Annotated in this window: 34 protein-coding genes; 18 read left to right on the forward strand and 16 right to left on the reverse strand. The window is 67.2% G+C overall.

What is annotated here, in order from left to right:
- Positions 1–153 precede the first annotated feature (153 nt).
- From ACFE65_RS13150 to ACFE65_RS13160, 3 genes are all read right to left on the reverse strand, one after another.
- A complete protein-coding gene (locus ACFE65_RS13150; protein ID WP_375382821.1) occupies positions 154–1695 on the reverse strand; it encodes a protease pro-enzyme activation domain-containing protein in 1542 nt (513 codons plus the stop codon).
- A gap of 124 nt (positions 1696–1819) precedes the next feature.
- Entirely contained in the window at positions 1820–2632 is an 813-nt protein-coding gene (locus ACFE65_RS13155; RefSeq protein ID WP_375382822.1) for a glycosyltransferase family A protein, read from the reverse strand.
- Positions 2629–3561: a glycosyltransferase family 2 protein gene (locus tag ACFE65_RS13160; protein ID WP_375382823.1), complete on the reverse strand. Its 933-nt coding sequence runs from the start codon at positions 3559–3561 to the stop codon at positions 2629–2631. Before ACFE65_RS13160 ends, ACFE65_RS13155 begins: the two co-directional genes overlap by 4 nt.
- Positions 3562–4023: 462 nt before the next feature.
- On the opposite strand from ACFE65_RS13160, the gene ACFE65_RS13165 reads away from it, so the two are divergent.
- A complete protein-coding gene (locus ACFE65_RS13165; RefSeq protein ID WP_375382824.1) occupies positions 4024–5430 on the forward strand; it encodes an amino acid permease in 1407 nt (468 codons plus the stop codon).
- Positions 5431–5501: 71 nt separating this feature from the next.
- Here the strand turns inward: ACFE65_RS13165 and ACFE65_RS13170 are convergent, their stop codons facing one another.
- The 3 genes from ACFE65_RS13170 to ACFE65_RS13180 all read right to left on the reverse strand — a co-directional run bounded on the left by ACFE65_RS13170 (position 5502) and on the right by ACFE65_RS13180 (position 9595).
- Positions 5502–5750 carry a hypothetical protein gene (locus tag ACFE65_RS13170; RefSeq protein WP_375382825.1) on the reverse strand — a complete coding sequence of 83 codons (249 nt, stop codon included), beginning with the start codon at positions 5748–5750 and terminating at the stop codon, positions 5502–5504.
- A gap of 2 nt (positions 5751–5752) precedes the next feature.
- A complete protein-coding gene (gene acnA, locus ACFE65_RS13175; protein WP_375382826.1) occupies positions 5753–8425 on the reverse strand; it encodes an aconitate hydratase AcnA in 2673 nt (890 codons plus the stop codon).
- A 249-nt stretch (positions 8426–8674) separates the two neighbouring features.
- Positions 8675–9595 carry a ketopantoate reductase family protein gene (locus ACFE65_RS13180; RefSeq protein ID WP_375382852.1) on the reverse strand — a complete coding sequence of 307 codons (921 nt, stop codon included), beginning with the start codon at positions 9593–9595 and terminating at the stop codon, positions 8675–8677.
- 57 nt (positions 9596–9652) lie between these two features.
- Between ACFE65_RS13180 and ACFE65_RS13185 the strand changes: the two genes are divergently transcribed.
- Both ACFE65_RS13185 and ACFE65_RS13190 read left to right on the forward strand, forming a co-directional pair.
- Entirely contained in the window at positions 9653–10309 is a 657-nt protein-coding gene (locus tag ACFE65_RS13185; RefSeq protein WP_375382827.1) for a TetR/AcrR family transcriptional regulator, read from the forward strand.
- Positions 10306–10842, forward strand: a complete 537-nt coding sequence (locus ACFE65_RS13190; protein ID WP_375382828.1) for an SRPBCC domain-containing protein — start codon at positions 10306–10308, stop codon at positions 10840–10842. The genes ACFE65_RS13185 and ACFE65_RS13190 overlap by 4 nt, the downstream gene beginning before the upstream one ends.
- A 550-nt stretch (positions 10843–11392) precedes the next feature.
- Here ACFE65_RS13190 and ACFE65_RS13195 read toward each other — a convergent pair.
- A complete protein-coding gene (locus tag ACFE65_RS13195; protein ID WP_375382829.1) occupies positions 11393–12523 on the reverse strand; it encodes an NADH:flavin oxidoreductase in 1131 nt (376 codons plus the stop codon).
- A gap of 101 nt (positions 12524–12624) precedes the next feature.
- On the opposite strand from ACFE65_RS13195, the gene ACFE65_RS13200 reads away from it, so the two are divergent.
- On the forward strand, positions 12625–12993 hold the full coding sequence (locus tag ACFE65_RS13200) for a winged helix-turn-helix transcriptional regulator (RefSeq protein WP_375382830.1): 369 nt from the start codon (positions 12625–12627) through the stop codon (positions 12991–12993).
- A gap of 77 nt (positions 12994–13070) precedes the next feature.
- Here the strand turns inward: ACFE65_RS13200 and ACFE65_RS13205 are convergent, their stop codons facing one another.
- The gene (locus tag ACFE65_RS13205; protein WP_375382831.1) at positions 13071–13820 is read right to left on the reverse strand and encodes an SDR family NAD(P)-dependent oxidoreductase; all 750 of its coding nucleotides are present in this window, start codon (positions 13818–13820) and stop codon (positions 13071–13073) included.
- Between the two features lie 82 nt (positions 13821–13902).
- Here ACFE65_RS13205 and ACFE65_RS13210 point away from each other — a divergent pair, with 82 nt between their 5' ends.
- Entirely contained in the window at positions 13903–14301 is a 399-nt protein-coding gene (locus tag ACFE65_RS13210) for a winged helix-turn-helix transcriptional regulator (protein WP_375382853.1), read from the forward strand.
- 108 nt (positions 14302–14409) lie between these two features.
- A complete protein-coding gene (locus ACFE65_RS13215; protein WP_375382832.1) occupies positions 14410–14934 on the forward strand; it encodes a ferritin-like domain-containing protein in 525 nt (174 codons plus the stop codon).
- A gap of 12 nt (positions 14935–14946) precedes the next feature.
- Here the strand turns inward: ACFE65_RS13215 and ACFE65_RS13220 are convergent, their stop codons facing one another.
- Positions 14947–16974 (reverse strand): alpha/beta fold hydrolase, encoded by a 2028-nt coding sequence (locus ACFE65_RS13220; protein ID WP_375382833.1) that lies wholly within the window; start codon positions 16972–16974, stop codon positions 14947–14949.
- 228 nt (positions 16975–17202) lie between these two features.
- On the opposite strand from ACFE65_RS13220, the gene ACFE65_RS13225 reads away from it, so the two are divergent.
- The 6 genes from ACFE65_RS13225 to ACFE65_RS13250 all read left to right on the forward strand — a co-directional run bounded on the left by ACFE65_RS13225 (position 17203) and on the right by ACFE65_RS13250 (position 24978).
- Complete coding sequence (locus ACFE65_RS13225; protein ID WP_375382834.1) at positions 17203–18933, forward strand: DUF1800 family protein; 1731 nt, start codon at positions 17203–17205, stop codon at positions 18931–18933.
- Positions 18934–19093: 160 nt separating this feature from the next.
- Positions 19094–20530, forward strand: coding sequence for a DUF1501 domain-containing protein (locus ACFE65_RS13230; RefSeq protein WP_375382835.1), 1437 nt, complete (start codon positions 19094–19096; stop codon positions 20528–20530).
- A 208-nt stretch (positions 20531–20738) separates the two neighbouring features.
- A complete protein-coding gene (locus ACFE65_RS13235; protein WP_375382836.1) occupies positions 20739–21788 on the forward strand; it encodes an acetamidase/formamidase family protein in 1050 nt (349 codons plus the stop codon).
- A 150-nt stretch (positions 21789–21938) separates the two neighbouring features.
- Complete coding sequence (locus ACFE65_RS13240) at positions 21939–23075, forward strand: glycosyltransferase family 4 protein (RefSeq protein ID WP_375382837.1); 1137 nt, start codon at positions 21939–21941, stop codon at positions 23073–23075.
- 191 nt (positions 23076–23266) lie between these two features.
- Positions 23267–24682 carry an NAD(P)H-dependent flavin oxidoreductase gene (locus tag ACFE65_RS13245; RefSeq protein ID WP_375382838.1) on the forward strand — a complete coding sequence of 472 codons (1416 nt, stop codon included), beginning with the start codon at positions 23267–23269 and terminating at the stop codon, positions 24680–24682.
- A gap of 107 nt (positions 24683–24789) precedes the next feature.
- Positions 24790–24978, forward strand: a complete 189-nt coding sequence (locus ACFE65_RS13250) for a hypothetical protein (protein ID WP_375382839.1) — start codon at positions 24790–24792, stop codon at positions 24976–24978.
- Positions 24979–25084: 106 nt separating this feature from the next.
- On the opposite strand, the gene ACFE65_RS13255 is transcribed toward ACFE65_RS13250, so the two are convergent.
- From ACFE65_RS13255 to ACFE65_RS13265, 3 genes are all read right to left on the reverse strand, one after another.
- Positions 25085–25516, reverse strand: coding sequence for a hypothetical protein (locus ACFE65_RS13255; protein ID WP_375382840.1), 432 nt, complete (start codon positions 25514–25516; stop codon positions 25085–25087).
- Positions 25517–25564: 48 nt separating this feature from the next.
- Positions 25565–26023, reverse strand: a complete 459-nt coding sequence (locus ACFE65_RS13260) for a DUF4126 family protein (protein WP_375382841.1) — start codon at positions 26021–26023, stop codon at positions 25565–25567.
- 302 nt (positions 26024–26325) lie between these two features.
- Entirely contained in the window at positions 26326–27306 is a 981-nt protein-coding gene (locus tag ACFE65_RS13265) for a 2-hydroxyacid dehydrogenase (protein WP_375382842.1), read from the reverse strand.
- Positions 27307–27428: 122 nt separating this feature from the next.
- Between ACFE65_RS13265 and ACFE65_RS13270 the strand changes: the two genes are divergently transcribed.
- Together ACFE65_RS13270 and ACFE65_RS13275 are read left to right on the forward strand one after the other, a co-directional pair.
- On the forward strand, positions 27429–27932 hold the full coding sequence (locus ACFE65_RS13270; protein ID WP_375382843.1) for an SH3 domain-containing protein: 504 nt from the start codon (positions 27429–27431) through the stop codon (positions 27930–27932).
- Between the two features lie 187 nt (positions 27933–28119).
- Positions 28120–28737: a hypothetical protein gene (locus ACFE65_RS13275; RefSeq protein ID WP_375382844.1), complete on the forward strand. Its 618-nt coding sequence runs from the start codon at positions 28120–28122 to the stop codon at positions 28735–28737.
- A gap of 492 nt (positions 28738–29229) precedes the next feature.
- Here ACFE65_RS13275 and rpoC read toward each other — a convergent pair whose 3' ends face one another.
- From rpoC to rpoB, 3 genes are read right to left on the reverse strand one after another with little or no spacing between them, the layout of a single operon-like run.
- A complete protein-coding gene (gene rpoC, locus ACFE65_RS13280) occupies positions 29230–33501 on the reverse strand; it encodes a DNA-directed RNA polymerase subunit beta' (protein ID WP_375382845.1) in 4272 nt (1423 codons plus the stop codon).
- A 14-nt stretch (positions 33502–33515) separates the two neighbouring features.
- Complete coding sequence (locus ACFE65_RS13285; protein ID WP_375382846.1) at positions 33516–33830, reverse strand: hypothetical protein; 315 nt, start codon at positions 33828–33830, stop codon at positions 33516–33518.
- Positions 33831–33832: 2 nt separating this feature from the next.
- The gene (rpoB, locus tag ACFE65_RS13290) at positions 33833–38017 is read right to left on the reverse strand and encodes a DNA-directed RNA polymerase subunit beta (RefSeq protein WP_375382847.1); all 4185 of its coding nucleotides are present in this window, start codon (positions 38015–38017) and stop codon (positions 33833–33835) included.
- Between the two features lie 258 nt (positions 38018–38275).
- On the opposite strand from rpoB, the gene ACFE65_RS13295 reads away from it, so the two are divergent.
- The 3 genes from ACFE65_RS13295 to ACFE65_RS13305 all read left to right on the forward strand — a co-directional run bounded on the left by ACFE65_RS13295 (position 38276) and on the right by ACFE65_RS13305 (position 42029).
- Positions 38276–40360 carry a CocE/NonD family hydrolase gene (locus ACFE65_RS13295; RefSeq protein WP_375382848.1) on the forward strand — a complete coding sequence of 695 codons (2085 nt, stop codon included), beginning with the start codon at positions 38276–38278 and terminating at the stop codon, positions 40358–40360.
- A 183-nt stretch (positions 40361–40543) separates the two neighbouring features.
- Entirely contained in the window at positions 40544–41755 is a 1212-nt protein-coding gene (locus tag ACFE65_RS13300; protein WP_375382849.1) for an LPXTG cell wall anchor domain-containing protein, read from the forward strand.
- Between the two features lie 79 nt (positions 41756–41834).
- The gene (locus ACFE65_RS13305; RefSeq protein WP_375382850.1) at positions 41835–42029 is read left to right on the forward strand and encodes a hypothetical protein; all 195 of its coding nucleotides are present in this window, start codon (positions 41835–41837) and stop codon (positions 42027–42029) included.
- A 227-nt stretch (positions 42030–42256) separates the two neighbouring features.
- Here ACFE65_RS13305 and ACFE65_RS13310 read toward each other — a convergent pair whose 3' ends face one another.
- Positions 42257–43393, reverse strand: coding sequence for a hypothetical protein (locus tag ACFE65_RS13310; protein ID WP_375382851.1), 1137 nt, complete (start codon positions 43391–43393; stop codon positions 42257–42259).
- Positions 43394–43965: 572 nt separating this feature from the next.
- Here ACFE65_RS13310 and ACFE65_RS13315 point away from each other — a divergent pair.
- The coding region (locus ACFE65_RS13315; RefSeq protein WP_375382854.1) for a class I SAM-dependent methyltransferase at positions 43966–44489 on the forward strand (524 nt) is incomplete at its 3' end.

The following is a 44489-nucleotide window of genomic DNA, read 5'->3' on the forward strand; positions in this document are numbered from 1 at the left end:
GACCGGGTCACCCCTCAACGAAAACTCCGGGTCAACTCGTAGCAGAAATCAACAGCCACGGCCTGAATGTATCCCAAAGCTGGGGAGGTGGCGTGGCGCACCTGACGTCCGTCACCGGGTCAAGTCAGCCGCATCATCGACTTCCCGGAACCGCTACCCGGCCACGGTGACAGCGAACAGCTTCTCGATCTCCGGGCCGTTCGGCGAGCCGAGGCCGGTGCAGGGATCCCAGCCCCCTGCGGCGTCATAGCCGACAGCGCCCGACCGGTTGTCGCCCTTGGTAATGTCGTGACAGGCAACAGGCGTGCCATAGAGCGCCGCCTGCATCTGCCCCACCGGCGAACTGCGGTGGGCATTCAGGCCGGCGACGATCGCCGCCCATAGCGGCGCCACGGCGCTTGTGCCGCCGATCAGTCCGGTCTTCCCGCCGGTGACGATGCGGTACCCGCTGTCGGGATCGGCATCGCCGGCGACATCGGGCACGCCCCGGCCGCCCTTGGCAGTCCCGGCTGCCGGCACGTTTGCCTTTGCCTGATAGTCGGGCTTGGCGAACAGGGCGCTGACCCCGCCGCCGGTACCGCCGCCATTGCTCTTCCAGACCGTCTCCCCGTGGCGCTTGCCGGCCGCGGCGGTCACGCGGGTGCCCCCGCAGCCCAGGACCAGCGGATCGGAGGCGGGATAGTCGACGTGCGCCTTGCCATCGGTCGCGCCGTCGGTCGCCAGCGAGTCGCCCGATGCGGCGGTGACCGTGACGCCCAACATCGCGGCATCGCGGAACGCCGCCGACATCGCCGCGATGGCCTGCCCGGTCCAGCCGCTCTCCGGACCGCCCCAGCTGATCGACAGCACCGAGGGCTTGTTCGTCTCGTCGTGCACCGCCTGGCTGATCGCGTCGGCGAAGCCCTGACTGGTGTTCGGGGCGAAGTAGATCGCCAGCCTGGCTCCCGGCGCGACGCCGCCGGCCACCTGGATGTCGAGCGCCACCTCGCCATTCGCGCCGCTGGTGTCACCGGGGTTGTTGGCCGCGCCACCGATCCCGATCGCGACGATATCCGGTACCGGAAGATCCATTGCCTCGAACGCGACCGTGTTATCGGCGGCGGTGTAGCCGCCCCCGAGCTCGATGATCCCGATACACTGGCCAGCGGCCTGCCGGCTGCCAAGCCCATAAAGCGCCGCCACCTCGGTCGGCAGGAACCCGGTCGGCTGCGTCGTCCCGCGATGCGGCACGAACTTGGCCGTAGCGACCGGTGTGGTGTCGAGACCCAGGACGGCAAGGACATGCTCCGCGACGTCGGCGGGGAGGCTGAGCGTGCCTTCGCGCCCGCGGTAGCTCGCTCCATCGCGTTCATAATGATGAAGCTCCGTTCCGAACGCCGCCTCCATCGCCGAAGCCGAGCCACGCAGCTGCATGCGACGCTGCGCGGCATCGACCTCGATCACGTCCAGTCCGGCCGCGGCGGCGAACGCGGTGACCGCGGCGATGTTCGCCGCCTGCGCTTCCTCACGGACCTGCCGCAGCGTCGCACGCGAATGGACGGCGGCCGGTGCTTCGGCCGCGACCGGTCCGGTGCTTTCCGGGCGAAGATAGACGCTGACGGTGATCGGATCGCCGCCGGCGACCCGACCGGCAGCCCGCATGTCGTGGTGCGCCGCACGGTCGCTGCCGGGGAGGGTCTGACGCGGTTCGGGCATGAGGTGTCCTTTCGTTGCTCGCAGTCGCTCAACGTGCGCGGAAGAGGTTCGACGCCTGGCGCCTGCGGCAGAGTGGACGGAGGGCCGGCATCGCTTCCTCCGTGCGGTCCGGACCCCAAGGGACTTACGACATCGCCCGGTGCGCCCCGTGCCGCTCGGCCCAAGTGCCGTCTTGGCCGAACTCGTGCGCGATCGGCGTGTCGATCGGCGTTCCCGTCCTTCGAACGGCCTCTGAGACTTCGCGTCGCCAGGTGGCGAACGGACCCTCCCGTTCGGAGTGGTTCTGACCTGTGCCGACCATGTACACGGCTCTCGCGTCGAGGCGCGCGAGAGTCACCCCGTGAGCGGCGGCGGTGTCCAGCCATTCGTGGTGCGAGCCAAGCGTGAGGTGGGGATCGAGCAGCATGGGATCGTCGCTTCCCGGAACGACGCGGCCGATCGCGCTCGATCCGCACAGCTCGTGGAATGCCCCTGTCGACATGCCCGCGACGGGAAAGCGAGCCAGGCGCCGGCTCCGCCAGTCGAGCGCGAAGCCATCGGCGACGATCGCCCCTACATCGTGCGCCGTGATCTGCGCGCGGGCGCGGGCGACGAGGTCGCGGGACACCCAGTCGTCGGCGTCCAGGAACATCAGCAATCCGCCGCCGGCGGCGCGGACATGCTGCTTGATCCGCCATTTTTTGACGCCGCCGTCGTCGTTCGCCGCGGTCACCGGCTCTGGCGGCCAGTCGGCACGGAGCAGCGTGAACCGCTCGTCCCGCGCCAGCTCGGCCCATGGCATGGGCACGTCGTGCGCGGCGAGGACGACGTGGAAGTCCGCGTCCGTCTGCGCGAGCACCGACCGCAGCGTCAGGCCGAGGAGGTGCTCGACCAGCGGCCAGCCGTCCGCGACGGCGCGCGCGATCAGCGGTATGCCGAAGGTGAAGGGCTCGCTCATGCCGCCGTCTCCAGCCCGGCGACATGACGTGCGTAAAGCATGCGGCACCGCTCCAGCGCGACGCGGACGGCGTCATCCGTCAGCCATGTCGCGAGCAGCGCGTCGAGCGCGGGAAGCCAGCGCTGGATGCTCCGGTCCTCCTCCTCGTTGCGATCGAAGACTGCCCAATTCTCGTCCCGGGCCCAGCGTTCCGGGCCCTGGCCGCCGCCGCGGGCGTGCTTGGCGAGATAGTCGGCCCAAGAGCGCGTGTTGTAATGATTCACCTGCGCGAGCGCCCAGGAGACTGTCCCCGGCTCGCTCTGCAGGAACTCTTCCGATCGCGCATAACGGCGCGGCAGCGGCCGGCCGGCGCCGTCGACGGGCCGGATGTGGTCGACGTGCTCCTCGCGCGCAAATCCTGGCCCGTGTGGAAGCAGCGGACAATGATAGGCCTGCGGGTTGGTGAAGAGCGTCTTGTACGACCAGTTGACGCCGCTCTCGCGCTTGGCGGCGCGGGTGAACCGACGCGTGGTCAGCTCGGGCGACCAGTGGCCATGGCCCGAGCTGCCGAAGACGCGCCAGCTCAGCATGAAGGCCGTCGCGCCGGGTACGGCTGCGAGAAGCGCGGGCAGCCGTCCGTCGCCGACGTGGATGTTCAGGAACTCGTCGGCGTCCAGCACCATCAGCAGGTCCGGCCAGTCATCCGCCAGAACCTGCTCCGCTTCCCTGTACGCGACGAGCTGCGCCTTCTCGTTCGCGGCCGGCGTGCAACGGAGATGGCGGACGAGCCCACGCTCCTGCAGAACGTCGAGCAGCGCAGGTGACGCGTCGACACAGTCGTTGGTGCAGACCAGGATGTCGTCGAAGCCGATCAGGCGATGATAGGCGATCCACTCGAGGATGAAGGGTCCCTCGTCCCGCATGGTGGCGACGAGGGTAGCGCGAGGCATGATCGGTCTCCGAGCAGGTACAGCAGGGTCATACCCGTTGAGCATCAAGAGATGAACGAGCGATCGGATATGGAAGGCATCAAGGTCGGGCGCTCGCTACTCAGTCGACGCTACAAGGTGCCAGTGACCCAGTCATATCCCTATTCTGGTTGACAAATGGCCGGTATTAGGTCGCCAATACACACGCGCGTTTGCGTTAAAAAGGCATCCATCGGCCTTGATCGACCAGGCCTGGTCGCTGCTTTTCGGCCGTCCCCTCATGCGCCAGTCGCCGCTGCAGTGCGTGCAACCACTCGCTCAAGACCTGCGTCCGCATAGCTGCGGGCGTAACTGCACTTGCCATCCGCCATAAGCACCCCCGGACTTGTTCCGGCGTCCAGCGTTCCGCATACGTGCCGACGGCGGGCGCGTACGACGCCGGACTCCGGAACAGGTCCGGTGACGTCGGAGGCGGGAATCGGGATGAGCAACGGATTGCTGCGGCGCAAGTCGATCGACGTCGGGCAGCACGGCGACGCACTCGCCCGCACCCTGTCCTGGCCGCACCTTCTCGCGCTCGGCGTCGGCGCGATCGTCGGCACCGGCATCCTGACGCTGATCGGCGTCGGCGCGGATCGGGCGGGGCCGGCGGTCCTGCTGAGCTTCACGGTCGCCGGCGCGATCTGCGCCTGCGCCGCGCTCTGCTATGCCGAGATGGCGAGCGCGATCCCGGCGTCGGGCAGCGCCTATACCTATAGCTACGCGGTGCTGGGCGAGGTGATCGCCTGGGTGGTCGGGTGGAGCCTGATCCTCGAATACTCGCTCGTCGTCTCCACGGTCGCGGTCGGCTGGTCGGGCTATGCGGTCGGGTTCCTGAAGGGACTGGGCATCATGGTTCCGGCGGCGTTCGCGCAAGGGCCCGCGCTGGGCGGGATCGTCAACCTGCCGGCGGTGGCGATCATCGCTGCGGTGGCCGGGCTGCTGACGCTCGGCACGCGCGAGAGCGCGCGGGTCAACGCGGCGCTGGTGATCCTCAAGATCGCGACGCTAACGCTGTTCGTCGCGGTCGCGCTGCCGCGGTTCGACGCGGCCAATCTCCATCCGTTCGCGCCGTTCGGCCTGGGCAGCGTCGCCGGCCCGGACGGCGTCAAGCGCGGGATGATGGGCGCGGCGGCGATCGTGTTCTTCGCCTTCTATGGCTTCGACGCGATCTCGACCGCGGCGGAGGAGACCAAGCGGCCGGAACGCGACCTCGCGATCGGCATCGTCGGCTCGATGCTCGCCTGCACGCTGATCTATCTGCTCGTCGGCATGGCCGCGATCGGCGCGATCCCGTTCGTGCGGCTGGGCGCGAGCCCCGAGCCGTTGGCGCTGATCCTGCGCGAGCTGGGCCGGCCGGGCGTGGCGACGATCGTCGCGGCCGCGGCGGCGGTGGCGCTGCCGACCGTGCTGCTGGCGTTCCTGTACGGGCAGAGCCGCATCTTCCTGGTCATGGCGCGCGACGGCTTTCTGCCCGCTGCGCTCGCGCGCGTGTCGAGCCGGGGGGTGCCGGTCCGGATCACCGTCATGACCGCGACTCTGGTCGCCGTGGTCGCCGCGCTGGTGCCGCTCGACGTAATCGCCAGCCTCGCCAACGCGGGCACGTTGTGCGCCTTCATCGCGGTGGCCGCGTCCGTGCTGGTCATGCGCCGGCGCGATCCTACGATGCACCGGCCGTTCCGTGTACCGGTCGCGCGGATCGTCGCGCCCGCTGCCATCGCCGGTTGCCTGTACCTGTTCACCAGCCTTCAGGCGGTGACGCAGATCGCCTTCGTCGGCTGGAACGGCGTCGGGCTGGTGGTCTATTTGCTGTACGGACGCCGACGGGCAACGCTTGGTTCAGGACAGTAAGCGCCGACCGGGCGGCGCGATCTGGCGCCGAGCCGGTCAGGCGTCCCTGGTCTGCACCTTACCCGAACCATCTAGCTGCCAGGCGATACTGCCCCAGAGTTGTTCCGTGTGATGGAGAACCGCCGCCCGTGTCGCCTCGGCCGCCGGGCTGCTCGCATCGAGCTGACCGAGATGGCGGCCGCGTTCTGCTCGCCCAGCCGGCGCGCGTCGCCGGTTGGGTCCGGGGACGGCGACAGGAGCGACAGCCACGCCCCCTCTACCGCCAGCCTGAGCGCGACGATCTGCGCCTGCAGGTCGGCGAGGTCCTGCTCTACCGCCACGCTCAAGCAGCCAGCTTGCGCAGCACGTAATGCAGGATGCCGCCGTTTAGGAAGTACTCGAGCTCGTTGACGGTATCGATCCGGCAGCGCGCGACGAACGTCTCGGCGGTGCCGTCGGCGCGGGTAAGCAGCACCTCCACGTCCTGGCGTGGACGGATGCCGGCGACGTCGTTGATCGTGAACGTCTCCGAACCGTTGAGGGCCAGCGACTTGCGATCGATGTCCGCCGGGAACTGCAGCGGCAGCACGCCCATGCCGACGAGGTTGGAACGGTGGATGCGCTCGAAGCTCTCGGCGATCACCGCGCGGACGCCCAGCAGGTTGGTGCCCTTCGCGGCCCAGTCGCGCGACGATCCGGTGCCGTATTCCTTGCCCGCGACGATCACCAGCGGCGTACCGTCCTCCTTGAAGCGCATGGCCGCGTCGTAGATCGGCATCGTCTCGCCGTGATAGGCGGTCATGCCGCCTTCGACGCCGGGCACCATCTCGTTGCGGATGCGGATGTTGGCGAAGGTGCCGCGCACCATGACATTGTCGTTGCCACGCCGCGCGCCATAGCTGTTGAAGTCCGCCCGGCTGACCTGCCGATCGCTCAGCCAGCGGCCGGCGGGGCTGTCCGCCTTGATCGATCCTGCCGGGCTAATGTGGTCGGTCGTGATCGAATCGCCCAGGATCGCGAGCGGGCGGGCGTCGATGATGTCGGCGACCGGCGCGGGCGTCATCTCCATGCCGTCGAAATACGGCGGGTTGGCGATGTAGGTGCTGCCGGCACGCCAGCCGTAGGTGTCCGATCCCTCGACCTGGATGCCCGACCAGTGGCGATCGCCCTGATAGACGTTGCCGTATCGGTTCTCGAACATCCCTGAATCGATGTTGGCGGCCATCACGGACGCGACCTCCGCGTTGGATGGCCAGATGTCCTTGAGGTACACGTCGACGCCGTCGCTGCCCTGGCCGATCGGCGTCGTCACCATGTCCTGCGTCACCGTGCCCTTGAGCGCATAGGCGACGACGAGCGGCGGCGAGGCGAGGAAGTTGGCACGCACGTCCGCCGACACCCGGCCCTCGAAATTGCGGTTGCCCGACAGCACCGACGCGGCGACCAGATCGTTCTCGTTGATTGCCGCCGAGATCGGCGCGGCGAGCGGACCCGAATTGCCGATGCACGTCGTGCAGCCATAGCCGACGAGGTTGAAGCCCAGCGCGTTCAGGTCGGTCGTCAGCCCCGCCTTGTCGAGATAGTCGGTCACCACCTGGCTGCCCGGCGCAAGCGACGTCTTGACCCACGGCTTGGGTTTCAGCCCCAGCGCGTTGGCCTTACGCGCCACCAGCCCGGCGGCGACCAGCACCGACGGGTTGGAGGTGTTGGTGCACGACGTGATCGCCGCGATCACCACGTCGCCGTCGCCGATGTCATGGTCACGCCCCTCGACCGGCGCGCGCACCGCGCATTCCTTCATGTAGACCTTGTGGAGGTCGCCGTTGAACACCTCGTCCACCTTGTTCAACGACACCTTGTCCTGCGGCCGCTTGGGGCCGGCGAGCGACGGCACCACCGTGCTCATGTCGAGCTCCAGCGTGTCAGTGAACACGGGATCGGCCGCGTCCGCATGGCGCCAGAGCCCCTGCGCCTTGGCATAGGCCTCGGTCAGCGCGATCGCGTCCGCCGAGCGCGCGGTCAGCCGCATGTAGTCGAGCGTCTTGTCGTCGATCGGGAAGAAGCCGCACGTCGCGCCATATTCGGGCGCCATGTTGGCGATCGTCGCGCGATCGGCGAGCGTCATGTGATCGAGCCCGGGACCATAGAATTCCACGAACCGGCCGACGACGCCCCGCGCGCGCAGCATCTGCGTGACGGTCAGCACCAGATCGGTCGCGGTGATGCCCTCGTTCAGCGCGCCCGTCAGCTTGAAGCCGACCACCTCGGGGATCAGCATCGACACCGGCTGGCCTAGCATCGCCGCCTCCGCCTCGATCCCGCCGACGCCCCATCCGAGCACGCCCAGCCCGTTGATCATCGTGGTGTGGCTGTCGGTGCCGACCAGCGTGTCGGGGTAGGCGATCATCGCGCCGTCATTCGCGGACGACCACACTGCCTGGCCGATATATTCGAGGTTCACCTGGTGGCAGATGCCAGTGCCCGGCGGCACGACCTGGAAATTGTCGAGCGCCTTCGATCCCCATTTCAGGAACTCGTAGCGCTCGATGTTGCGCTGATACTCCAGGTCGACGTTCTGCTCGGCCGCCTGCGGCGTACCGAACTCGTCGACCATCACGCTGTGGTCGATGACGAGGTGGACGGGCACCTGCGGATTGATCTTCGCCGGATCGCCGCCCAATTTGGTGATCGCGTCGCGCATCGCCGCCAGATCGACGACGCACGGCACGCCGGTGAAATCCTGCATCAGCACGCGCGCGGGGCGATACTGGATCTCGCGGTTGGGGGCGACGGGATCATCCTGCCAGTCGATCAGCGACTGGATGTCGGTGACGGTGACCGTCTTGCCGTCCTCGAACCGGAGCAGGTTCTCCAGCAGCACCTTCATCGAGAAGGGCAGCCGCGACACGTCACCCAGCGCCGCCGCCGCCTTGTCGAGCGAGTAATAATCGTACGACTTGCCGCCGGCAGTGAGCGTGGAGCGGGTGTTCAGCGTGTCGTGGCCGATGGCGGTCATGGGGCAACTCTCCTGGAGCGGGCCGAACGCGCGCGAGGCGGAACCTGGCGACGACGGCGAAGGCGATGATTGCGGAGGGCCTTAGCAACGGGGGCGGGGCGGGGGAAGGGGTGGGGGCTGGGTGCGGGAAGGGTTCGGATCGACCGTCATCATCGTTTATCAGCGATGATGAAGACCGCCGCCACGAAACAACGATCGGTCTTCAAAAGTCGCTACCAGCCGGATATGCGCGGTAGACTCTCGCTCAGATCACTTCAACGCGCTGTTCACCGGCTTCATCGCTGCGATCGATCTCGCCAGGTCGAGCCGGTTCGAGGACGTCGCCGCCCCGACCATGTCATCGACCAGAGCGCAGCATTCGGCTTCTCCGGTGGCCAGGAGCTCGCGAAACGATCGTATGCGCGATAGGCCCAAGAGCATGGCGGCCACGCCCGCCGTCGGGGAGCGGTACATCAGCCGTTTCGATCGGGGATAGACGACCGAGCCCTGCTCCTCGATCAAGCTGAAACATGCCTTCAAACCGCGCGCGAGGATCGATGCCTCGCTCCAGGACACGCCTCCACTTCGGCGCTCGCCGCTGACCGACACGCTCTCGAAGGCGACGCACAGCGGTGCGTGGCAGCGCAGCCACAGCGGCATGTCGGGCTCCAGTGCAGCCGGGAGCCCGGCTGCGGCGAATACGTCGACCCAGCGCTGGCGGCCCATCAGCGTCTTCTGACCGCCGGCACCGATGACCGGATCGAGCCGCCCGTCCGCATCGAGCCTCGCCTGTACGAACGGCATGCCGAACGAGCACCGTTCGGTGCCGACCGCCGCCGCCAACCGCTCTGGCTCGAAAACGTTGAACATGAACTGCACGCACTCGGCGCGGCTTTGCCTCAGCGCCGGCAGCACAGCATCGACCTGATGCGCCATGAGCGTCACGATGACGAGGTCGTAGGAGGTGCTTTCGTCCAGGGCATCGAGAACCCGCACGGCAGCACGATCGCCTTTCCGGGTGACGATGCCGCCATCGCGCCGCAGCTGCGCCAGCCGTGGCGACCCGGGCCGGGCGACCACCGTCACCTCATGCCCGCCCGCTCGAGCAAGCTGGAAGGCGAAGGTGCTGCCGATCTGTCCCGCGCCCACGACCGCGATGTGCAGCGGCTTGGGTGCCGCGGGGCCAGTCATGCTCACGCTCGATCCCGGCACCCTTCCATCCTCGTCTTGACGCTGTTAAGACGGCTTGTGAGCGCTGAACTGGACATCGTCAACATGGAAGCGCGCACCGACCATCCCCGCGCCTATCATCACGGCGACTTGCGATCGGCCCTGATCGCGGCCGGGCGTGAGGTCATCGAAGAAAAGGGACTGGACGGCTTCTCGCTGCGCGCAGCGGCGCGGCGGGCCGGCGTTTCGCCGGCCGCTCCCGCGCACCATTTCGGCGACGCGCGTGGGCTTTTGACGGCGATCGCGACGGTCGGGTTCGTCGAGTTCGGCGATGCGATCGAAGCCGCGACGGGACCGGACCGGCGATCCACCATCGTCCGCCGATGCCACGCCTATCTCGCGTTCGCGCTCGCCAAGCCGATGCTGTTCCGGCTGATGTGGCGCAAGACGATCCTCGACATGGACGACCCGGACCATCTCGCCGCCGCTCGCCGCGCCTTCGAGATAACCGATCGGACGATCAGGGGCGTCGATGCGGCGGATGCGGTCGATGCTCGGCCCGATGATCGGACGCTGGCCCCGACGATCGCCTGCTGGTCGATGGTCCATGGTTTCACGACGCTGGTGCTCGACGGCGCCTTCTTCGGCTCCGCCCAGGATGATCCGGAACGTCTGCAGACCATGCTCGATGATCTGCTGATGCAGTTGGGAACGATCGAAAGGCCGATGGAATGACGGACAACACGGCGCAACGAGGTCGGCTACCGGCGACGAAACGGATCGCGGGGTTCACGCCCGATCCAGGGATCGTCTGGCCGGAGGGACATACGCCTGGTTCATCGAGGGTCTTCGCGCAGAACTCGATCGAGATCGCGGCCACGCCCGAGAAGATCTGGTCGTTGCTGATCGACTGTCAGGCCTGGCCAAGCTGGTATGTGCGTTGTTCCGACGTGTCGATGCTGAGCGGCGGGCCGCTGCTCGGTCCGGACGCGAGCTTCCGTTTCAAGACCCTGGGCTTCTATTTCGAGCCCCGGATCGACACGTTCGATCCGGCGCGCCTGCTCGTCTGGTCGGCCAAGGGGCCGGCCGGCACCAGCGGCGCGCACGCCTGGCATATAACGCCGCTGCCGGGCGGATGCCGCGTCGTGACCGAAGAGGCGCAGAAGGGTCTGCTGCTTGCGCTGATCGGCGGCCGTACCCGCAAGACGCTGCTGAAATGCCATGGCGAATGGCTGCGCGCGCTGAAGGAGTTGGCTGAACGCCGCTGATGCGCCGGGCGCCGTGCCGGCTTGCAGTCGCACTCGCCCGCCAGTGCCCTCAGCCCTAGCCTCCCGGACGTCGTTTACCGAGCGGCCTTTCCCTCTCATAGGCCTTCTAAGACTGGATCTTTGTCGTGAAGTCTAATCTGACAAGAAGCGCCGGTTGTGTAAATAATGCCGGCCGTCTAAGTTCCCGCCGGTGAGAAGGATCGGTCTTGAACTTGCTCTCTTTGGTATTGGCCCGCTCTTCGTCGCGATCATTTGCGTCGTCGGTCTGAACGGGGACTTGATCGAGGTGGAGGCACTTGTGCCGGCGTATTTGGTCGGCTTGATGCTCGCGCTTGGTACAATGGACTGTATGGGATCCGTGCTTTGGTTAGGACGGTCCGGTGGCTCGCGGCCAACGTCCGCTAACCACCACGTTCCGCCGATGAAGATCGACGTGCCGCCCTCCCCATTATTGATCCTGTCTGACACCCACATCAAGCCCAAAGCGGTGGCGTAAGAACAAGCCGCGATCCACACGGGACCGCGGCCCTCGTCCAAACTCGGATACCTCTCAGACCAACTCGCCAAGCGCTGCCGGCTCGAACCCCTTGAGCGCATCGGCCTCGCCGGCGCGGACCTTGGCGACCCAGTGCGGATCGCTGATGAGCGCGCGTCCGACCGCGATCAGGTCGAACTCGTCGCGTTCCATGCGGCCGACGAGCCGGTCCAGGCCGACGCTGGTCGAGGACTCCCCGCCGAACGCGGCCATGAAGTCGCCCGACAGACCGACCGAGCCGACGCTGATCGTCGTGGCGCCCGTCACCTTCTTCGCCCAGCCGGCAAAGTTCAGCCCGTCCTCGCCGTCGATCTCCGGGAACTCCGGCTCCCAGAAGCGCCGCTGCGAGCAGTGCAGCACGTTGGCGCCGGCCGCGACCAGCGGCAGGAGCCAGTCGGCCATGAGGTCCGGCGTCTCCGCCAGCCGGGCGCCGTAATCCTGCTGCTTCCACTGGCTGACGCGCAGGATAAGCGGGAAGTCGGGGCCGATCGCCGCACGGACCGCCCCCACGACCTCGGCCGCGAACCGCGACCGCTCGCGAAGGGAGGCGCCGCCGTAGCGGTCGGCGCGGCGATTGGTGCCGGACCAGAAGAACTGGTCGATCAGATAGCCGTGCGCGCCGTGCAGCTCGACCGTGTCGAACCCGAGCGCTTTCGCGGCCGCGGCGGCCCTGGCGAAGGCCGCCACCGTGTCGGCGATCGCCTCCTCGCTCATCGCCTCGCCGCGGGGGATGTCCGGCCCGAGCAGGCCGGACGGGCTCTCGACCGGAGCGTCGGGTTCCCATCCGCTCATGCCGCGGGTCGATCCGGTGTGCCAGATCTGCGGCCCCATCCGGCCGCCGGCATCGTGCACGGCGTCCACGACCTGCTTCCATCCGGCCAGCGCCGCATCGCCGTGGAAGAACGGGATGCCGGGCTCGTTGCGGGACGCCGGACGATCGATCACCGTGCCTTCGGACAGGATCAGGCCGACGCCGCCCTCCGCGCGCCGCCGGTAGTAAGCGGCATTGGACGCGCCGGGTATGCCTTCGGGCGCAAACGTCCGCGTCATTGGGGCCATGACGATGCGGTTGGGCAGGTCCATCGTGCCCACGCGAAGGGGGCGGAACAGCGCGTCGGTAGCGGTGGCGGTAGCGGTTGCGGTCATGGGTGTCGGCTCCGTTGATCCAGAGCCGAACTAGGTATATCGAAGAAACCTGGCGTCAATAAAGCACTTCGTCGCGCCTAGGTATCTTCGAGGGAACCAGCATGACCGCATCCCAGCGCTTCGCCGTGGACTGTCCCAGTCGGCTGCTGTTCGACCAGATCGCCGACAAATGGTCGATGATGGTGCTGACCGTGCTCGACGGCGGGCCTTTGCGGTTCAACGCCATCAAGCGCCTGTTGGAAGGCGTGTCCCAAAAGGCGTTGACGCAATGCCTGCGCCGGCTGGAACGCAATGGCCTAGTGTCCCGCCGCGTCATCCCGGTGTCGCCCGTCGCGGTCGAATATGAGATCACCGAACTCGGGCGCTCGCTGCAGGACCCGTTCAAGGCGCTGTACGCCTGGACCGTGCGTTACTTCGCCGCCGTGGAGAGCGCACGCGCGAGCTTCGATCAGCGCGCCCTTGCAGCGTGAGACCGGGCCATCCTTGCGCAGGTCTCTCCCCACGACCGATCGGCATCGTTTCCCGACACGCATCCCGATCATGGCGACTAGATCTGAGCCTGGCCGCCGTCGACGAATATCTCGCCGCCGGTGACGAAGCTGCTTTCGTCCGAGGCGAGGAACAGGACGGCGGCCGCGACCTCGTCGGGATCGGCGATGCGCGCAAGCGGCGTCACACCCTTGAGGAACGTCTCGAACGCCGCCTGCTCCTCATCGGTCTTGGACAGTCCACGCGCACCCGGGGTCGCGATCGGGCCGGGAACGACCACATTGACGCGGATCCGCCGTGGCGACAGTTCCACGATCCAGCCTCTCGCAAAGCTGCGGATCGCTGCCTTGCTGGCGGAATACACGCTGAACGCGGGCACCCCCTTGGTCGCCGCGGTCGATCCCGTCAGGATCACCGACGCGCCGTCGCTGAGGAGCGGCAGCGCCTTTTGCACGGTGAACAGCGTGCCCTTGACGTTGGTCGCGAAGGTGCGGTCGAAATGCTCTTCGGTCATGCCGTCCAGCGTGCAGAGCTCCCCGGACCCGGCGTTGGCGAACAGGACGTCGATCCGGCCGGCCTCCTGCCGGACGATGTCGTAGAGCCGGTCGAGGTCGGCGAGGCTGGAGATGTCCCCCTGCACGCCGCGCGCATCGCCGCCGATCTCGGCGACCGCCGCGTCCAGTTCCGCCTGCCGTCGCCCGGTCAGGAACACGCGTGCGCCCTCGCGCGCGAACCGCTTGGCGGTCGCCAGTCCGATGCCGCTGTTGCCACCGGTGAGGACCGCGACCTTACCGTCGAGCTTGCCCATCTTCATCTCCTCGTTCTGATGAGGGTGACATGGACAGGCGCTTTCACGAAGTGTAGTACCTACCTGGAGGTAAGTGTACGATATGATGATGGATGGTGGCGCGCCTGTCTGCGGTCTCGACGTTTCGCTGGCGGTCGTCGGCGGCAAGTGGAAGCCGCTCATCCTGTATCATCTCCAGTCCGGTCCGCGGCGGTTCGCGGAGGTGAAGCGGCTGGTCGGCGGCATCAGCGAGAAGGTGCTGATCCAGCAGCTGCGTGAGTTGGTGGCCGTGGGCGTGCTGGTCCGGCGCGACCATCAGCGGGTGCCGCCGATGGTCGACTATTCCTTGACGCCGTTGGGCACGACCCTGGTGCACGCACTGATGCCGCTGTGCGAATGGGGAACGGAACATCGCCGACAGGTGACGGAGGCCATGCATGCCGTGTCAGCCCCGGTCGGCACTGCGGGGAACAACGCCGTTCCGGCGACGCCTATGGCGTGACGCTTTTGACGTGCGTCGAGCCGTTTCGGGCGGCCGAACCCGTCCTGGCGGGGGCAGAACCACCGCGCGATCGTTCGGGCGTGACGCGTCAACGTGAAGGAACATCCCATGGCCACTTCATCCGACAGCCTGCGCGACCTGTTCGTCACCGGCCTGACCAACCAGCATGCCGTCGAGAAGCAGGCGCTGGCGATCATGTCGCCGCAGATCGCGCGTATCGAGCACTATCCGGAGGTCGCCGATCGGCTGCGGCTCCATGCCGAGGAGACGAACCACCAGATTGCCCGGCTTGACGAGCTGCTGGCGGGGTTCGGCACCAGCGGGTCGGGGCTGAAGGACGTCGCGCTCGGCTTCTCGGGCAGCATGGCCGCGCTGATGCACGCGCCCGCCGGCGACGAGATCCTGAAGAACAGCTTCGCCAACTACGCCTTCGAGCATTTCGAGATGGCCGGCTACATGTCGCTCCTCACGATGGCGGAGGACGGCGGATACGCGCAGGCGACGCCGCTCCTGACCCAGTCGCTGAAGGAGGAGGAGGCCATGGCGACGTGGATCGGCGACGCGTTGCCGCGCATCACCCGCCGCTACGCCGCGCTCTACGCGGGCGAGGGCGCTTCCGCCGCGAAGGTTTGAGGGGGGGAAGGGTCAAAGCCCCAGCGACTGCCGCAGGAACGCGTCCGACTTCGCGAGCATGTCGGCGCGCACCTCGGCGTCGTCGAGCTGGTGCGTCAGGCCCTTGTACTCGACGAGCTCCACCTTCTTGCCCGCGGACCTCAGCCGGGCGGCCATGAGGCGCGACTCGCCGATGCCGACATTCTGGTCCTTGTCGGCGTGGAAGATCAGCACCGGCGCCTTGATCCGGTCTGCGTTCTGTGCAGGGCTGCCGGCACGTACCTCGGGCCCGTGGCCGATCCGCGCGTCGTTGATCCGGAAATCTGCATAGTCGCGCCGCTCGGCTCTTAGGGTTTCAAGGTCGGTGACGGGCGCGACCGCGACGATCGCCTTGAACAGGTCGGGGTCCAGCACCGACGATTGCAGCGCCGCATAGCCGCCATAGGACCAGCCGAAGATCGCGATCTTGCCCGGCGCGGCGATGCCCGACGACAACAGGTAGCGACCGGCGTCGTTGACGTCGCCGATCGCGGTGCGCCACGACTGGAATCCGTTCTTCTGGAAGAACTGCGAGCCATAGCCTGTGGAGCCGCGGTAATTGGGCTGCAGCACGGCATAGCCGCGGTTGGCGAAGAACTGCGACAGCCAGTCGAAGCCCCAGTAATCGCGCGCCTCCGGCCCGCCGTGCGGCATCACGATCGCCGGCAGGCCCCGTCCGCCATCGGGGCCATCACTGCCCGGTGGCAGCGTGAGATAACCAGGGATGTCGGTGCCGTCGGCGGCCTTGAAGGTGATCGGCCGCACGCTGGCGAGCTTCACGCCCGCGAGTTGCGGGCGCACCGCCATGATTTCGGCGAGTTTGCGCGTCGGCTTGTCGTAGAGGTAGAAGCGGCCGGGGTCGCTGTCCGATCCGGCGAACAGCACGAGCTGCTTCTCGTCCGCGCTTGCATCAACGAAGTCCACGATCGGCGCGTTCGGCAGCGCGCGTCCAAGCGATGCGCCGAGCGCCTTCAGCGCCGGATCGAAGAACACCGTCTCGCGCTTGTCGGTCGCGAAGCTCGCACCCACCACGCGGTGCTGGCGCCCGATCGTCAGCAGCTCGTCCACGTCGACGCGGGGGTTGGACACGACCAGCTCGCGTTTCAGGCTGCCGTCGAGCGATACGCGATACAGCCCCGCGCGGCCGCCGGCATCGTCGAAGCCGTAGACGACGTTCAGGTCGCGATCCACCGCCTGCGGCTCGAATCCCTTGTCGCCGGTGGGTGTAATCGTGACGGTCGACAACGGCTGCCAGGCGCGATCGCCGGCGCGGCGATAGCGATAGGACAGGCGGCCTGACAGATAGCCGGTGTCGTTCGCGGAGGCGACGCCCATGACGCGGACAATGCCGTGGCCGTCCGAGAAATAGTCGGTCGCGCTCGCCACCGGTGGCTCGACCAGGCGGCGCTGCAGGCTGGTGGTGTCCACCCGATCGACCTCGATGCCCGACCGCCCGCCCGGCAGGAGCGTACCGGTCGTGGATCGCTCGGACGCCGCGCGCGTGACCAGTACCGCGCCCGTGCCGTCGTCCAGCCAGTCGATCACCTCGCCGCCCGACTGGCTGAAGGACAGGTCGTTGGACCCGCGCTCCGTGCTCAGTTCCTTCAGACCGCTCCCGTCGGCGTTGACCGTCAGCATGCGGCTGAACCCGAGCAGCTGGCCGTCCAGCGACGCCGTGGTGGTGGTCTGGCACAGCAGCCGCGTGTCCGTCGACCAGGCACAGCCGAGCACTTGGTCGGGACGGCCGGTGGACGTCAACACCACCTTGGGAGCGGCCGTGTCGGAGAGATCGTAGACGTAGACGACGCTGCCCGCACCCTTGGCGGAGCGGAGCACCACGATCCGCTTGCCGCTGGGCGACAGGCTGACCTGGCGCACATCCTCGCGCGCGCCGAACCGTTGCGCCGCTTCCGTTGCGGATAGGGGGGCCGCGGAGACGGTAGCGGCGTCGGGTGCGGCCTCTACCTGACCGGCCATCAGGCAGCCGAACGCCGTCGCCAGCGCGACGCGAGATACGATCATGAAGGTCCCCCCTTTGTACGGGCATGACTAACGCCGACCCGGCTCCAGTCAAAGCGCGATAATGCCTGACCTGCGTAAGTTCCCGGGAATAATCGTTTTGACGCGTCGCCTGCCGCTTCAGCGGAACGGCTGGTCGGGTTTGGCGGCTCGTCTGGTAGTTATGCCGTACGTGCTGCCGTACTCTTCCCGGTAAAGCGATGCGGCGGCATCGTGGCAGGGGGCATGGGGATGCTGGACGACACTCGATTGTCGGCGACCGGGCTGGCAGACGAGGCCGGCGCCAGGGACGGTGCCAGGATCGATGAGCACACGCCGCCGGTCGTCGTGCCGGGCGGCTTGGGCGCTGTCGCGGCGCTCGGCTCTGCGCTGGCGCTCGCCGCCTGCGGGTCGGACGGCGGCACGGCGGCGCCGCCGGGCGCGGCGCCGGCCATCACCGTCGCCGCCGTCGCGATCGCCCCCGCGCAGGCCAGCCGCTTCCTCACCCAGGCGACGATGGGCGGCACGCGCGCGACCGTCGATGCGGTCGTCGCGAGCGGATATGAGTCGTGGATCAACGCCCAGTTCGCGATGGCGCGCGCGACGAGCCACTGGGACTGGCTGATCGCCAATGGCTATGACGCCGCCGCGAACATCACCTCCGAGGCTGGCTACGACGCGACCGTCTGGCGGCAGCTGATCGCCGAGCCCGACCAGCTTCGCCAGCGCGTCGGCATGGCGCTGCTCGACATGCTGGTCGTGGGGATCGACGGCATCAGCGGCAACTGGCGCGCGTTCGCCGCCGCCGCCTATCTCGACGTGCTGATGGACGGGGCGTTCGGCAATTTCCGCACGCTGCTGGGCGCGATCACCACCAACGCAGGCATGGGATCGTTCCTGACGTTCCTGGGCAACCGCAAGGCGAACGCGGCGACGGGATCACAACCCGACGAGAATTACGCGCGCGAACTGATGCAGCTCTTCACGCTGGGGCTCTACAAGCTCAACATGGACGGCACGCCCGTCGGCGGCGCGACGCCGGTCGAGACCTATACGCAGGCGGACGTGTCGGGGCTGGCGCGCGTGTTCACCGGGCTGTCGCTCGCCGGTTCGGACACCACGACGCCCGCCGTGTACCGCCAGCCGCTGGTGATGAACGCCTCGATCAACGAGACGGGCGCGGCGACCTTCCTGGGAACCAGCGTTTCGGGCGGCGGGATGGCGGCGGTGAACACGGCGCTCGACGCGATCTTCGCGCACCCCAACATGCCGCCGTTCGTGTCGAAGCAGATCATCCAGCGGCTCGTCTCGTCCAACCCGTCGGGCGCCTATGTCGCGCGCGTCGCGGGCGTGTTCGCGGACAACGGCAAGGGCGTGCGCGGCGATATGCAGGCGGTGCTGAAGGCGACCCTGCTCGACACCGAGGCACGGTCCGACGCGTCGCTGGCGACCACCACAGGAGGCAAGCTGCGCGAGCCGATCACGCGGCTGACCGGCTGGGCGCGCGCCTATGGCGCGGCGTCGCCGTCGAACGCGTGGGCGATCGGCGACACGTCCAGCGCCGCCACCCGGCTCGGCCAGTCGCCCGGCCGCAGCCAGACCGTCTTCAACTTCTTCCGCCCGGAATATACGCCGCCCAACACGTCGATCGCCGCGGCCGGCCTCGTCGCGCCCGAGTTCCAGATCACCAACGAGCAGACGGTGGTCGGCACCGTCAACTATCTGCAATCGCTGATCGCCGGCGGCACCGGCGACGTGAAGGCGGATTATACCGCGATCCTCGCCAAGGCCTCCGACAGCGGCGCGCTGGTGGACGAGGTGAACGTGGTGCTCGCGGCCGGGCAACTATCGGCGGCGACGGTGGCGTCGATCAGGACGGCGGTGGACAGCGTGGCCACGACCGCGACCAACGGCCCCGTCAACCGCGTCGGCATCGCCATCCTGCTGGCGATGGCGTCGCCGGATTATCTGACGGTGCGGTAATGCCTGCTTTGCCGGTCATCGGGAAGGACCGCCCCTATTCTTCCGTTCATGCTGAGCTCGTCGAAGCACTGCCCTTCTCCCTTGCGTGCAAAGAAGACGGCAGCCCTTCGACAAGCTCAGGGTGAACGGGTTTATCGATTGATGAACCAGGAGCCGCGCGATGTGTGACGAAGACCGATCACCCGATCCCTATCGCACGCTCGGCCTCGATCGTGCGGCGCCGGTCGACGCCTCGCGCCGCGCCTTCCTCCGCCGATCGGCCGCGCTGGGCATCGCCGGCGTCGCGACGCCGTTCGTCTCGTCGCTCGCCGCGATCGGCGAGGCGGCGGCGGCCACTGCGAGCGACTACAAGGCGCTGGTGTGCGTGTTCCTGTACGGCGGCAACGATCACGCCAACACGCTGACGCCCTATGACCAGGCGAGCTATTCGGCGTATCAGGCGGCGCGCGCCAACATCGCGCTGACCCGCGACCAGCTTGCGCCCGGGCTGCTCAATCCGGTGACGGCGCTAGCGGGCGCGCGGCAATATGCGCTGGCGCCGGCGATGCAGCCGCTGCTGCCGCTGTTCGCCCAGGGCAAGATGGCGGCGGTGATGAACCTGGGCACGCTCGTCCAGCCTACCACCAAGGCGCAATATACGGCGAACTCGGTCAAGCTGCCGCCCAAATTGTTCAGCCACAACGACCAGCAGAGCTATTTCCAGGCGAGCAACCCCGAGGGCGCGACGTCGGGCTGGGGTGGGCGGATCGGCGACCTGCTGGAGTCGGGCAACGGATCGTCGACGCTGACGTGCATCAACGCGAGCGGCAATGCGGTGTACCTGACCGGCAAGACGGCGGTGCAATATTCGATCGGCGCGGGCGGCCCGGTCCCGCTGCTCGGCAACGGCGGCAGCGTGTTCGGGTCGAGCGCCGCCGTCTCGACGCTGCGCAGCCTGATGACCAGCGGCAACGGCCACGTCATGGGCAACGAGCATGCCGTGGTCGCGAAGCGCGCGCTCGACACCTATGCGCAGGTGACGGCCGCGCTCGGCAATGCGCCGGCGGCGAACTTCAACCTGTTCCCGGCGAACAACAGCCTGGCGGACCAGTTGAAGATCGTCGCGCGGATGATCTCGGTCTCGGCCGATCTCGGCGCCAAGCGACAGGTGTTCTTCGTCAGCCTCGGCGGGTTCGACATGCACGAGAACCTGGCCGCCGCGCACCCGGTGCAGATCGGATTGGTCGCGACCGCGATGAAGGCGTTCTACGACACCACCGCCGCGCTGGGCGTCGCCGACAAGGTGACCGCCTTCACCGCCAGCGACTTCGGCCGCACGCTGACGAGCAACACCAGCGGCGCGGATCACGGCTGGGGATCGATGCACTTCGTGACGGGCGGCGCGGTGAAGGGCCAGCGCCTCTATGGCACCGCGCCCGCGATCGGCAACGGCACGGCGGACGACGTCGGCCAGGGCCGGCTGGTGCCGACGACGTCGGTGGACCAATATGCCTCGACGCTGGCGAGCTGGTTCGGCGTGGGGACGGGAGACATGACGACGGTGCTGCCCAACATGGGGAATTACACTCCGTCGACGTGGAACCTGGGGTTCGTGTGAGGGGCGGGTGCGTGGCTTGGTCGATCGGTTCGGTTAAATCTCCGTCACCCCGGACCTGATCCGCGGTCCCGCTTCTTCCCTCCATCGCAAGGCAGCGGGACCCCGGGTCGAGCCCGGGGTGACGGACGGTGAGAGGCCTTGTCCCGCGACCGTTGATCTCACGCTCGCAGCCGCTACGCTGGCCCTCGCACGATGCGGGGAACATGCGATGGCGGCACGGACATGGATGGCGGCGGCGTTGATGCTGGCGGGTACGGGCGCGGCGCGGGCGGAGGACCATGATCTGCCCGCCACGCCTGCCACCGTCGCCTGGGGGCATTACGACGCTGCGGCCAAGCCGGTTCTCACCGTGCGGTCGGGTGACACGGTGACGGTCCATACGCTGCTGACCAACAGCCCCATTGGTCTGGAGCATGCGGGGCTGCCGCCGGAACAGGTCGAGGCGAGCTTGCGCGCGGTGTTCGCGGGCGTGCCGGCAGATCAGCGCGGACCGGGCGGGCATATCCTGACCGGGCCGATCGCCGTCGAAGGCGCGGAGCCGGGCGACACGCTGGAGGTGCGGATCCTCCGCATCGATCTCGCCATCCCCTATGCGTACAACGCGTTCGGGCCGACGACCGGCTTCCTGCCCGACGACTTCCCGTACCGGCGGATCAAGATCGTGCCGCTCGACCGGCGCCGGATGGTCGGTCAGGTCGCGCCGGGCGTCGAGGTGGCGCTGCACCCGTTCTTCGGCAGCATGGGCGTCGCGCCGCCGCCTGCGTTCGGCCGGTACGACTCGACCCCGCCCAACGTCGGCGGCGGCAACATGGACGATCGCGCGCTCGTCGCGGGGACGACGATGTTCTTCCCCGTCCATGCGCCGGGCGCGCTGCTGGAGGTGGGCGACGGCCACGCCGCGCAGGGCAATGGCGAGGTCGACATCACCGCGCTGGAGACGTCGCTCGTCGGCAAGCTGCAGCTGATCCTCCACAAGAAGGGCAGCGGGGCGGGCGAGGCCGTGTACCCCCGCGCCGAGACGCCGACCGCCTACATCGCGATGGGCTTCGACGAGGACCTGTCCAACGCCGCGCGCAAGGCGGTGCGCGGGATGATCGACTTCCTGGTGGCGCAAAAAGGCATGACGCGGGACGATGCCTACATGCTGGTCAGCGTTGCCGGCGACGTCGAGGTGACCGAGCTGGTGGACCGCAACAAGGGGGTGCACGTGGTGCTGCCGAAGGCGGTGTTCGCGACGACGCCGTCAGCCCGGCGCTGACGCACCCTTCTTCCGTCCATGCTGAGCTTGTCGAAGCACTGTCCTTTCTTGCCACCAGCAGTCAGAAGTACAGCCCTTCGACAAGCTCAGGGTAAACGGAAGGATGGGTCCGGGGTGACGGATAGGATCGGATCGCTCTAAAAGCCGCCCATGCCCGCCCCCATCCGCATCCTCCACCTCCACTCCACCTTCGCCTTGGGCGGCAAGGAGGCGCGGGCGGTTCGGTTGATGAATGCGTGGGGCTCGGCGGCCACGCACAGGATCGTGTCCGGCATCCCCGACCAGCTCGGCGCGCGCGAGCGGATCGCGCAGGGGATCAAGTATGAGATAGCGCAGGACCCGCCGCCGCTGACCGGCAAGCCGTCGGTCGCGCGCTACGAGGCGATCGCGCGGTACATGCGCGGCTACGACTTAGTGCTGACGTACAATTGGGGCGCGATCGACGGCGTGATGGCGCGGCGCGTGTTCGGGAAGAACGCGCCGCCGCTCGTGCACCACGAAGACGGCTTCAACGAGGACGAGGCGGATGGTCTCAAGCGCGAGCGCAACCTCTACCGCCGGATCGCGCTGTCCGCCGCGGATGCGCTCGCGGTACCGTCGGAGACGCTGGAGACGATCGCGCTGAAGACGTGGCGCCAGCCGCGCGCGCGGGTCCACCGCATCGTCAACGGCATCGCCACCGCGCTTTACGCCGAGCCGCCGCGTGTCGGTGCGATCCCGGGGTTCGAGCGTCGCCCCAAGGAGATCGTGATCGGCGCGCTCGCGGGCTTGCGTGCAGTGAAGGACCTGCCCGCGCTGGTGCGCGCCGCCGGCGGCCTGTCGGGGCGGGTGCGGCTGGTGATCGTCGGCGAGGGGCCGGAGCGGGCGACGATCAAGCAGGCGGCGATGGCGATGGGGCTGGGCAATCAATTGGTCATGCCCGGCCATCTGGAGCGGCCCTATTGGTTCATTCGCCATTTCGACCTGCTGGCGGTCTCGTCGCGGTCGGAGCAGTTCCCGATCTCGGTGGTGGAGGCGATGGCGGCGGGCCTGCCGGTCGCGTCGTTGCCGGTGGGGGATGTGGCGAAGATGGTGGCGGCCGAGAACCTGCCGTTCGTCACCCAATATGCGAGCGAGGTGGAGCTGCGCGACGCGATGCAGGCGCTGGCGAACGATCCGGACCTGCGCGCGCGGGTAGGCGCGGCGAACCAGGCCAAGGCGCGGGCAGAGTATGACGAGGGGCTGATGATCGCGCGGTACAAGGCGCTGTACGAGGGGGCAATGCGGCGGCCGGGAGTGTTGGGGTAAGCCACGTCTTTTCGTCACCCCGGGCTTGACCCGGGGTCCCGCTACTTTTTGCGCAGTCCAAGAAGCGGGGCCCCGGCTCAAGGCCGGGGTGACGGGAGGCTAGGCGACCAGCAACGCCCACCCAATTTCCCTCGCAAGCCCGCGCCGATCCGCTATAGCGGCCGACAAACCGTGAAAAGGCAAAGCGTCCAGTGTTCAAGGGTATCAGGCCGATCAGTTACGCCGGGCGCGAGGTCTGGCCGCTGATCGAGGGCGGCAAGGGCGTGGCGGCGACCAACCATGCCTCCGCCGGCGCCTGGGCAGCGGCGGGCGGGATCGGCACCGTGTCGGCGGTCAACGCCGACAGCTATGATCCCGACGGCCGGATCATCCCCCAGATCTATCGCGCGCTTACCCGGCGCGAGCGGCACGACGAGCTGGTCCAGTACGCGATCGACGGCGCCGTCGAGCAGGTGCGCCGCGCATGGGACATCGCGGGCGGCGCCAGCGGTCTTCGGGGCGCGATCAACATCAACGTGCTGTGGGAGATGGGCGGCGCGCAGCGGGTGCTGGAAGGCGTGCTGGAGCGTACCCGCGGCCTGGTCGCCGGCGTCACCTGCGGCGCGGGGATGCCGTACAAGCTCTCCGAGATCGCGGCGTCGTACAACGTCAACTACCTGCCGATCGTGTCGTCCGCGCGCGCGTTCCGCGCGTTGTGGAAGCGCGCCTATTCCAAGGTGTCGGAGCTGCTGGGCGCGGTGGTGTACGAGGACCCGTGGCTGGCGGGCGGGCACAACGGCCTGTCCAACGCGGAGGACCCGCTCGTGCCGCAGGACCCGTATCCGCGCGTGAAGGCGCTGCGCGACACGATGCGCGAGGGTGGCCTGTCCGACGACGTGCCGATCGTGATGGCGGGCGGCGTCTGGTATCTGCGCGACTGGGAAAACTGGATCGATAATCCGGAGCTCGGTCAGATCGCGTTCCAGTTCGGCACCCGCCCGCTGCTGACGCGCGAGAGCCCGATCCCCGACGCCTGGAAGCAGCGGCTGACCACGGTCGAGGAGGGCGAGGTGCTGCTGCACCGGTTCTCGCCGACCGGCTTCTATTCATCGGCGGTGCGCAACCCGTTCCTGCGCGCGCTCGAGGCGCGGTCGGAGCGGCAGATCGCCTTCTCGACGCAAGAAGCGGGCGACCACACCTATCAGCTCGACGTGGGCGTGAAGGGCAAGAACTTCTGGGTTACGCTAGGCGACCTGCAGCGGGCCCGTAGCTGGTTCGGGGCCGGCTATACCGACGCGCTGAAGACGCCGGACAACACGCTGGTGTTCGTGACGCCGGCCGAGAAGGGCGAGATCAGGAAGGACCAGGCCGACTGCATGGGCTGCCTGTCGCAGTGCCTGTTCTCGAGCTGGGCGGACACGGAGACCAACTCGACCGGGCGGCTCGCCGACCCGCGCTCGTTCTGCATCCAGAAGACGCTGCAGGACATCGCGCACGGCGGCGACGTGGAGCAGAACCTGATGTTCGCGGGCCATTCGGCTTATGAGTTCAAGCGCGATCCCTTCTACTCCAACGGCTTCGTGCCGACGGTCGGTCAGTTGGTGGAGCGTATCCGGACGGGGGATTGACGACGCGCGGTTACAGGTTGCGACAGACATTTCGGGATGTTCAGTAACCCGACACGGCGGCGACATGGCGCGCCGGCGATAAGGGCGCGCACCAGTGGAGACGCCGCATGAGCCACGAGCCGGACTATCGCTACCATTTCGACCGCGCCGAGCGTGAGGCGGTCCGCGCGATCCAGTCGCCGCCGGGCACGGTCGCGGCGATCCACGAGGAACTGTCGCTACGCCACGCGGGCCGCGCGCTGGCGGCGTTCTTCGACGCGGGCGCGGATCGGGTGCGCGCGAGGCGGGAGGAATAGCCGCTACCCCGGCCACTGGGGTTTCGCTTTAACTTGTTCTATGGATCCGGGATAAGGAACGTAGACAAGAAGCGGGACCCCGGGTCGAGCCCGGGGTGACGAAGAGCTACTGTCCGCCCATCAGCCCCATCAGCGTCATCGCCACTTGCCGCTCCTGCACCGAGACGACGCCATCCTTGTTGACGTCCGCCAGGTCGAACAGGTGCAGCGGGCGGGCGAGCGCCTCGTCCAGCGTCACGCGGCCGTCACCCTTGGTATCGGCGCGGTCGTACCAATTGGCGCCGATATGCGACAGCGCATCGACACCGCTCGCCGGCGCCGGCTTCTGATGCGCGCGGAACGCGTCGAACTCGGGCCGGGTGACGACGCCGTCACGGTTGGCGTCCATCTGCGCGAACTGGCGCTTGACGACCGCGATCACCTCTGCGCGTGCGATCGGGCGATCGGGGAATTGCGACTCGCTCTGGGCGGAGGCGGTGCTTGCGAACAGGAATGGGGCGGACAGCGCCACGAGCGCGGCGAGGAGGGGGCGGTTCATGGCGCCCGTTCTACGGGCAGACGCTGTCTGCGGACTGAACGGCCGGTTCTATGCCGCCTTGGGTAGCGTCCGCACGATCGTCGCCGCGCCCGCGATCACGGCGGCGTCCTCGACGAAGCCGGTCGACGTTTGGCCAAATCGCGCCAGCGCCGCCATCCGCGCGCGCCAGCCGGGATAGGAGGCGAGCACCGCCGTCGCGCCGCCCACCGCCGCGCCCAGCCACCGCTGTCGCTTGGGCGCCAGCGCCATGCCGGCGATCGCGCTGGTGGTGAAGCGGGCGAGGAGGCCTACGGCCACGATCCGGTCGGGCGCGGTCTTCTGCTTGTCGCCCGCGAGCTCGGCGACGGCGAGCAGGGTGGCGCCCGCGGCGGCCCACTTCGTGCCGAGAAACGGCGTCCTGGCGTTATGGTCAGGCAACTCGCCCCGGGCTGCGGCGATGTACACCGTGGCCAGCGGCGTCATCGCGCGCTGGCCGCCGACGAGGCCCATGAGGAACGAGGCGAGCATGGCGGGTCCTTTCCAGGGAGGATGCGCGACAAGCGCTCTTGGGCAGAGCGTGGTTCCTTTCTTCCGTCTACCCTGAGCTTGTCGAAGCCTGTCCTGAGGGACTGCCGCAGGCAGGCAGTCGAAGGGGGCTGCACTTCTACCTGTCCGAGAAGAAGGACAGTGCTTCGACAGGCTCAGCATGAACGGAAAAGAAGGGCGAACCACCTGGGTGAAAGGCCCGGTCATGGGCAAAGCCCATGACGTCAGTCGGCGCTGTAGCGCCGCTGGCCGGGAGGGATGGGCTTAGGCCGGCAAAGCCGTGCCTAAGCCCATCCCTCCAGCACCTGATCCGGCGGCCGCAGCCCGTCGGCCCAAGCGCGGATGTTGGCGATCACGCGCTCGCCGCTCGCGATCCGGCCCTCCATCGTCGCCGAGCCCATGTGCGGCGTCATCATCACATTGGGCAGCGCGAGGAGGCGCGGATCGATCGCTGGCTCGTGCCGCCATACGTCCAGCCCCGCGCCCGCCAGCCGGCCCGCCTCCAGCGCCGCCGTCAGCGCGTCCTCGTCGACGATCCCGCCGCGGCTGGCGTTGATGAGGTACACGTGCGGGCGCAGCAGCGCGATCCGGCGGGCGTCGATCATCCCCTCGCTGTCCGCGTTGCGCGGCGTGTGCAGCGTCAGGATGTCGATCACGCCCAGCATCGCGTCGAGGTCGGGGTGCCACCGCGCGCCGAGCTCCGCCTCCAGCGGCGCGGGCAGCCGGTGGCGGTTGTGATAGTGGATCGCAAGGCCGAACGCCGCCGCCCGCCGCGCGACCGCCTGGCCGATCCGGCCCATGCCGACGATGCCCAGCGCCTTGCCGCCGATCCGATGCCCCAGCATCCCGCCCGGGCTCCACCCCGTCCAGCCGCCCGACCGGACCAGCTTCTCGCCCTCCGCCAGCCGCCGCGGCACGGCCAGGATCAGCGCGAGCGTCAGGTCCGCCGTGTCCTCCGTCAGCACGCCCGGCGTGTTGGTGACGACGATCCGCCGCGCGCGCGCCGCCGCAAGATCGATATGGTTCACGCCCGCGCCGAAATTGGCGATCAGCTTCAACCGATCGCCCGCGCCCGCGATCAGCGCGCCGTCGATGTCGTCGGTGACGGCGGGCACCAGCACGTCCGCCTCGGCCATCGCTGCGGCGAGCGCCGCGCGGTCCATCGGCGCGTCGTCGCGGTTGAGCTTCGTGTCGAACAGCGCCTCCATCCGGTCCATCACCGGATCGGGCAGCTCGCGGGTGACGATCACCCTCGGGCGGGTCATGCGTCTCGTTTCGGGCATGATCGCGGGTTGGCGGAGGGGCGCGCGCCCGTCAACGGGCATTGATGCGCATGGCACGCGAAGGCAAGGTGAGCCACGCCAAGGGAACGGCAGGGAGAAGCAGGATGCGTGGTTCGATGCTCGTGATGACGGCGGCAGCGGCGGGGGCGGCCGGGCTGCTGGCGAGCGCCGTCGACGCCGCGCCAGCGCGCAAGATGCCTTATTATGCGTCGATCGCGGCAGCAAAGGCGCGGATGCGGACGGGGCCGGGGCGCAACTATCCCGCGAGCTGGCTGTACGTCCGGCCCGACCTGCCGGTGCGGGTGCTCGCGACGTTCAAGGAATGGCGCAAGGTGGAGGATCCCGGCGGGACGCAGGGGTGGATCCTGGCGAACCTGCTGTCGGACAAGCGCACCGGCTTCGTGCCCGTCAGCGCGACGGCCGCGCCCGTCGAACTGCGCGACCGGCCGGCGGGCGACGGCCGCATCGCCTGGCGCGCGGCGCCCGGCGTCGTCGGCCGGCTGAGCCAGTGCGCCAACGGCTGGTGCCGGATCGACGTGCACGGCCAGGCGGGGTTCGTGGAGGAGGGGCGGTTGTGGGGCGTCGATCAAGGCGAGGTGGTGCCGTGAACACTTCTCCGTCACCCCGGACTTGATCCGGGGTCCCGCTCCTCCCCGACGTCGAAGGTAGCGGGACCTCGGCTCAAGGTCGGGGTGACGCTGATTGAGTCGCACCGCACCGATCAGGCCGCGCTCCTTGTGGAGAGGAGGGCAGGCGATCCTCGACGGCCACACGACCAAAGTGTCGTTCAATCACATGATCGTGATGCCCAAAGGCGCGCAGCACAACATCGTCAACAAGGGCGCGGGCGCCCTCAAGCTGTTCTCCGTCTACGCGCCACCAGCGGAGGAGCCGGGCGTCGCGCACCGCACCAAGGCGGATGCCGAGGCGGCGGGGGAAGACTTCCTGTCGCGGGCCGCGAAGAAGGTGAAGGAAGCGTTGGCGAAGCAACCGAGCGCACCCGGCTCCGCGCCTGTCGCGCGGTTGCCGACCAACTCGTGCGATCCGTTAAGCGCCGATGCCGCCCGCCCGCTGCGCCTGGTACTCGATAAGCTCCTGCACGGCCCTTACGTTCGGGACACCGAGGAATTGAGGTGTGGGGTTGAGCGCGGGTACAACTCGGTCACGTTCGACCAACTGTCTGGTCTTGCTGGTGCGCCGGTACCGCTTAAGCCCGAAGCGAATGTCGCCCGACCCGTCCGAACGCTCCGTCACCGTCACAATGGGCAGGAAATCCAATCCTGTTGCGATCACACGGCCGCGCCAACCGTACCGGACGACGAGCACCCGCCGTTCCGTGACATAGTAGCGCTGGCGTCGACGCACGGCGGCATCAAGGAAGAAGCGACCGACAAGCTGGAACGCGCCCAGTAGCAGGAACGGCAGACCCCAGAGCCGCATAAACCATGCACCCGGGCCTTGGCCGGTCGTCCAAGCGTCGATATTCCAGAAAACAACTGCGCTTACCCACAAGATTGAGAAGGGGACTAGCTCCTTGTCATGCGCGTAGAACCGCAGGCCGGTTGGTGGCGCACCTTCCCACAGCACGCGCTCGTCGTCGATGAGGGGTGGCTTGGGCAGAACCATGGACTCCGCATAATTGAGTGTCAGCGGGGTACAAGCTCTTCGTCACCTTGGGTTTGACCCGGGCCCCGCTTCTCACTTTTACAAGTATGGATGATGAGGCTGAGCGTCTGCGCGATGTCAGCTGCACCGTGCCCAACGCTCGTTGATTGCGCATGAAAAGCGGGACCCCGGATCAAGTCCGGGGTGACGGGGGGAATCTGCAGGATCAGCCTTCAAACGAAAACCGCCGCCCAGGATCGCTCCGGGGCGGCGGCTTCGTCACTCGACTGATCGCGTCGATCAGTCGTTCAGATACTCGCCGGCATCCGCGTCCGTCCCCGTTCCAGAGACGATCACCTCCGCCAACTCGTCCCGCGTGCCCGCGCTCTCGCGGGGATTGCGGGCGAGTTCGGCGGCGTGCTCCTCCGCCGCGCTGACGGGGGCGACGATCGCCGCCGCCAGGCTGCGCTGCGAGGCGCGGAGCGCCACGTCGCGGCTGGTCGCCGCCACGCGCAGGCGGTTCATGCCTGCGCCGGTGCCCGCCGGGATCAGCCGGCCGACGATCACATTCTCCTTCAGGCCCATCAACTGGTCCTGCTTGCCCTGGACCGCCGCCTCGGTGAGGACGCGGGTGGTCTCCTGGAACGACGCCGCCGAGATGAAGCTGCGGGTCTGCAGCGACGCCTTGGTGATGCCGAGCAGGATCGGCTTGCCGTGCGCGACGGCCTGGCCCTTCTCCAGCTTGGCGTTGGTCGCGTCCATCTCGTCGCGATCGACCTGCTCGCCCTTCAGCAGCGTGGTGTCGCCGCCGTCGGTGATCTCGACCTTCTGCAGCATCTGACGGACGATCGTCTCGATGTGCTTGTCGTTGATCTTCACGCCCTGAAGTCGGTAGACCTCCTGGATTTCCGCGACCAGATATTCGGCCAGCGGCTCGATCCCCATCGTTTCCAGAATGTCGTGCGGGTTGGGCGATCCGCCGATCAGATTATCGCCGCGCTTGACGTAGTCGCCCTCCTGGACGTCGATCACCTTCGACTTGGGGATCAGATACTCGACGACCTCGCCGCCATCCTCGGGCTGGATGCCGATCTTGCGCTTCGCCTTGTAATCCTTGCCGAACACGACCCGGCCGGAAACCTTGGCGATGATCGCCGCCTCCTTGGGGATGCGCGCCTCGAACAGCTCGGCCACCCGCGGCAGACCGCCGGTGATGTCGCGCGTCTTGGCGCTCTCGCGCGACACGCGGGCGAGCACGTCGCCGCCCTGGACCACCGCGCCGTCCTCGACCGACAGCGTCGCGCCCGATGCCAGCATGTAGCGCGCCGCCTCGCCCGATCCCTCATCGAGGAGCGTGATGCGCGGGCGCAAATCCTCCTTCGACTTGGTGGGGGCGCGGAACTCGGTCACGACGCGCTGGGCGATGCCCGTCGCCTCGTCGGTCTGCTCGGTGAGCGTCTTGCCCTCGATCAGGTCCTGGTAGCGCACGGTGCCGCCGCTCTCGGTGATGACCGGCATGGTGAACGGATCCCACTCCGCCATCCGGTCGCCCTTCGACAGGATGTGGCCGTCGTCGAACATGACGTACGCGCCGTAGGGAATGCGGTGCACCGCACGCTCGCGGCCGTCCATGTCGACGATCGCGATCTCACCCGAGCGGCTGAGCACCACGCGGCGCCCGCGCTGATCCTCGATCAGGCGCAGGTCGCGGAACTGGGCGGTGCCGTCAACCGGCGCCTCCAGGTTCGACTGCTCGTTCAACTGCGCCGCGCCCCCGATGTGGAACGTCCGCATCGTCAGCTGCGTGCCCGGCTCGCCGATCGACTGGGCGGCGATGACGCCGACCGCCTCGCCGATGTTGACCGGCGTGCCGCGGGCGAGATCGCGCCCGTAGCATTTGCCGCACACGCCGATCTTGGCTTCGCACACCAGCGGCGAGCGGATCTTCATCCCCTGGACGCCCAGCGCCTCGATCCGCGCGACCATAGGCTCGTCGAGCAACGTGCCCGTCGGAATGACGACCTTGCCGGTCTTGCCGTCGACCACGTCCTCGGCCGTCGTGCGGCCCAGGATGCGCTCGCCCAAGGACGCGATGGTCGATCCGCCCTGCACGATCGCCTTCATCTCCAGCGCGCGCTCGGTCCCGCAATCCTCCATGATGATGACGCAGTCCTGCGACACGTCGACGAGGCGGCGGGTGAGGTAGCCCGAGTTGGCGGTCTTCAACGCCGTGTCCGCAAGACCTTTACGAGCACCGTGGGTGGAGTTGAAATATTCAAGGACGGTCAGGCCCTCCTTGAAGTTTGAGATGATCGGCGTCTCGATGATCTCGCCCGACGGCTTGGCCATGAGGCCACGCATGCCGGCGAGCTGCTTGATCTGCGCCTGTGAGCCACGAGCACCCGAGTGGGCCATCATGTAGATCGAGTTGATGTCCATCTCGCGCCCGTTGGGCAGCTTCCGGACCATCCTGATCTCGTTCATCATCGAGTTCGCGACCTGGTCGCCGCAACGGCTCCAGGCGTCGATCACCTTGTTGTATTTCTCCTGCTGGGTGATGAGCCCGTCCTGATACTGCTGCTCGTAATCCTTCACCTGGTCGCGAGTCTCGTCGACCAGCTTGTCCTTGTCGGGCGCGACCAGCATGTCGTCCTTGCCGAACGAGATGCCCGCCTTGAACGCGTGGCGGAAGCCCAGCGCCATGATCGCGTCGGCGAACAGCACCGTCTCCTTCTGGCCGGTGTGACGATAGACCTCGTCGATCACGTCGCCCACGTCCTTCTTGGTGAGGAGGCGGTTGACGGTCTCGAACGGCACCTTGTGGCTGTGCGGCAGCGTCTCGCCGAGCAGCATGCGGCCCGGCGTCGTCTCATAGCGCTTGAGGTACGACTTGCCCTTCTCGTCGGTCTGCGGAACGCGGCTGGTGATCTTGGTGTGCAGCGTGACGGCGCCGGCGTGGAGCGCCTGGTGCACCTCCGCCATGTCGCCCAGCAGCATGCCCTCGCCCGGCTCGTTCTCCTTCATCATGGAGAGGTAATAGAGCCCCAGCACCATGTCCTGCGACGGCACGATGATCGGTTTGCCGTTGGCGGGCGAGAGGATGTTGTTGGTCGACATCATCAGCACGCGCGCTTCGAGTTGCGCTTCCAGCGAGAGCGGGACGTGGACGGCCATCTGGTCGCCGTCAAAGTCCGCGTTGAACGCCGAGCAGACGAGCGGATGGAGCTGGATCGCCTTGCCCTCGATCAGCACCGGCTCGAACGCCTGGATGCCGAGCCGGTGGAGCGTCGGCGCGCGGTTGAGCATCACCGGATGCTCGCGGATCACCTCGTCGAGGATGTCCCAGACTTCCTTGCGCTCCTTCTCCACCCACTTCTTCGCCTGCTTGAGCGTCATGCTCAGGCCCTTGGCGTCGAGGCGCGCGTAGATGAACGGCTTGAACAGCTCCAATGCCATCTTCTTGGGCAGCCCGCACTGGTGCAGCTTGAGCTCGGGACCCGTGACGATCACCGAGCGGCCCGAATAGTCGACGCGCTTGCCGAGCAGGTTCTGGCGGAAGCGGCCCTGCTTGCCCTTCAGCATGTCGGACAGCGATTTGAGCGGCCGCTTGTTGGCGCCCGTGATCGTGCGGCCGCGGCGGCCGTTGTCGAACAGCGCGTCGACCGCCTCCTGCAGCATGCGCTTCTCGTTGCGGACGATGATGTCCGGCGCGCGCAGCTCCATCAGCCGCTTGAGGCGGTTGTTGCGGTTGATGACGCGGCGGTACAGGTCGTTGAGGTCCGACGTCGCGAAGCGGCCGCCATCGAGCGGCACCAGCGGGCGCAGCTCGGGCGGGATGACCGGCACGACCTCAAGGATCATCCACTCCGGGCGGTTGCCGGATTCGAGGAAGCTCTCGACGACCTTCAGCCGCTTGATGATCTTCTTGGGCTTGAGCTCGGACTTGGTGGTGGCGAGCTCCTCCAGCAGGTCACGCTTCTCGCCCTCCAAGTCGAGCGACTCCAGCATGATGCGGACCGCCTCGGCACCGATGCCGGCGCTGAACGCGTCCTCGCCATATTGGTCCTGCGCCTCGAGGAGCTCGTCCTCGGTCATCAGCGAGTATTTCTCGAGCGGGGTCAGGCCCGGCTCGATGACGATATACGCCTCGAAATACAGCACGCGCTCGAGCTGCTTCAACTGCATGTCGAGCAGCAGGCCGATGCGCGAGGGCAGGGACTTCAGGAACCAGATGTGCGCGACGGGCGCGGCGAGCTCGATATGGCCCATCCGCTCGCGGCGGACCTTCGAGACGGTGACCTCGACGCCGCACTTCTCGCAGACGATGCCCTTGTATTTCATCCGCTTGTACTTGCCGCACAGGCACTCGTAATCCTTGATCGGACCGAAGATGCGCGCGCAGAACAGACCGTCACGCTCAGGCTTGAACGTGCGATAGTTGATGGTCTCGGGCTTCTTGATCTCGCCGAACGACCACGACCGGATCTTGTCCGGAGACGCGATGCTGATCTGGATCTGGTCGAACGTCTCCGGCTTGGCGACCGGATTGGCGAAGGGGGTCATCTCGTTCATGGGTCAGTACCCTTTCAGTAATCTTGCTGGTGATCAGCTGGCTCAACCAGAGCCTCGATCACCCAAACACCGCTATGTCGTTCAGCAGCGTAGCCGGGAGCCACGGTCGGAAGCTCGGCAGCGAACGGAAGCCAGTTCAACGCCTCGTTCAACGCAACCACCTTACCTCTTGACCAGTCGTGACCGGCCGCGCCGCAGGTTACTTGGAGATCGCCGTCGCTGTCATGCCCGAAGAGCTTGCCTACGCCGCCTCCGAACACGTGCTCGCATACGATTGTCGCCTTGTTAGGCGCAAACCTATAGCCGGCGACGACGACTTCCTCCCTCACCTTTACTCCGCCGCCAGCCGCACGCCGTCCTCGTCGACTTCCTGCGTCTGCAGGTCGACGTTGAGGCCGAGGCTGCGCATCTCCTTGACGAGCACGTTGAAGCTCTCGGGGATGCCGGCCTCGAACGTGTCGTCACCCTTGACGATCGCCTCATAGACCTTGGTGCGGCCGACCACATCGTCGGACTTCACCGTCAGCATCTCCTGCAGCGTGTAGGCGGCGCCATACGCCTGGAGCGCCCACACTTCCATCTCGCCGAACCGCTGGCCGCCGAACTGCGCCTTGCCGCCCAGCGGCTGCTGGGTGACGAGGCTGTAAGGCCCGATCGACCGCGCGTGGATCTTGTCGTCCACCAGATGGTGCAGCTTGAGCATGTAGATGATGCCCACCGTCACCTTGCGGTCGAACATGTCGCCGGTGCGCCCGTCGAACAGGTCGGACTGACCCGACGGGTCGAGACCCGCCAGTTCGAGCATGTCGAACACGTCCTTCTCGACCGCGCCGTCGAACACGGGCGTGCCCATCGGGACGCCGGGGCGAAGGTTCTCGGCCAGCTCGACGATCTCGTCGCCGTCGCGCGCCTCGATCTCGGCTAAATAATGGTCGCCGTAGATGACCTTGAGGCGCTCCTTCACCGCGTCGGGCATCGCGCCCGCCTTGGCGTCGGGGTTCGCTTCCCGCCAATCGTCGAGCTGACCCGCGATCTGCTGACCCAGGCCGCGCGCGGCCCAGCCCAGATGCGTCTCGAAGATCTGCCCGACGTTCATGCGGCTCGGCACACCCAGCGGGTTTAGCACGAGGTCGACCGGCGTCCCGTCGGCGAGGAACGGCATGTCCTCCGCCGGCAGGATGCGGCTAATGACGCCCTTGTTGCCGTGGCGTCCGGCCATCTTGTCGCCCGGCTGCAGCTTGCGCTTCACCGCGACGAACACCTTGACCATCTTGAGCACGCCCGGCGGCAGCTCGTCGCCACGCTCCAGCTTCTCGCGCCGATCGTGGAACTTGTCCGTGATCAGCTTGGCCGCACCGTCGTACTGCGTCTTCACCGCCTCCAGGTTCGCCTGCACCGCATCGTCGGCGACGGCGAACTTCCACCAGTCGGTGCGGTCCACCGCGTCGAGCGCGGCCGCATCGATGACCTGGCCCTTCTTCAGGCCCTTGGGCACCGCCGTCGCCGTCTGGTCGAGCAGCATCTCGCGCAACCGGCTCCACGTCGCGCGGTTGAGGATCGAGCGCTCGTCGTCCGAATCCTTCTTCAGTCGCTCGATCTCCTCGCGCTCGATCGCCATCGCGCGCTCGTCCTTGTCGATGCCGTGGCGGTTGAACACCCGCACGTCGACGATCGTCCCCGCGACGCCCGGCGGCAGCTTGAGCGACGTGTCGCGCACGTCCGACGCCTTCTCGCCGAAGATGGCGCGGAGCAGCTTCTCCTCCGGCGTCATCGGGCTTTCGCCCTTGGGCGTGATCTTGCCGACCAGGATATCGCCCGGCTCCACCTCGGCGCCGACGTACACGATGCCTGCCTCGTCGAGGTTGCGCAGCGCCTCCTCGCCGACGTTGGGGATATCGCGCGTGATGTCCTCCGGCCCGAGCTTGGTGTCGCGGGCCATCACCTCGAACTCCTCGATGTGGATCGAGGTAAACACATCGTCCTTCACGATGCGCTCGGAGATGAGGATCGAATCCTCGTAATTATACCCGTTCCACGGCATGAACGCGACGAGCGCGTTGCGGCCGAGCGCGAGCTCGCCGAACTCGGTCGACGGGCCGTCGGCGATCACGTCACCCACGCTGACCACGTCGCCCACCTTCACCAGCGGACGCTGGTTGATGCAGGTCGACTGGTTGGACCGCTGGAACTTCATCAGCGTGTAGATGTCGACGCCCGAGCTACCGGCATCCACGTCGCCGGTCGCACGCACCACGATGCGGCTCGCGTCGACCTGGTCGACCACGCCGGCGCGTTTGGCGGAGATCGCGGCGCCCGAGTCGCGCGCCACCGTCTCCTCCATGCCGGTGCCGACGAACGGCGCCTCGGCGCGGACTAGCGGCACCGCCTGGCGCTGCATGTTCGATCCCATCAGCGCGCGGTTGGCGTCGTCATTCTCCAGGAACGGGATGAGCGACGCCGCGACCGACACGAGCTGCTTGGGGCTGACGTCCATCAGCGTCACCGTGTCGGGCAACGCGTTCAGGAACTCGCCCGCCTGACGCGACGACACCAGCTCCTCGGTGAAATGCCCTTCGCCGTCGAGCTCGGCGGAGGCCTGCGCGATCGTGTGCTTGGCCTCCTCCATCGCCGACAGATACACGACGTCGTTGGTCACCTTGTGCTCGACCACGCGGCGATACGGCGTCTCGATGAAGCCGTATTTGTTGACGCGGCTGAACGACGCCAGCGAGTTGATGAGGCCGATGTTCGGGCCTTCCGGCGTCTCGATCGGGCAGATGCGGCCATAGTGCGTCGGATGGACGTCACGGACCTCGAAGCCCGCGCGCTCGCGGGTGAGCCCGCCCGGTCCGAGCGCCGACACGCGACGCTTGTGCGTCACTTCGGAGAGCGGGTTGGTCTGGTCCATGAACTGGCTGAGCTGCGACGAGCCGAAGAACTCGCGCACCGCCGCCACCGCGGGCTTCGCGTTGATGAGATCGTTGGGCATGACCGTCGACACGTCGACCGACGACATGCGCTCCTTTACCGCGCGCTCCATGCGCAGCAGCCCGACGCGATACTGGTTCTCCAGCAGCTCGCCGACCGAGCGCACGCGCCGGTTGCCGAGATTGTCGATGTCGTCGATCTCGCCCTTGCCGTCCTTGAGGCCGACGAGCGTCTTCACGACCGCCAGGATATCCTCGGTGCGCAGCGTCGTCACCGTGTCCTCGGCGTCGAGGTCGAGGCGCATGTTGAGCTTGACGCGGCCGACCGCCGACAGGTCGTAGCGGTCGGGATCGAAGAACAGGCCACTGAACAGCGACTCCGCCGTTTCCAGCGTCGGCGGCTCGCCGGGGCGCATGACGCGATAGATGTCGCTCAACGCCTGCTCGCGCTCCTCGGCCTTATCGACCTTCAGCGTGTTGCGGATCCACGGACCCGTCGAGACATGGTCGATATCGAGCAGTTCGACGGTGGTGATCCCAGCCTGGTCGAGCTTCTCGAGATTGTCGGCGCCGATCTCGTCGCCAGCCTCGACATAGATTTCGCCCGTCGCCTCGTTGACGAGGTCCCACGCCGAGTAACGGCCGTAGATCTCCTCGGTCGGGATCAACAGCTCGGTCAGCCCGTCCTTGGCAGCCTTGTTGGCGGCGCGGGGGCTGATCTTCTGGCCGGCGGCGAACACCACCTCGCCCGAATTGCCATCGACGATGTCGTACGTCGGCTTCACGCCGCGCCAGTTCTCGGACGCGAACGGGATCTTCCAACCGCCGTCGCCGCGCACATAGGTGATGTGGTTGTAGAACTGGCTGAGGATTTCCTCGCCCGTCATCCCGAGCGCATAGAACAGCGCGGTCACCGGCAGCTTGCGCTTGCGGTCGATGCGGACGTTGACGATGTCCTTGGCGTCGAACTCGAAATCGAGCCACGATCCCCGATACGGGATCACGCGCGCCGCGAACAGGAACTTGCCCGACGCGTGCGTCTTGCCGCGATCATGGTCGAAGAGGACGCCCGGCGAGCGGTGCATCTGGCTGACGATCACGCGCTCGGTGCCGTTGATGAAGAACGTGCCGTTCTCCGTCATCAGCGGCATGTCGCCCATGTAGACGTCCTGCTCCTTGATATCGAGCACCGAGCGGGTCTCCGTCTCCGGATCCACCTCGAACACGATCAGGCGCAGCGTGACGCGCATCGGCGCCGCATAGGTGATGCCGCGCTGGCGGCATTCCTCGACGTCGAACTTGGGGTGCTCGAGCTCGTAGTTGACGAAGTCGAGCTCGGCGGTGCCGGCGAAATCGCGGATCGGGAACACCGACCGCAGCGTCTTCTCGAGTCCCGAGACATAGCCGATCGACGCGTCGGAGCGCAGGAACTGCTCGTAGCTCTCGCGCTGCACCTCGATCAGGTTCGGCATCTGCACGACTTCGTGGATGTTGCCGAACACCTTGCGGATGCGCCGCTTCGCCGTGCTCTGCCGATCACCGAGTTGCTCGGGCCGGGCTGTTCCGCCGTCGATCGCCTTGGTCGCCATGGGGTATGTGCCTCGTCAGCTAAAATCTAGTACCGGTAACCACCGGGCAGGCACGCGAACAGACGCCGAAAGCTGCCAGGTCCCTCAAAGGGAACGACAGTCTCAAGCGTCCGGAACCCTCATCACCCATTCGATCGGCACAGTGCGCGACGCCATGCCATTTCCCGATGCTGCGGTATAGAAGCGATATAAGGCACTTGTTGGAAACGTCAAACCCGGCGTTGAAAAAGGTTCCCGGGTGCGCGAAGGTCATGGTTCATGCCCTGGAAGGTGCCCGACCGAATGACCGCCAAGCTCGCTCTGCTGCTCGCCTCCGTCTCCTTGGCCGTCCCGGCCGCCGCGCAGGTCGCGCCCAAGGACACTGGCGCGACCACGCCGCCGGCCGCGCCGCCGAGCTCGGTGACGGGCGTCCAGCCGGATACGGCAGGCACCACGCCCGCCGGAGTTCCGCCCAAGGATGCGGGCACCGTGGCTCAGGCTGCTGGCGGGGACATCCCCGCCAAGTTCACGCCGCCCAACGCCGACCAGGATTTCGTGAAGCGCGAGGTGATGATCCCGATGCGCGACGGGGTGAAGCTGTACACGGTCATCGTCTACGCCAAGAACCTGACGAACGCGCCGATCGTCCTCACCCGCACGCCCTACAACGCCAAGGGCCGCGCCGCCCGCGCCGACAGCGCGCTGGAGATTTCCACACTGCCGCTGGCGGACGAGCAGTTCGTCAAGCAGGGCTATATCCGCGTGTACCAGGACATCCGCGGCAAATACGGCTCGGAGGGCGACTATGTCGTCACGCGCCCCGTCATCGGCCCGCTGAACCACACGACCGTCGACCACACGACGGACGCCTATGACACGATCGACTGGCTGGTGAACAAGGCGAACCTGCCGCAGTCCAACGGCCGCGTCGGGATGATCGGATCGTCGTACGAGGGGTTCACCGTCGTCATGGCGCTGCTCCACCCGCACCCCGCGCTCAAGGTCGCGGCGCCGCAGTCGCCGATGGTCGACGGCTGGATGGGCGACGACTGGTTCCACTACGGCGCGTTCCGGCTGACCAACATCGGCTGGCTCGGCTCGCAGACCGGCTACAAGGGCGCCGGCAAGGCGCCGCCGTCGGGCGGCTGGGACGATTACGACAATTTCCGCACCATCTCGGCGGGCGATTGGGCGAAGAAGTCGGGGTACGACCAGCTGCCCTACTGGCAGCGGATGGTGCAGCACCCGGCCTATGACGGCTTCTGGCAGGGCCAGGCGCTCGACACGCTGCTGGCGCAGAACCCGTCGAACGTCCCCACGCTCTGGGAACAGGGATTGTGGGACCAGGAGGACATGTGGGGCGCGATCCACAGCTATCAGGCGCTGGTGAAGGCGGGCCATGCGTCCAACAACTACATCGTCATGGGCCCGTGGCGGCATAGCCAGATCAACCGGACGGGCACCGAGCTCGGCCCGTTCCAGTGGAACGGCGACACCGCGCAGCAATATCGCGACGACATGGTGATGCCGCTGTTCAACCAGTATCTGAAGGACGGACCGCCCGCCAACCTGCCCGCCGCCGCGATCTACAACACCGGCGAGAACCATTGGGACCGGATGAGCGCCTGGCCGATCGCCTGCGACAAGGATTGCGCCGCGCCGCTGACGCCGATGTACCTCCAGTCCGGCCACGGCCTCGCCGCCGCTCGTCCGGCCGGAGGCGGCGCAGGCGCGGAGGACAGCTACGTCTCCGATCCCGCCAACCCCGTGCCGCACCTGCCGCGGCCGGTGAACTTCGGCGACGGGCGCTGGGGCGACTGGCTGGTGCAGGACCAGCGCTCGGTCGACGGGCGCACCGACGTGGTGAGTTACTCGACGCCGGTGCTGACGCAGCCGGTGCGCGTGTCCGGCATCCCCTGGGCGGACATCTTCGCCAAGACGACGGGCACGGACGGCGACTTCGTGGTGAAGATCATCGACGTCTACCCGGACGAGGTGGCGTCGAACCCCAAGATGGGCGGATACCAGCTCGCGATCAGCCTCGACATCTTCCGCGGCCGCTATCGCGCCAGCTTCGCGAAGCCCACGGCGATCCCGGCGGGCAAGACGCAGGAATACAAGTTCCGGCTGCCCGCGGTGAACCATGTGTTCGAGCCGGGGCACAAGATCATGGTGCAGGTGCAGTCGTCGCTGTTCCCGCTCTACGACCGCAACCCGCAGACGTTCGTGCCCAACATCTTCCTGGCGCAGCCGGGCGACTACCGGAAGGCGACCGTGTCGATCGAGCACGGCACGGCTGGCGCGAGCGCGGTGCTGCTGCCGATCGTCCCGCTTGCCCCGACGCAAGTAATAGCCGCGCGGTAAGCCACCCCCAGCCGTCATCCCAGCGAAAGCTGGGATCGCTTGGAGACGGCGTACCCGCTTGCAACCAAGAGACCCCAGCGTACGCTGGGGTGACGGGAAGGGCGTGAGATCGGGCTTGGCGTAGATCGTCTCGGCTCGTCCCGGGGGCTGGGCGATCCGGCCAGGCCGCGCTAAGCGCCCGCCATGGGACGATTGACGAGGCGCGCGGTCGGCGCGGCGTGGGCGGCGGTGCTGGTGGGGACGGCGGCTGGGGCAGGGGCGCAGACGACCCCGACGCCGCTGCCGACCGCCGTACCGAGCGCGGCCCCGAGTACCGGCCCGACCGCGACGCCGGCGCCGCTCCGCATCCCGGGGCTGGACGGGTTCAACCTGCCGTCCGATCGCGCGACCCCCGCACCGACGCCGAGCCTGACGCCGGTTCCCGCCACCACGCCGCGTCCGGTCCCCACCGCGCCGCCGCATCCGGTCCCCAGAGCCACGGCAAGCCCGGCGCCCAAGCCTCGCCCGACGCCCGCCGCGACGCCCGGCGTGACCCCGAGCCCGCGCGCGGAGCCCCAGCCCGCTCCACAACCGACGGCTTCGCCGTCAACGGCGCCCCTCGCAGCGCCAAGCACGGCCGCCACGCCGATCGCGCGGCCGACCCCATCGGCCGCGCCCGTGCCCGCCCCGACCGCGTCCGCGACGCCGGTCCTTCAGCCCGCGGCCACCGCCGCCGAACCCGACACCGGCGTTTCACCCTGGTGGTACGTGCTGGGCGGCCTCGTCGTGCTAGCCGCCGCCGGCTACGCCTGGTCGCGCCGGCGGCGGCCGCCTGCCCCGCCGACGCCCCGCGAGCGCGCTGTCCCGCCCGTCGCACCGCCGCCCGCGGGGCCAATTGCCGCGCGCGCGCGACTGGAGATCGAGCTGCTGCCCCGGCGCGGCGGCCTGACGCTCATCAGCCTGGTGTTCGAGGGCGAGCTGCTCGTGCGCAACACCGGTGACGCGACCGCCGCGCGGGTGACGGTGGAGGCCACGCTGATCCCCGCGCGGTCGGACCAGGACGCGGAACTGGGCGCGCTCTTCGCCCGGCCGATCGCGCGACCGGCGGCGGCGCCCTTCGCGCTGGCACCGGGCGACGAGCGGCGCGTCCGGCTGGTCGCGGCGATGCCGCTCGCAGGCACCGAACCGCTCATGGCCGGCGGCCGGCAGATGATCGTTCCCGTGCTGGCCGCCAATGTGGTGTACGCGCCGGCAGAAGGGGCCGGCGGCGGCGCGGGGGAGGGGCAGACCGCCGCCTCCTGGATCGTCGGCGTCGCCCGGCCGGGCAGCGACAAGCTCGTGCCCTTCTGGCTCGACGCGGGCGGGCTCAGCGACACACTGGCCATCCGCCCGCACGCGCTGGCGGTGACGCGGTAGGGGTAGGCGGAGGAGTCGCGCCGTTGCGCCGCGGTGAAGTGTCGCCCTATACCTTCGGGCTGCAGCGGGAGAGGCAATCATGGTGGCTTTAAACTGGATCAAAGGCCGCAAGGCGAGGGCCGCCCTGATCGTGATCGCCGTTGCCGACTTGTCCTATTTTCTGTGGTGTGTCGCCGCGAACAGCCCAAGCGCGCCGGTTTCCAAATTGCTTCTACCGTTCATCATGCTGGGCGCCGTGGTGCTCAACAGGACCGGACGTCAGGCCAGTCGTTGATAGCCCGATGCTGGCCATTCTCCCTTCGTTACCCCGGACTTGATCCGGTGTCCCGCTTCTTCGTGCGGTCGGAGGATCGGGTAGGTAGTTGCGGCCCGTGACCCGGCATCGCGCAGCCGGACTTCGTCCTTGAGCGTGATGCTTGGTGAGCGATCAGCGGGACCCCGGATCAAGTCCGGGGTGACGGGAAGAGAGTAGTGTTGAGCCACGCGGATGGGCGGACAGCGTCACGGGACCTCGTATGATCCGGTGACGTAGCAATCGGCCAGGTCGCCGCCAGGATACTGGTTGTCGTAGGTGAAAATCGTCAGAGTCGTGCCGCTCAGCGTGGCTTGTAGCATCTTCCCGGTATTGTGATTCTCGCGTCCAGCAAGAACGTAGACGTAAGGCAACGATGCGGCAGCCGCAGGCAAGGTGACGACGATGGCCCCTGTGGCTGAGCCGTTCGTCTGGATGTGAACCTGCACGTTCAATGTCGCGGTTTTGCCTACGACGCCAAACCGGCCATAAGCGGACGCATCGGTGAGCACCCCGGCGGTGCTCGCCACGCTCATGTGCGCGCCGGTCCACGCGGGCCCGTTGATCTGGCCGCCCGCTGTAATCGGGCCCGCAACGTAGAGCGACGCATCGGTTGTGCTCTGAAGAAGCTGAAGCGCCCCGTTATTGTAGATTTCAAGCCCATATTGCCAGGTGGCCCCATTTACGGCGTTGACGTCTAGTGCCGCGCCTCCGGCGCCGGCCAGCTTGGCCGAATGCACCCCGTACATGGTTGGCGCGCCACCCGTGCGGGTCACGGTGTTGATCGCGGCGAGCTGGGTGTCGATGTTCTGCGCGATCGTGGCGCTGCCCGGCGCCACGGTGGACGTCACTCCCTCGAAGCTCGACGCGAAGCCGTCAGTGGTGCCGCCGTGCAAGTTGCGGTCGACAAGCTGAACGTTCGCGCCGAAGGCATTGGCATCGCCGGTATCCTGACGAATAATTCCTTCGATGGCGTCGATCTCGCCCCGCGTTACGGCGCCGCTGCCGCTTGTCGCCGTCGACCCATAATTCTGCTTCAGTACGGAAACCGACGTGCCCCAGTCGGAAGAGCTTGGCGTATTCCGCGGCGTATCTGAGCCCTGTGCCACCACCTCGGCGTGTTTGGCGGTTCTAATCATGCGACTGGACGGCTCACCCTCGAGCGGCGCAGTCTGAGAATAATAACGGTCAAAGGTTGAGCTGCGGGCACCAGATTCGGGTGCGTCTTGGTATATATACGGCGTGTTGGGGTAAGTCGCCACCGGCGTCGGAGCCGATTGACCCATCGCCGTGGTCGCTACCACGAGCGACAGAGCGGGCGTCCACGAAAACAGCTTTCTCAACATACTTCTCTCCATTCCTGCTTAAGAAGTATCATCCACACTGAGTACCGGCTGCATCCTGACCTCAAGCTGGGAATGGTGAGCCTGCCCGACCATTCGAATTGCGGACGAAACTGTTCGATCCCCCAAGCGGCCGGGATTGGTGGCTAGGCGACTGTCCGCTTAGTACAAAGATACAATATAGCTACCATCCCGCGATACTTGAATCGATGCGCCATTAACGCTTGACCCGCATTGACGAAGCGGGCGACGACTTTTACCGCGCGGCCCTCGACGCTCAAATGAAAGTATTGGTATGGCGAGCCTTGAAGAGCAAATTGCTCACCTGAGAGCATACTCAAACCCTTTTGCCGCGTCAGAGCCAATCGTTCCTTCCAACTCAAAACCCGCTGATTTCGACGCCGCCGACGCGGACGAGATGCTATTCATGTTTCAAGCGAGGAACTTGACGCTTTCTAAATCGGATATTGCGCGCGCGATCGAGCGCGATCGAGCGCGATACTGCACCGATCCCTGCTCTGCAGAACCGCGAAGGATACGGCGCCCACGATTTCCACTACTGGCTCTCCGGGTATGTGGAGTATCTGAAGCTTACGGAAATCGCCACTAGACATGGGATCACTCACGGCTCCATGTTCGATTTCGGAGGCTCCACTGGCCGCGTGTTTCGGCACTTTCATTATCAAGGCGAATGGGACATTTGGTCAAGCGACTTCAAGAGGAGCTCAGTGGAGTGGAACTTTGAGAACTATCCCGCTAAGATCAAGGTCTTTCAAGGTCTCTATCAGCCCATTTTACCCATTGAGAGCCGGACGTTTGACCTAGTGATAGCAATGTCAGTGTTTACACATATCGACGAGACTGAAACTAGCTGGCTCCTGGAATTACGCAGAATTATGAAGCCAGGCGGAATCGCTCTTCTAACTATACATAATGAGGCGACGTGGAAGGTCTTGGACCCAGGGCTGCGTGATACCATAGAAAAGTATAGCCCAGACTTAGCCGCTTTGTCGGAATTACCGCCTGGACGCCACGTATCGAACTTTCGTAATTACTCACCCCCCCCGGTTGTGGGCGGGACGTCAGACGGCGAGGGTAG

The organism is uncultured Sphingomonas sp. (assembly GCF_964237335.1).
Lineage (GTDB): Bacteria > Pseudomonadota > Alphaproteobacteria > Sphingomonadales > Sphingomonadaceae > Sphingomonas.

What these genes read in the sequence shown, in the direction of transcription:
- ACFE65_RS13150 (WP_375382821.1), bottom strand. Translation starts at nt 1,695, where the DNA reads ATGCCCGAACCGCGTCAGACCCTCCCCGGCAGCGACCGTGCGGCGCAC.
- ACFE65_RS13155 (WP_375382822.1), bottom strand. Translation starts at nt 2,632, where the DNA reads ATGAGCGAGCCCTTCACCTTCGGCATACCGCTGATCGCGCGCGCCGTC.
- ACFE65_RS13160 (WP_375382823.1), bottom strand. Translation starts at nt 3,561, where the DNA reads ATGCCTCGCGCTACCCTCGTCGCCACCATGCGGGACGAGGGACCCTTC.
- ACFE65_RS13165 (WP_375382824.1), top strand. Translation starts at nt 4,024, where the DNA reads ATGAGCAACGGATTGCTGCGGCGCAAGTCGATCGACGTCGGGCAGCAC.
- acnA (WP_375382826.1), bottom strand. Translation starts at nt 8,425, where the DNA reads ATGACCGCCATCGGCCACGACACGCTGAACACCCGCTCCACGCTCACT.
- ACFE65_RS13180 (WP_375382852.1), bottom strand. Translation starts at nt 9,595, where the DNA reads ATGACTGGCCCCGCGGCACCCAAGCCGCTGCACATCGCGGTCGTGGGC.
- ACFE65_RS13190 (WP_375382828.1), top strand. Translation starts at nt 10,306, where the DNA reads ATGACGGACAACACGGCGCAACGAGGTCGGCTACCGGCGACGAAACGG.
- ACFE65_RS13195 (WP_375382829.1), bottom strand. Translation starts at nt 12,523, where the DNA reads ATGACCGCAACCGCTACCGCCACCGCTACCGACGCGCTGTTCCGCCCC.
- ACFE65_RS13200 (WP_375382830.1), top strand. Translation starts at nt 12,625, where the DNA reads ATGACCGCATCCCAGCGCTTCGCCGTGGACTGTCCCAGTCGGCTGCTG.
- ACFE65_RS13205 (WP_375382831.1), bottom strand. Translation starts at nt 13,820, where the DNA reads ATGGGCAAGCTCGACGGTAAGGTCGCGGTCCTCACCGGTGGCAACAGC.
- ACFE65_RS13210 (WP_375382853.1), top strand. Translation starts at nt 13,903, where the DNA reads ATGATGATGGATGGTGGCGCGCCTGTCTGCGGTCTCGACGTTTCGCTG.
- ACFE65_RS13215 (WP_375382832.1), top strand. Translation starts at nt 14,410, where the DNA reads ATGGCCACTTCATCCGACAGCCTGCGCGACCTGTTCGTCACCGGCCTG.
- ACFE65_RS13220 (WP_375382833.1), bottom strand. Translation starts at nt 16,974, where the DNA reads ATGATCGTATCTCGCGTCGCGCTGGCGACGGCGTTCGGCTGCCTGATG.
- ACFE65_RS13225 (WP_375382834.1), top strand. Translation starts at nt 17,203, where the DNA reads ATGCTGGACGACACTCGATTGTCGGCGACCGGGCTGGCAGACGAGGCC.
- ACFE65_RS13230 (WP_375382835.1), top strand. Translation starts at nt 19,094, where the DNA reads ATGTGTGACGAAGACCGATCACCCGATCCCTATCGCACGCTCGGCCTC.
- ACFE65_RS13235 (WP_375382836.1), top strand. Translation starts at nt 20,739, where the DNA reads ATGGCGGCACGGACATGGATGGCGGCGGCGTTGATGCTGGCGGGTACG.
- ACFE65_RS13240 (WP_375382837.1), top strand. Translation starts at nt 21,939, where the DNA reads ATGCCCGCCCCCATCCGCATCCTCCACCTCCACTCCACCTTCGCCTTG.
- ACFE65_RS13250 (WP_375382839.1), top strand. Translation starts at nt 24,790, where the DNA reads ATGAGCCACGAGCCGGACTATCGCTACCATTTCGACCGCGCCGAGCGT.
- ACFE65_RS13255 (WP_375382840.1), bottom strand. Translation starts at nt 25,516, where the DNA reads ATGAACCGCCCCCTCCTCGCCGCGCTCGTGGCGCTGTCCGCCCCATTC.
- ACFE65_RS13260 (WP_375382841.1), bottom strand. Translation starts at nt 26,023, where the DNA reads ATGCTCGCCTCGTTCCTCATGGGCCTCGTCGGCGGCCAGCGCGCGATG.
- ACFE65_RS13265 (WP_375382842.1), bottom strand. Translation starts at nt 27,306, where the DNA reads ATGACCCGCCCGAGGGTGATCGTCACCCGCGAGCTGCCCGATCCGGTG.
- ACFE65_RS13270 (WP_375382843.1), top strand. Translation starts at nt 27,429, where the DNA reads ATGCGTGGTTCGATGCTCGTGATGACGGCGGCAGCGGCGGGGGCGGCC.
- ACFE65_RS13275 (WP_375382844.1), top strand. Translation starts at nt 28,120, where the DNA reads ATGATCGTGATGCCCAAAGGCGCGCAGCACAACATCGTCAACAAGGGC.
- rpoC (WP_375382845.1), bottom strand. Translation starts at nt 33,501, where the DNA reads ATGAACGAGATGACCCCCTTCGCCAATCCGGTCGCCAAGCCGGAGACG.
- rpoB (WP_375382847.1), bottom strand. Translation starts at nt 38,017, where the DNA reads ATGGCGACCAAGGCGATCGACGGCGGAACAGCCCGGCCCGAGCAACTC.
- ACFE65_RS13295 (WP_375382848.1), top strand. Translation starts at nt 38,276, where the DNA reads ATGCCCTGGAAGGTGCCCGACCGAATGACCGCCAAGCTCGCTCTGCTG.
- ACFE65_RS13300 (WP_375382849.1), top strand. Translation starts at nt 40,544, where the DNA reads ATGGGACGATTGACGAGGCGCGCGGTCGGCGCGGCGTGGGCGGCGGTG.
- ACFE65_RS13305 (WP_375382850.1), top strand. Translation starts at nt 41,835, where the DNA reads ATGGTGGCTTTAAACTGGATCAAAGGCCGCAAGGCGAGGGCCGCCCTG.
- ACFE65_RS13310 (WP_375382851.1), bottom strand. Translation starts at nt 43,393, where the DNA reads ATGTTGAGAAAGCTGTTTTCGTGGACGCCCGCTCTGTCGCTCGTGGTA.